The 42,190-nt window shown below is 52.2% G+C and carries 35 protein-coding genes and 5 pseudogenes; 17 read left to right on the top strand and 23 right to left on the bottom strand.

Annotation, left to right across the window (positions count from 1 at the left end; translation table 11 throughout):
- Window positions 1-337 (bottom strand): annotated as a pseudogene (locus DRI82_RS24455) (autotransporter outer membrane beta-barrel domain-containing protein); the annotation flags it as partial.
- Between the two features lie 3 nt (window positions 338-340).
- A pseudogene (locus DRI82_RS24825) lies at window positions 341-637 on the bottom strand (hypothetical protein); the annotation flags it as partial.
- Between the two features lie 960 nt (window positions 638-1,597).
- Between DRI82_RS24825 and DRI82_RS21640 the strand changes: the two are divergent.
- Window positions 1,598-2,680: a LacI family DNA-binding transcriptional regulator gene (locus DRI82_RS21640; RefSeq protein WP_114195978.1), complete on the top strand. Its 1,083-nt coding sequence runs from the start codon at window positions 1,598-1,600 to the stop codon at window positions 2,678-2,680.
- A gap of 98 nt (window positions 2,681-2,778) precedes the next feature.
- Here the strand turns inward: DRI82_RS21640 and DRI82_RS21635 are convergent, their stop codons facing one another.
- The 5 genes from DRI82_RS21635 to betI form a co-directional block, all read right to left on the bottom strand.
- Complete coding sequence (locus DRI82_RS21635) at window positions 2,779-3,645, bottom strand: RHS repeat-associated core domain-containing protein (RefSeq protein WP_114195977.1); 867 nt, start codon at window positions 3,643-3,645, stop codon at window positions 2,779-2,781.
- 77 nt (window positions 3,646-3,722) lie between these two features.
- Window positions 3,723-4,229 carry a GNAT family N-acetyltransferase gene (locus tag DRI82_RS21630; protein ID WP_114195976.1) on the bottom strand — a complete coding sequence of 169 codons (507 nt, stop codon included), beginning with the start codon at window positions 4,227-4,229 and terminating at the stop codon, window positions 3,723-3,725.
- Between the two features lie 87 nt (window positions 4,230-4,316).
- Window positions 4,317-6,002, bottom strand: a complete 1,686-nt coding sequence (gene betA, locus DRI82_RS21625) for a choline dehydrogenase (protein WP_114195975.1) — start codon at window positions 6,000-6,002, stop codon at window positions 4,317-4,319.
- A gap of 23 nt (window positions 6,003-6,025) precedes the next feature.
- Window positions 6,026-7,519, bottom strand: coding sequence for a betaine-aldehyde dehydrogenase (gene betB / locus DRI82_RS21620; protein ID WP_114195974.1), 1,494 nt, complete (start codon window positions 7,517-7,519; stop codon window positions 6,026-6,028).
- Between the two features lie 20 nt (window positions 7,520-7,539).
- The gene (betI, locus tag DRI82_RS21615) at window positions 7,540-8,148 is read right to left on the bottom strand and encodes a transcriptional regulator BetI (protein WP_114195973.1); all 609 of its coding nucleotides are present in this window, start codon (window positions 8,146-8,148) and stop codon (window positions 7,540-7,542) included.
- Between the two features lie 397 nt (window positions 8,149-8,545).
- Here betI and DRI82_RS21610 point away from each other — a divergent pair, with 397 nt between their 5' ends.
- The gene (locus DRI82_RS21610; RefSeq protein ID WP_114195972.1) at window positions 8,546-10,585 is read left to right on the top strand and encodes a choline transporter; all 2,040 of its coding nucleotides are present in this window, start codon (window positions 8,546-8,548) and stop codon (window positions 10,583-10,585) included.
- Window positions 10,586-10,720: 135 nt separating this feature from the next.
- Here the strand turns inward: DRI82_RS21610 and DRI82_RS21605 are convergent, their stop codons facing one another.
- Window positions 10,721-11,809: an endonuclease/exonuclease/phosphatase family protein gene (locus DRI82_RS21605; protein WP_114195971.1), complete on the bottom strand. Its 1,089-nt coding sequence runs from the start codon at window positions 11,807-11,809 to the stop codon at window positions 10,721-10,723.
- Window positions 11,810-12,080: 271 nt separating this feature from the next.
- On the opposite strand from DRI82_RS21605, the gene DRI82_RS21600 reads away from it, so the two are divergent.
- On the top strand, window positions 12,081-12,698 hold the full coding sequence (locus DRI82_RS21600; RefSeq protein WP_114195970.1) for a DUF5666 domain-containing protein: 618 nt from the start codon (window positions 12,081-12,083) through the stop codon (window positions 12,696-12,698).
- 172 nt (window positions 12,699-12,870) lie between these two features.
- Here DRI82_RS21600 and ompX read toward each other — a convergent pair whose 3' ends face one another.
- The gene (gene ompX / locus DRI82_RS21595) at window positions 12,871-13,389 is read right to left on the bottom strand and encodes an outer membrane protein OmpX (RefSeq protein ID WP_114195969.1); all 519 of its coding nucleotides are present in this window, start codon (window positions 13,387-13,389) and stop codon (window positions 12,871-12,873) included.
- Between the two features lie 386 nt (window positions 13,390-13,775).
- Between ompX and rhtA the strand changes: the two genes are divergently transcribed.
- A complete protein-coding gene (rhtA, locus tag DRI82_RS21590) occupies window positions 13,776-14,693 on the top strand; it encodes a threonine/homoserine exporter RhtA (protein ID WP_114195968.1) in 918 nt (305 codons plus the stop codon).
- A 30-nt stretch (window positions 14,694-14,723) separates the two neighbouring features.
- Window positions 14,724-15,218, top strand: a complete 495-nt coding sequence (locus DRI82_RS21585) for a GNAT family N-acetyltransferase (protein ID WP_114195967.1) — start codon at window positions 14,724-14,726, stop codon at window positions 15,216-15,218.
- A 50-nt stretch (window positions 15,219-15,268) separates the two neighbouring features.
- Here the strand turns inward: DRI82_RS21585 and DRI82_RS21580 are convergent, their stop codons facing one another.
- Window positions 15,269-15,820 (bottom strand): shikimate kinase, encoded by a 552-nt coding sequence (locus DRI82_RS21580; protein WP_114195966.1) that lies wholly within the window; start codon window positions 15,818-15,820, stop codon window positions 15,269-15,271.
- 182 nt (window positions 15,821-16,002) lie between these two features.
- Between DRI82_RS21580 and tam the strand changes: the two genes are divergently transcribed.
- From tam to ybiO, 7 genes are all read left to right on the top strand, one after another.
- Entirely contained in the window at window positions 16,003-16,779 is a 777-nt protein-coding gene (gene tam / locus DRI82_RS21575) for a trans-aconitate 2-methyltransferase (RefSeq protein WP_114195965.1), read from the top strand.
- 601 nt (window positions 16,780-17,380) lie between these two features.
- Window positions 17,381-17,884 carry a DNA starvation/stationary phase protection protein Dps gene (gene dps / locus DRI82_RS21570; RefSeq protein WP_114195964.1) on the top strand — a complete coding sequence of 168 codons (504 nt, stop codon included), beginning with the start codon at window positions 17,381-17,383 and terminating at the stop codon, window positions 17,882-17,884.
- 169 nt (window positions 17,885-18,053) lie between these two features.
- Window positions 18,054-18,320, top strand: a complete 267-nt coding sequence (locus tag DRI82_RS21565) for a DksA/TraR family C4-type zinc finger protein (protein ID WP_114195963.1) — start codon at window positions 18,054-18,056, stop codon at window positions 18,318-18,320.
- A 414-nt stretch (window positions 18,321-18,734) separates the two neighbouring features.
- Entirely contained in the window at window positions 18,735-19,475 is a 741-nt protein-coding gene (gene glnH, locus DRI82_RS21560) for a glutamine ABC transporter substrate-binding protein GlnH (RefSeq protein WP_114195962.1), read from the top strand.
- A gap of 284 nt (window positions 19,476-19,759) precedes the next feature.
- Window positions 19,760-20,416, top strand: coding sequence for a glutamine ABC transporter permease GlnP (gene glnP / locus DRI82_RS21555; protein WP_114195961.1), 657 nt, complete (start codon window positions 19,760-19,762; stop codon window positions 20,414-20,416).
- Window positions 20,413-21,135 carry a glutamine ABC transporter ATP-binding protein GlnQ gene (gene glnQ, locus DRI82_RS21550; protein ID WP_114195960.1) on the top strand — a complete coding sequence of 241 codons (723 nt, stop codon included), beginning with the start codon at window positions 20,413-20,415 and terminating at the stop codon, window positions 21,133-21,135. The genes glnP and glnQ overlap by 4 nt, the downstream gene beginning before the upstream one ends.
- 291 nt (window positions 21,136-21,426) lie before the next feature.
- Window positions 21,427-23,709, top strand: a complete 2,283-nt coding sequence (gene ybiO, locus DRI82_RS21545; protein WP_114195959.1) for a mechanosensitive channel protein — start codon at window positions 21,427-21,429, stop codon at window positions 23,707-23,709.
- A 113-nt stretch (window positions 23,710-23,822) separates the two neighbouring features.
- Here the strand turns inward: ybiO and rlmF are convergent, their stop codons facing one another.
- Complete coding sequence (rlmF, locus tag DRI82_RS21540) at window positions 23,823-24,785, bottom strand: 23S rRNA (adenine(1618)-N(6))-methyltransferase RlmF (protein ID WP_170138744.1); 963 nt, start codon at window positions 24,783-24,785, stop codon at window positions 23,823-23,825.
- A 117-nt stretch (window positions 24,786-24,902) separates the two neighbouring features.
- Here rlmF and DRI82_RS24450 point away from each other — a divergent pair.
- Window positions 24,903-24,980 (top strand): annotated as a pseudogene (locus DRI82_RS24450) (flavin reductase family protein); the annotation flags it as partial.
- 16 nt (window positions 24,981-24,996) lie between these two features.
- On the opposite strand, the gene DRI82_RS21530 reads toward DRI82_RS24450, so the two are convergent.
- Both DRI82_RS21530 and DRI82_RS21525 read right to left on the bottom strand, forming a co-directional pair.
- Window positions 24,997-26,853: a M3 family metallopeptidase gene (locus DRI82_RS21530; protein WP_114195958.1), complete on the bottom strand. Its 1,857-nt coding sequence runs from the start codon at window positions 26,851-26,853 to the stop codon at window positions 24,997-24,999.
- A 111-nt stretch (window positions 26,854-26,964) separates the two neighbouring features.
- Window positions 26,965-27,474, bottom strand: a complete 510-nt coding sequence (locus tag DRI82_RS21525; RefSeq protein WP_114195957.1) for a ferritin-like domain-containing protein — start codon at window positions 27,472-27,474, stop codon at window positions 26,965-26,967.
- Window positions 27,475-27,987: 513 nt separating this feature from the next.
- On the opposite strand from DRI82_RS21525, the gene DRI82_RS21520 reads away from it, so the two are divergent.
- Complete coding sequence (locus DRI82_RS21520; protein ID WP_114195956.1) at window positions 27,988-28,485, top strand: YciE/YciF ferroxidase family protein; 498 nt, start codon at window positions 27,988-27,990, stop codon at window positions 28,483-28,485.
- Window positions 28,486-28,617: 132 nt separating this feature from the next.
- Here the strand turns inward: DRI82_RS21520 and ybiB are convergent, their stop codons facing one another.
- The 3 genes from ybiB to DRI82_RS21500 form a co-directional block, all read right to left on the bottom strand.
- A complete protein-coding gene (ybiB, locus tag DRI82_RS21515; RefSeq protein ID WP_114195955.1) occupies window positions 28,618-29,604 on the bottom strand; it encodes a DNA-binding protein YbiB in 987 nt (328 codons plus the stop codon).
- 1,427 nt (window positions 29,605-31,031) lie between these two features.
- Entirely contained in the window at window positions 31,032-33,221 is a 2,190-nt protein-coding gene (gene dinG, locus DRI82_RS21505; RefSeq protein WP_114195953.1) for an ATP-dependent DNA helicase DinG, read from the bottom strand.
- A 158-nt stretch (window positions 33,222-33,379) separates the two neighbouring features.
- Window positions 33,380-34,012 (bottom strand): glutathione S-transferase family protein, encoded by a 633-nt coding sequence (locus DRI82_RS21500; RefSeq protein WP_114195952.1) that lies wholly within the window; start codon window positions 34,010-34,012, stop codon window positions 33,380-33,382.
- 222 nt (window positions 34,013-34,234) lie between these two features.
- Here DRI82_RS21500 and DRI82_RS21495 point away from each other — a divergent pair.
- Window positions 34,235-34,351 (top strand): annotated as a pseudogene (locus tag DRI82_RS21495) (porin); the annotation flags it as partial.
- Between the two features lie 159 nt (window positions 34,352-34,510).
- On the opposite strand, the gene DRI82_RS21490 reads toward DRI82_RS21495, so the two are convergent.
- Entirely contained in the window at window positions 34,511-34,960 is a 450-nt protein-coding gene (locus DRI82_RS21490; protein WP_114195951.1) for a DUF421 domain-containing protein, read from the bottom strand.
- Between the two features lie 11 nt (window positions 34,961-34,971).
- Window positions 34,972-35,490 (bottom strand): hypothetical protein, encoded by a 519-nt coding sequence (locus tag DRI82_RS21485; RefSeq protein ID WP_114195950.1) that lies wholly within the window; start codon window positions 35,488-35,490, stop codon window positions 34,972-34,974.
- 158 nt (window positions 35,491-35,648) lie between these two features.
- Between DRI82_RS21485 and DRI82_RS21480 the strand changes: the two genes are divergently transcribed.
- Window positions 35,649-36,425, top strand: a complete 777-nt coding sequence (locus tag DRI82_RS21480) for a MerR family transcriptional regulator (protein ID WP_114195949.1) — start codon at window positions 35,649-35,651, stop codon at window positions 36,423-36,425.
- A gap of 40 nt (window positions 36,426-36,465) precedes the next feature.
- Here the strand turns inward: DRI82_RS21480 and yedA are convergent, their stop codons facing one another.
- A complete protein-coding gene (gene yedA, locus DRI82_RS21475; protein ID WP_114195980.1) occupies window positions 36,466-37,380 on the bottom strand; it encodes a drug/metabolite exporter YedA in 915 nt (304 codons plus the stop codon).
- A 194-nt stretch (window positions 37,381-37,574) separates the two neighbouring features.
- Here yedA and DRI82_RS24620 point away from each other — a divergent pair.
- Window positions 37,575-37,667 (top strand): annotated as a pseudogene (locus DRI82_RS24620) (hypothetical protein); the annotation flags it as partial.
- Between the two features lie 129 nt (window positions 37,668-37,796).
- Here the strand turns inward: DRI82_RS24620 and DRI82_RS21470 are convergent.
- From DRI82_RS21470 to osmF, 4 genes are read right to left on the bottom strand one after another with little or no spacing between them, the layout of a single operon-like run.
- Window positions 37,797-38,576 (bottom strand): ABC transporter permease, encoded by a 780-nt coding sequence (locus DRI82_RS21470; protein WP_114195948.1) that lies wholly within the window; start codon window positions 38,574-38,576, stop codon window positions 37,797-37,799.
- The gene (locus DRI82_RS21465) at window positions 38,551-39,510 is read right to left on the bottom strand and encodes an ABC transporter ATP-binding protein (protein ID WP_114195947.1); all 960 of its coding nucleotides are present in this window, start codon (window positions 39,508-39,510) and stop codon (window positions 38,551-38,553) included. Before DRI82_RS21465 ends, DRI82_RS21470 begins: the two co-directional genes overlap by 26 nt.
- Window positions 39,507-40,748, bottom strand: a complete 1,242-nt coding sequence (locus DRI82_RS21460; RefSeq protein ID WP_114195946.1) for an ABC transporter permease — start codon at window positions 40,746-40,748, stop codon at window positions 39,507-39,509. The genes DRI82_RS21465 and DRI82_RS21460 overlap by 4 nt, the downstream gene beginning before the upstream one ends.
- On the bottom strand, window positions 40,749-41,630 hold the full coding sequence (gene osmF / locus DRI82_RS21455; protein ID WP_245956904.1) for a glycine betaine ABC transporter substrate-binding protein OsmF: 882 nt from the start codon (window positions 41,628-41,630) through the stop codon (window positions 40,749-40,751).
- Window positions 41,631-42,190: the final 560 nt, after the last annotated feature.

The following is a 42,190-nucleotide window of genomic DNA, read 5'->3' as shown; positions in this document are numbered from 1 at the left end:
CCTCGCTAATGGTGAGCGTGCCAATACCGGCGCGGCCAACAAAGAGGCTCTGGGTTATATCCCACAAACCACCAGTCGACACATTGACGGTACCCGTCGACCCAACGTAGTTGCCGAGAATGCCAAGTCCTGTGTTGGTAACCTTGCCGCCGTCGTTAATGTTGAGCGTGCCATCACCATAGAAGCCAATATTGAGGCTCTCATTACTCCATAGCGACCCGGCACCGGACACGTTAACAACGCCTGTCGCCCCGTCTTCGCGGCCCATATAAGCCGAGGTATTGCTCACCACGCCGCCCGCGCTAATGTTGAGTGTGCCAGTGGCGTAGTAGCCCATAGTTAGATTGCTGCTAATATTCCACTGTGAACCAACATCGGACACCTCGACAAGGCCCGTCGCATTGGTGAGCCTGCCAATGTAAGAGGCATCCGTGGATGTTACACTCCCACCGTCCTGGATCAGCAACGTGCCCGCGTTAGTCTCACCCACCGACATGCCAGTAGTCGTCCACGGAGAATTTTGTGTTCCTGGAACAGTGACGATCTGGCCATTATTAATCGTCTCAAACGCATAGACAGCGGGGGCTAATAACAGGTTTAGTGGACCTACTATCAGGGCTAATGAATATATTTTCATAAATGATTTTACCTGGTTTTAAATTAGTAAAAATTTAGTAATTATTGTAATGATAATGTTTATGAAATATTAAAATGGGGATATTTAAAAAACTATCCCAAATAATAGCCAGCAATGAAAAAACATGAATAATCATCGCGTAACATTTATTTTGATAAAAGAATAGTAATTTATTCTTATAGTTCAGAATGGGAGGAAGGGCGAATACGAGGTGTAAAGCGAAACGGTTTAGGGGCTTTCTCATGTCTATCATACAATCCTTCGCAATGACAAAACTTTACTCTAGATGTTTTTTCCAATGATTTTCCGTTCATCAGAATATCTCTATTAATTTTGTCACCATCCATTTTATCAACATAAATGCTTATATCATTAAGCATAAATGCAACATGTTATTAATTTTTACAACAATTTAGTTATCAACGAATTGCGCTAAGAAGATTCCTATTATCTCCTCAAATGATAACTGTGTACATACGACTGATATATCATCAAATCTTTGTATGCATACATTGGTAATATAAACATATTGCTTTAGCCTATAATAACGACATCAACTTTATTTTCAATGGAAAATTTTCCAAATCACATAGAAAATTAGAGAACGCCATATAATTCAAAGAGGTTGCTTCGGTTTATTCTTAATCACCATCAACTTACTGGTGTGGTTGTTTACCATGAAGTTTTTATAGTGAGTTTTCAGTACCACTGAGCGGTACGCTGGGGCTCCCTCCGACTGTTTTCAAAAATTATATAATCGGGTAGCTCAGCTTAATAGTAGATAATTTAAAGGGACTCAATCCGGTTTGAGCTATCTGATCAATCGCCAAAAAGAACAAATAACCCAACCGGACCGAGAAGAGTGTGCGTCTCACAACTGAATTGATTACGGCAGACGCGTTAACAGTGAGTCGCTTTACTGATAGGCTATATCCCAGTGATCTCTGAGGAAAATGCCGGATGAAACCGAAGTCAGCCACCCTGAATGACGTTGCCCGCCATGCCGGCGTGTCATACCAGACCGTCTCTCGCGTGCTCCATAACTCCACGCACGTCTCGGACGAAACGCGGGAGCGCGTCGAGCTTGCTATCGCTATGCTGGACTATGTACCGAACCGTATGGCGCAGCAGTTGGCAGGAAAGCAAACTTTCACGGTCGGTCTGGTTACCACTTCCCTTTCGTTTCACGCGCCCTCGCAAATCGCTTCTGCCATCAAGGCGCATGCTGAACCGCTGAATTATCATGTGGTGATCGCCATTATTGGTGGAACCCAACGTGCTGATATTCAACAGGCTATCAACGAACTGAAGGCGCAGCGGGTCGATGGCATCATCATCAACGCTCCGCTTGAGACAGCAGATGCCTGTGCATTGAACAGCAGCAATGAAAGCACCCCGTGCCTGTTCCTCGATGTCGAGCCAGATTCCAGCGTCTTCCAGATCATCTTCAATCCACAGGATGCGTCGACTGCCAGCGTCGATTATCTGGTGAGCCTGGGGCATCGGGATTTTGTGTTGCTCAATGGGCCGCTGAGCTCGGTGTCAGCCCGCATGCGCCAGCAGAGTTGGATTAGCGCATTGGAAAAACAGGGGCTTACCCCGGTGGGTAGCGTTGTGGGCGATTGGAGTTCGGCGAGCGGTTATCAATGTACGCAGGAAATAATCCGTACCTGCCCGCCCTTCAGCGCTATTTTGGTGGGCAACGATCAAATGGCATTGGGCGTACTCAGCGCATTGCATCAGCAGGGAATATTGATTCCTCAGCAGGTATCGGTTATTGGCTACGACGATACGCAAGACAGCGAATTCTTCTTCCCTGCGCTGACGACGGTCTCACAGGATTTCAGTCTGTTGGGGAAAGAAGCCATTGAAAGACTGGTCAAACGCCTGAGCGATGGGCCAACGGACGAGAATCTCTCCTTGATTCTACCGACGCATCTAGTGATTCGCCATTCAACCGCTGCATGCCATTCCACCCAACAGATCGAAACCCATAAGCTTGCCGCAGAACTCAAGCGCATCGCACAGCGTTTATTGCAGTAATTCCTACTCAAAATCATGGTAACTCCCTACCTGATTATGATAGTTGTCCGTCATTATCACCACTAACGCACAGCCGACAAATTGACCTTGAAAGAACGCTAAAGCGGTCTTCTGATTCTATTGGCGGCATTTGTGACAGCTGACGTGTCATCTATAATATTGCCGTAGGCGGCTGCCGTTATCATCGTTTCATTCTGACCCACTTGCAGTACCCGTTTGTGTCCCTCTGTAGAGGAGGCAATCACATTTTCTATCTCTGACTCAGAGTAATATTTTGACAGCGCACCAACCTGCATATTTACCTTTCCAGAGGGCAAGGGGTTACTGTGAGTTCTTGCGACATTGTCATAAACTCGTTGTGCAACTTCTCTATTCTGATAGATTTTGAATTGTTTTTCGCGGGTGCCTATTTTTTTAAACACTTCCGGATCGTGAATAAGACTACCTTCCTCTGGAAGGGTGCCTGCGGCCAGGTTCTCGTCTATTTCTCTCAAAATGGCATCTTGCTCAGATCCAAGGCCCGACACTCCCTCTGTCGCGACTGTTGGCACCGATCTGATCACATCGGCGCCAATAGTGGGTATCACTTCTGCGTCCATTACGTTTGTAGCAGTGACTGTCGCCACTTTCGCTGTCTTTTTGGCAGCTTTTCTTCCCGCCCCAACTCCAAACAGTGCCAACAACCACTTAATTCCGTGCCCTGTTGGATCACGGAAATTAATGGGATCGCCTTCAACGTAGGCAAAACCATTTGCCCCGCCGATACTAAACGGGCTCAGACTGTCCTGACTCGCAAAACGTTTCAGGACAGGATTAAACCCCCGGTAGCCGTTACCCAACAAATAATTTCCCGTCACAGCTGAAATACGCTGACCAGTGTAACCTATACTTATTTTTGACATCATCCTCACCTGTTTCCATCGTTCCGATATATTATTAAAAGATGGAATAGAATGATTATTCATGCGGCGTTTTTTTTGCCCACGTTATGCCTCTTTTGTATGCCCGTGGATTTATTTCAACAGAGAAAGATTGACTACAATTAAACGCGCCGCATATCGATATGCGGGATACCGTCTTCGTCGTAAACCTCTGAAGTGGTAACGAAGCCAAAACTGGCATAGAACTTTTGCAGATGCGCCTGCGCGGAAAGTACGATGCCAGCCTGCGGCCAATGCGCGTCGCACGCCAGCAATGCCTTTTCCATCAGCGTGTAGCCGAGTTTCAAACCGCGCGCCTCAGGGGCAATAATCACCCGACCGATCGCCACCTCGCCGACAGCATCGCCACGTTCCAAAATGCGACTGTTTTCAAGAATACTTCTATTTTCAAGAATACGTCTATTTTCAAGTATACGTAAATAGGCCAATAGCTTGCCGTCTTGCCAGGCGATCACATGGCGATTTCCGCCAACCAAATCCAGACCGTCGACATCCTGATACGGGCAGTGTTGCTCGACAACAAAGACCTCACATCGCAGCGCCAGAATCGCATAAAGTTGGGCCGCACTCAGTTGTGAATGATGGAGATCCTGCCAAATCAGTTGCATACCCGCTCCTGGGTTCAATGAATACCAGACAAAAAAGAGATAACCGGGAATGATTATCTCTTATGATTATGCCTTGGGGCAGCAATATTACGCGATTTTCTTCTCTGGCGATTTCCGCACCGGCGCATCACCCGCAACGAAATACGCGGCGCTGCTTTTTGCCAATGGTTGACGGTCACGGATACGATCGGCGATTTTCTCTGCAATCATAATGGTCGTGGCGTTGAGATTCCCGGTAATGATTTGCGGCATGATTGACGCATCGACCACCCGTAACCCTTGCAGGCCATGCACCCGTCCCTGGCCGTCAACCACGGCCATCTCATCCTCACCCATTTTACATGAGCATGATGGATGGAACGCCGTCTCGGCATGTTCCCGAATGAATGCATCCAGTTGGTCATCGCTTTGGACATCAACGCCGGGGCTAATCTCACGACCACGGTATTTGTCCAGCGCAGGCTGCGCCATAATCTCGCGGGTGATGCGAATCGCATCGCGAAACTCATGCCAGTCCTGTTCGCTCGACATATAGTTGAACAGAATGCTGGGATGCTGGCGCGGATCTTTCGATTTCACCTGCACCCGGCCACGGCTCGGGGAGCGCATCGAACCGACATGCGCCTGAAAACCATGCTCTTTCACCGCGTTGCTGCCGTTATAGTTGATGGCGACCGGCAGGAAATGGTACTGAATATTCGGCCAGGCAAACTCTTCGCGACTACGGATAAACCCGCCCGCCTCGAACTGATTACTGGCGCCGACGCCGGTACCGTTGAACAGCCATTCGGCGCCAATTTTCGGCTGATTGAACCACTGCAACGCCGGATAAAGCGAGACCGGCTCCTTGCAGCTGTATTGCAGATACATCTCAAGGTGATCCTGCAGGTTCTCCCCGACGCCGGGCAGATCGTGCACCAGCGGAATATCCAGACGGGCCAGCAATTCTGCCGGGCCTACGCCCGAGCGCTGCAAGATTTGCGGCGAGGCGATCGCACCGCCGCACAGCAAAACTTCACGGCGTGCATGGGCCGTCTTGCTGGTGTATTCATCGCCCTTGAAGTAGCTGACGCCAACCGCGCGTTTTCCGTCGAACAGGATCCGGTCGGTCAGCGCATGGGTCACAATGGTCAGATTGTTGCGTGAACGCGCCTGATCGAGATAACCGCGTGCCGTGCTGGCGCGACGCCCTTTTGGGGTCACGGTGCGATCCATCGGACCGAAACCTTCCTGCTGATAACCATTCAGATCGTCGGTTCGCGGATAACCCGCCTGTACACCGGCGTCGACCATCGCATGAAACAGCGGATTGTTGCCATTTTTGGGTGTGGTCACGCTGACCGGCCCGTCACCACCGTGGAAATCATTGGCACCGATATCGCGGGTTTCCGCTTTGCGAAAGTACGGCAGGCAGTGCAGGTAACTCCACTCCTCCAGCCCCGGCGCGCTGGCCCAGTTGTCAAAATCCATCGCATTGCCGCGGATGTAGCACATACCGTTAATCAGGGACGAACCGCCCAGCCCTTTGCCGCGCCCGCACTCCATGCGGCGGTTATTCATATGCGGCTCAGGATCGGTTTCATACGCCCAGTTGTAGCGCTTGCCTTGCAGTGGAAACGCCAGCGCTGCGGGCATTTGCGTACGGAAATCCAGACGGTAATCCGGGCCACCAGCCTCAAGCAACAAGACTTTTACGTCGGTATCTTCCGTCAAACGGGTTGCCAGCACGTTACCTGCCGAACCGGCACCGATGATGATGTAATCGTAATCCAATGGATATCTCCTCCTGTTTGGAATTAAAAAACAGAGCTGAAGCTACCCAACTCAACCTGTACTGATTTAATCTGCGTGTAATGTTCCAGCGTGCTGAGGCCATTTTCACGACCTACGCCAGAATGTTTATAGCCACCGACGGGCATTTCCGCCGCCGATTCGCCCCAGGTATTGATCCAGCAGATACCCGCTTGTAGCTGATGGATTACCCGATGCGCACGGTTCAAATCCTGCGTAACCACCCCTGCCGCCAAACCGTACTCGGTATTATTGGCGCGCCGAATGACTTCCTCTTCCGTCTTATAGGTGAGAATACTCATCACCGGCCCGAAGATCTCTTCACGGACAATTTGCATATCATCACGGCACTGGGTGAATACGGTTGGTGCAACGTAAGCGCCGTGCGCCAGAGCGCCTTCGGTCAGACAATCGCCGCCCGTCAGCAGCGTTGCGCCCTGACTTTTCCCGGTGTCGATATAACGCATCACGCAATCGCGGTGCTGGAAACTGACCAGCGGGCCAAAATTGACGTTGATGTCGCTCGGGTCGCCAATGCGGATACGGTTGACGCGCTCAACGATCTTCTGCTCAAACACCGCCAGCAACGCTTCAGGGACAAACACCCGCGTACCGTTGGTGCAGACCTGCCCCGAACTGTAGAAATTCGCCATCATGGCGATGTCGGCCGCTTTATCGAGATCGGCATCGGCGAAAATGATCAGCGGCGATTTCCCCCCCAATTCCATCGTGACGTCTTTCAGCGTCGATCCGGCGGCGTTAGCCATGACTTTTTTGCCGCTGGCAACGCCCCCGGTGAAAGAGATCTTCGCAATTCCCGGATGCTCGGTAAGCATCTGTCCGACGCCAATACCGCTGCCGGTCAGTACGTTGAACACGCCGTCTGGCACGCCGGCCTCGGTGTAAATTTCCGCCAGCTTCAGCGCCGTCAGGGAGGTCACTTCACTCGGTTTGAAGATCATGGCGTTGCCCGCCGCCAGTGCCGGGGCAGATTTCCACAGCGCGATCTGAATCGGATAGTTCCAGGCACCGATACCGGCGACCACGCCCAGCGGCTCACGGCGGGTGTAAACAAATGAACTGTCGCGCAATGGGATCTGCTGCCCTTCAATGGCCGGGATCAGGCCCGCATAATATTCCAGCACGTCGGCACCGGTCACGATGTCCACCGCCAGCGTTTCGGACAGGGGTTTGCCGGTGTCTGCGGTTTCAATCGCCGCCAGTTCATCGTTACGGTCACGCAGAATATCCACGGCACGACGCAGAATGCGCGAACGCTCCATTGCCGTCATTGCCGCCCACACTTTCTGACCTTGCTCTGCGGCAGCAACCGCCTTGTCCACATCCTCCGCGCAGGCCGCCTGGATTTGCGCAATGACTTCACCATTGGCGGGATTCACGGCATCGAAGGTATTGCCACGGGCGCTGTCGACATAAGCCCCGTTGATATAAAGCTTTTGCATGCCGTAGCGCAAATTTTGTAACTTATTGATAGACATGGTCTCTCCTGTCTTTTTTACTACTGGACGCCATTCGGTTGATGCTCGCTGGCCAATTGATCCTCAATGTATTGATGGGTAATCAGTAGTGCTTCCTGGCGGTTGAAACGTTCCCCGCTCAACGCACTGCGCAACCACAATCCATCGATCAGACCGGCCATACCTTTGGCGGCGAGCCGCGCTTTCTCACGCGGTAGACAGCGCCTGAACTCAGCGCATAAATTTGAATAGAGTCGGCGACTATTCACCTGCTGCAACCGATGAAGTTGCGGGCTGTGCATGCTGCTCGCCCAAAACGCCAGCCAGGTTTTCATCGCCGCACTGTTGGTCTGGCTATCGTCGAAATTACCTTCAGCGATAGCGCGCAATCGTGCCCGTGGGGCGTTTTCGGTCTGTGCCCGCAAGCGCTGCCTGACCGATTCACCAAGGTGGTTGATTAAATAGCGCATGGTGGCTTCCAGCAGGCCATTCTTGTCACGGAAGTAGTGACTGATGATACCGTTGGAGACCCCCGCACGACGCGCAATCTGCGAAATGGAGGCGTCGTGCATCCCCACTTCGTTCACGGCGGCCAGCGTCGCCTCGATTAATTGCTGCCGTCTGATCGGCTGCATTCCTACCTTGGGCACGGATCTCGACTCCTATAAATTCAATCAATGAATGCCGTCAGCAAGATTTTTCCTGGCGATCAACGACGGCTTTTTGACATCAACAACGGTTTTTTTGACGACCGTTTGGCCTGCTACTGACTCCATTAAACTTTTTTTTGATTGAACGTTCAATTAAAAATGAATATATTTCATTACCGACACGTTAACGATTTGTATGGGATTTGATTGGATGTTGTTGATATTCAGGCGTTAATCCACGGATCTTGCTACGAAACAGTTTGGATCGGTGTTTTTTTCATACGCATTTGCTGGCAAGTGTACTCAGCGGATCTCCTGTGATCGGCTTTTTTATCTTGATATGCGCTAAGGCGCGCTTAACCATCAAGTGCCCTTTTAAACTTGTGCAGGGGAAACGATGGCAGCTTCAGACATCGACACAAAACCGCAAAAAGATACGTTAAATCCAGTGGTGTTCTTTACGTCCGCGGGGTTGATTCTCGCGTTCTGTCTCATGACTATTTTTTATACCGATCTCTCCAATAAAGGGATCGGCGTGGCGCTCAATTGGGTATCAGCGACGTTTGGCTGGTACTACCTGCTGGCGGCCACGCTGTATATCGTCTTTGTGATTTACATCGCGACGTCGCGTTATGGCTCAATCAAGCTCGGGCCAGAGCAATCGAAACCGGAATTCAGCCTGATGAGTTGGGCAGCGATGCTGTTCGCTGCGGGGATCGGCATCGACCTGATGTTCTTTTCGGTGGCTGAGCCAGTAACGCAATATATGATGCCACCTGAAGGTCAGGGACAGACGCTGGAAGCCGCGCGACAGGCGATGGTCTGGACCCTGTTCCACTACGGGCTGACCGGCTGGTCGATGTATGCGTTAATGGGAATTGCGCTCGGTTACTTCAGTTATCGCTATAACCTGCCCTTGACCATCCGCTCGGCGCTCTACCCGATCTTTGGCAAAAAAATCTACGGCCCCATCGGCCATAGCGTGGATATCGCGGCGGTCGTCGGGACTATTTTCGGCATCGCCACCACGCTGGGGATCGGTGTGGTACAGCTTAACTACGGCCTGAAAGTCCTGTTCCATATCCCGGAAAACCTGACGGTGCAGGCTGCGCTCATTCTGCTGTCGGTCATTATGGCAACGGTGTCCGTGACGTCGGGTGTCAACAAAGGCATCCGTATTCTCTCGGAACTTAACGTTTTGCTGGCGCTGGGATTGATCCTGTTCCTGCTGTTTTGGGGAGACACCGAGTTCCTGCTCAATGCACTGGTGCTCAACGTGGGTGACTACGTCAATCGCTTTATGGGCATGACGCTCAACAGTTTCGCCTTCGATCGCCCGACCCAGTGGATGAATAGCTGGACGCTGTTCTTCTGGGCGTGGTGGGTGGCGTGGTCGCCGTTTGTTGGTCTGTTCCTGGCGCGTATTTCTCGTGGCCGTACAATCCGTCAATTTGTGGTTGGCACGCTGATTATTCCTTTCGTCTTTACCCTGCTCTGGCTGTCGATTTTCGGCAATAGCGCGCTGTACCAGATCATTCATGGCAACATCGCGTTTGCCAACGAAGTGATGGAGTTCCCGGAACGCGGTTTCTATAGCCTGTTGGCGCAGTATCCCGGATTTACCCTGAGCGCCTCTGTTGCGACCATCACCGGCCTGCTGTTTTACGTCACATCGGCGGATTCTGGTTCGCTGGTGCTGGGGAATTTCACCTCCCGTCTGGCCGATATCAATAATGATTCCCCTACCTGGCTGCGCATCTTCTGGTCGGTGACGATTGGCTTACTGACGCTGGGCATGCTGATGACCGACGGTGTCACCGCCCTGCAAAACGCGACGGTGATTATGGGGCTGCCGTTCAGCTTTGTGATTTTCTTCGTCATGGCAGGATTGTACAAATCATTGAAAGTTGAGGATTACCGCAAAGCCAGTTCACAGCAAACGCCCGCCCCTACGCCAGTGTCTGGCGATGAAGTGCTGAACTGGAAGCAACGTTTGTCGCGGGTAATGAATTACCCTGGCACGACCTACACAATGAAAATGCTCGATACCGTGTGTCGCCCAGCCATGCAGGAGGTGGCACGGGAGTTGGCGCTGCGCGGCGCCAAAGTGCAATTCAACGAACTGCCACCGAAAGATGACGAGCGGCTGAATCATCTGGAACTGCTGGTGCGTCTGGGCGATGAACAGAACTTCGTTTACCAGATCTGGCCGCATCGCTATTCCGTTCCGGCATTCACCTATCGCGCACGCTCGGGCAAATCGCACTATTACCGTCTCGAAACCTACCTGCTTGAGGGCACACAGGGCAATGATTTGATGGATTACAGCAAAGAGCAGATCATCAATGACATTCTTGACCAGTATGAGCGTCACCTGAACTTCCTGCATATTCAAAGCGAAGCACCGGGAAATACGCTGATTTTCCCCGATCAGTAACCGCAGATCTATGGCGTTATAGTGCTTATGAATCTCGCCCGATGGCAGCCACACTGAATTAGGGACAGGGCACCCACATTGCGGTTTTGTGGGTGCTTTTTTTATTTTTCCGTTTGCAAACCCCGCATCGCAACGCTAATTTTCCGCAGTATGCACATGACGGCTTTTGACGCCCGCATTGTTCATTTTTTCCCGCGCTTCAAACTGATCTCCCGGTTCAATCTCCAGTCCCCGCTGCCCCTTGCCTACGCGCGGATTCAGCGCCAACTCGACCAATATCGGGAAGTGATCGGAGCCTATTTCCGGCAGGCGTTGCAGATCGCGCAGCGTGAAGTCTTTACTGTGGAAAACGTGATCCAGCGGCCAGCGCAGGAAGTGAAAAGTGGCATGAAATGTATTGAACATTCCACGGCCACGGCGCGGATCGAGCAGTCCGCTGATCTTCATAAACAAGCGGGTGGTGCGTGACCACGCCACGTCATTCAGATCGCCCGTGACGACAGTCGGAAAACTCGCCCTCGCCGCAGTGTGCCCGACAGCGACGAGCTCGCCATCACGATTGGTTGACTCGTCGTCCTCCGTCGGACTCGGCGGCATCGGGTGCAGGCAATGCAAAACCACCTCATCACCCGAGTCCAGCGTGACGCGAAAATGCATCGATGGAATACCCTCGGCCACCACACACTGGATCAGCGGGTCCTGCATGGGCAGACGGGAATAGACGTGCATGCCATACAGATTGTCCTGCGGGCATTTCAGGGTGTGCTGATAGTCGTTTTCCAATACATTGAGCTGCGCCTGCCACCAGAGATCGGTCTCCAGTGTCACCAGAATATCGGGCTGATGTTGTTCAACGAGCGCCAACAGTTTATCGCTTTGCTGGTTGGTCATCAGCACATTGGCCGTCACGATTTTAAGCGTCGGCAGATTGTTCAGGCGCGACGCCCGCACCTGTTTTGGGTACAAACGCGTGTAAGGCAAAATCCACAGGGCGTGGTAAATCGCGCAGGCCATGGAAAGGACAATAACGATTTGCGCCGCCGGGCCACCGAATGGCATCAGTGCCATTTCTGTCAGGAAAAACAGCAGCGACAGCGTCGCCATCTGTAAGCGGGGAAAATCCCAGACTCGCACCCACCACGCCTGATTCCGCCAAAAGGGCAATAGCGTCAGAATGGTCATAATCACGGTTAAAATAACGAACGTGCTACGCAAATAATCCATCTATAAAGTAAATCCCTAAAAAGTCTGGTCGTTATTAACGGCTGGTTAATAACAAAATAGTTATTGGCTGATGCGCCTGATTTCTGGTGTTGGCAAGAGTATAGGCCATTTCCCTTATTTGACTGCCGCTCAGACATTTCCGGTAGAAACCTTTGATGACAAAATTGTTGGCGCTTCATCGAACCCCTTGGCGATTTTTAGGCCACGCTTAATCCGCCATGGAGCGAAATGGTTCTCTCCGTGCCCGCCCTCGTTCAAGCAGGAGATAAAGATGAATTCAGTCCCGAAACTGGCCAGCCTGTTGCTCGGCTCGTTGCTGCTGTGCAGCGGCCTCGTCAAAGCAGAGGAAAATGCGGTCGCCCCGCTGCGTGGAACCATCGATTCGGTCAACGAGACGTCAATGCAAATCACCGATCGCAAAGGTGAAAAAATCAGCGTACAACTCACCGACAAAACCCGCGTCAATGGCGTCGTGAAAGGTAAAATTGAGGATATCAAAACCGACAGTTTTATCGGCACAGCCGCTGTCCCCCAATCTGACGGCACGCTGAAGGCGCTGGAGGTGCACGTTTTTGCCCCGAGCCTGCGCGGCAGCGGCGAAGGTTTCAGGCCGTTTGAATCAGCCGATGGCAGCATGAATACCATGACCAACGGCACCGTCGGGAAATTGGTCAATACCCAGGGACGAACCCTCACCCTGAAATATGGTGATAAAGAGAAGACGGTGGTGGTTCCTGACAATGTCCCGATCGTGACGATCTATCCCAGCGATCGCAGCCTGCTGAAGCCGGGCGTCCATGTCATTGTGTCCGCACAGAAAGATACCCAGGGTAATCTGATCGCCCGTGGCGTCTCTGCCGGTAAAGATGGCACCATCCCACCGATGTAACTGTCACTGTGCAGGAGCGGGATAACGGAGGAAAACAATACTTCGTTGTAGACTGCTTTGAGAATGCCTGGCTTTGAGAATGCATGGCTTTGAGAATGTATTGCTTTGAGGATAATAGAAAACGGCCCGAAAAGGGCCGTTTTGCTGAGATTACGTTATCAGGCCAGGGGCCTTAGAAACGGTAACCTACACCTGCGATCCAGGTACCGACATCCACGCTGCGGATACGGCTTTGTTCGTAGGAAACGTCAAGCGCCACGTTTTCCATTGGATTGAACTGCAGACCCGCACCGTAAGAAACGCCCACATCGCTGTTGCGGTTCTTGGTGCTGTTGTCGTTGTCACGGAAGTCGAATTGACCTGTACCGAAACCAACAACACCATAGATGCTTGCCCAGTCATTCAGACGGTAAGCAGGACCTGCGGTGATACCGTAGTACTGGCCCTTGATGTATTCGCCATTGCTATTTTCGTTTCGAGTAATGTAGGTGAAAGAACCGATTACACCCAGTGGATTGCTGTTGTCGAATTCATAGCGGTATTTTAAGTTGAAACCTTTGGCTTTGTTGATAACGCCTTGCGCATCACCCTGCGCGTAACCACCGGTAACCGTACTCTGACCTGCAAATGCGCTGGTTGCGCCGATAGCTAATACGCAAGCTAAAGCTGAAAGACATGCAATTTTTTTCATACCCACCTCAAATGAGAAAATTAATTACCTTCACGACATAAATATAACAAAAAATAGGGGGAAACTCTCCCTCTTATAAGATGTCTAAACGATCCTATCGTGTAACAGGAGGTTTCTAGCACGGTGTATCTTCTTAAAAAAAAGCACTTTTTCGGATTTTCTTTATCCTCGTTTTTTATGGAACTTTTTACCGAATGCGGATGATTCTTACAAGATTGTCTAAAAAACCATCGATTACAACGAGTTCCTCCTGTTGAACTGTTAAAAAAATGTTTACGTAAATCCCACAACTCAGTAAGCAATTCCTTTACACTGTCATTTTTCATGTTCGCTACAGCACGACCGGGCGGTATCCGCGTTAGTGTCTGTAAGAAAAGGCTAAAGGGATGTCCACGTTGTTGAAATCTACCTCCCCGTCTCCGCTATTACCCGTCACGCTTCTGGTGATAGCGATGATCTCGATTCAGGGTGGCGCCTCTCTGGCCAAGTTGCTGTTCCCATTGGTCGGCGCACCGGGCATTACCGCACTGCGTCTCGGTCTGGGGACATTGATTCTTTTTGCCATTTTCAAACCGTGGCGAATGCGCCTGAGCCCAGGCAACCGCCTGCCGCTGCTGGTCTATGGACTGGCGCTGGGCAGCATGAACTATCTGTTTTATATGTCCATCCGTACCGTGCCGCTGGGTATTGCGGTCGCGCTGGAGTTCACCGGGCCGTTGGCCGTCTCGATGCTTTCCTCTCGGCGCCCGATTGATTTCTTATGGGTGACGCTGGCGGTGCTTGGTTTGTACTTCCTGTTACCGCTCGGCGAGAATATCGGCAGTATTGATGTATCCGGGGCGCTCTTTGCGCTAGGGGCCGGCGCCTGTTGGGCGGTATATATTATTGCCGGTCAGAAGGCGGGCAGCAATAATGGCCACGGAACGGTGGCATTGGGTTCGCTGGTTGGCGCGCTGATATTTTGCCCGATTGGGATCATGCAATCCGGGCTGGCGATTTTCAGCCCGTCGCTATTGCCTCTGGCGCTGGCCGTCGCCGTGCTTTCCAGTGCATTGCCCTATTCGCTGGAAATGGTGGCGCTGACCCGCCTCCCTACCCGCACTTTCGGCACCTTGATGAGCATTGAACCGGCCATGGCGGCGCTATCCGGCATGATCTTTCTGAATGAACACCTGACGCTGACGCAATGGCTGGCGTTGGCTGCTATCATCAGCGCCTCGATGGGCGCGACAATGACCATAAAACCCAAGCCAAACATTCAGGATGTGGATACCAAACCACGTCATCAGCACGTTAAAAAGTAAATCCCCGCTTATTCACCGTAAGGAGCCATCATGCAAATTCGCATCGCTACGCCCACTGACTTCGATCAAATGTGGCCCCTGTTTCAGCATGTAATCGCCGGGGCAGACACCTACGTTTTTGCCCCGGATACCTCCCGTGAAGATGCGTTTGCCTATTGGTTCGCCCCCGGCGTGCGCTGTTACGTCGCGCTGACGACAGGGTCAGATGAAAGGATCGTGGGGATGTACAAACTGGTCGCCAACCAGCGCGATCTGGGATCGCACGTCGCGAATGCCTCGTTCATGGTGGATGCCGCCCAGCGCGGTGCCGGGCTGGGCCGCTTGCTGGGTGAACACTGTTTGCAGCAGGCGCGGGCGTTGGGCTTTACCGCGATACAGTTCAATTTTGTGGTCAGTACCAATACGCGAGCCATCGCCCTGTGGAAAAAACTGGGATTCAGCGTAATTGGTACCGTCCCCAAAGCCTACCAGCACCGCGAAGCAGGACTGGTTGACGCATTGATTATGCACCGGTTTTTGCAATAACTGCGCGGCAAGAATCGATCGGCTGGATGCGGTACTGTTCAGCGGGCAAATCAAGAGCCAGGGTTGACGGTGTGATTCGCCACCGACGCAACAAAACGCTCGGTATCTGCCGGACAGCGCAGGTGAATAAAGCGAATATGCGAGTTGCGCGGATCCGCCATCATGCGCAGATATTTGTCGCGGTTCGGTCGATAGGTTTTTATCGTCCATAAAACGATCGACTCGCGACTAAAAAGCAAACGTTGCAATGTTTCGTAGTTGCCGGTGTCGGGCCAGAGCTCCTGATGACGCCAGAGGCGAGTTGTCGCACGGCGCACGGCTTGCCACAGCGTGCGACAAAAACCGTAATCGACCCACACCACCCAATCAACGTCCCGCCATTTCATTTCCTGGGTGCGTTTATAGTTGCCGTCCAGCACCCAGTCGGGTATTTCCAACGCCTGCGCCACCTGCTGCACAAATTCTTCTTTGGGGGTGAACGTCCAGTCTTTGCGCCAGTAGATTTTATCCATTTCAATGTAAGGGATCGCCAGTGCCTGCGCCAAACGCCTGGCCAAGGTGCTTTTACCGCTGCCGCTGGTGCCTATCACATTAATTTTCATCGTCTGTCCCGGCTCGCCGTCCAAAAAATGGGCACATATTTTAGCGGCTCAACCGTACAAATTCATACTGTTTTCATGGTTTAATCACAGAAATGCGACGATCGTTACTATTCTTCACTTGCTCAATGCGATCAGTCCGGCTATCACATTAGGCTCAACCTTAGCCATCGCGGAGCCGCACCATGCAGGATTGGAATCCCGACCTTTATCGTCAATTTGAAGCTGAAAGAACCCGTCCCGCGCACGAGCTGCTGACCAGAATCGAGAATGCCACCGCCAAACGGGTAACCGATCTGGGCTGCGGGCCGGGTAACTCTACCGAACTGCTGGTCAGGCGCTTTCCCGACGCCACGATTACCGGTATCGACAGCTCGTCCGCCATGCTCGCCAGCGCACGCAAGCGCCTGCCGGACTGCCGATTTATCCAGGCTGATATCAGCCACTGGCAGGCCGACGCGCCACAGGACATCATTTATGCCAACGCGTCCCTGCAATGGGTAGGCGATCACGTCCAATTGCTGCCGCATTTGATGGCGCAGCTCTCATCACGCGGCATACTGGCTATCCAGATGCCGGATAATCGTGAAGAGCCGAGCCATCGGGTAATGCGCGACGTGGCGGGCAGTGACAGTTGGAAAAGCAAAATAGGTGACGCTGCGGCAACGCGGGTAAAAATTGAATCCGTCGATCGCTATTACGATTTACTGGCCGCGCACTCGGTCAGTATCGATATCTGGCGCACCACCTATTTTCACGTCATGCCTTCTCCGTCGGCGATTGTTGAGTGGGTGCGATCAACCGGACTCAGACCTTTTCTCGATGCGCTCAACGAATCCGAGCAGCAGGAATTTCTGGAGCAGTACACCGCCGGGATCGTCAGGGCGTACCCGTCACGCGCCGATGGCCGGGTGTTGCTGGCTTTTCCACGGCTGTTCATTGTGGCGCAAAAAGGCATATAAACGATCGGTGATTAAAAACATTCTGCCATGAGAAATGGGAGAAATTCGGTGCTGATATATATTGCAACATTCCCTCACAGCGGGGAGTGAAATATCAGCATCGCAGGGACACCTTATCCGGAAATATTATGCCAATGTGTCAGAAATTTCATGCCTGATTTCCCTTTCGTGTGAGGAGTGGATCACCTCTCCATTGTGGGAAAATCACACAAAATATGTCTACCCCTCGCATTTACAACCAAAAAATAACGCAATGAAAATAATACTCATTTTAGCTCAATGAAATAAAACAATTATAAAACATAAGGATAAAAATATTTTTCCTCCGCAAGGTTGATTTGCCTTATATCAACCCTCAGGTTATTAAACAGGGCGACGCGATATATGACTATTATCAGCGTTGACGTTGGATAACGTTGCCACGTTATAATTCAGTGTGATAATCCAACCACAGTATATTGACGAAAGAATCTGCCTATCGAAATAGGCTATTTGAACGATAGGCGATATTATCCGGCAAAATCAGAAAACGTTGCTATAATTTAATGGTAGTTTAAAAAAAACATTCAGAATGAAACGATACAATCAAGAGGATATTTCTATGAGTACCGCTAAACTGGTGAAAACGAAATCTTCTGATCTTCTCTATACGCGAAATGATGTGGAAGAAAAAGTAAAGTTGGAAACGATTAAGGTACTGAACCGGATGGTGATTCAGTTTATCGATCTTTCCCTCATCACCAAACAGGCACACTGGAACATGCGCGGCGCGAACTTTATCGGCGTTCATGAGATGCTGGACGGTTTCCGTACTTCCCTCACCGCCCATCAGGATACCTTTGCAGAACGTGCCGTACAGTTGGGCGGCGTTGCTCTGGGAACCGTGCAGGTTGTGAATGACAAGACACCACTGAAAAGTTACCCAACCAATATTCATACTGTGCAAGAGCACCTGAAGGCACTGGCCGATCGCTATGCCGTCGTCGCCAATGATATTCGTAAGGCGATCAGTGAAGTAGAAGATGAAGATACGGCTGATATGTTTACCGCCGCATCGCGTGACCTGGACAAGTACCTGTGGTTCATTGAATCCAACATCGAGTAATTTTTATCGGGTTCAGATCCTGGTATCGGGTTCAGATGTAGTGTGTTTGAACGCGCTTCAATCCATACCCTGAGAAGTGGATATTGCGGGTTGATGGCGAAAACCATCAGCCCGTTATTCATAGTGATAGCGTTGCCTAGGTTTTTATCATCATTTAAGGAGCCAGATTATGGCCAGTGGCTGGGCGCAAGATGGTGCAGTTCAGGAACAGATCGATTCCACCATTGACGACGCAGTGCAACGCGCACGACATGCCCTCGGTCAGGGCGAAAGCGCACTGTATTGCCATGAATGTGGTGAACCTATCCCTGAAGCGCGCAGAATGGCGCTGAAAGGCGTCAAATTTTGTATCAGTTGTCAAAACGCGTTGGATAAACAGGAACGCGATCATGCCGGATACAATCGGCGTGGCAGTAAAGACAGCCAGTTACGTTAATCGGGCAGTAATGCAATTCCCCTCATTACTGCCTTTTTTGCCTATTCATTGCGCATCGCCTCTCTGAATTATGCGTCACCCAATGCCCGCGCCTGTCTATTTTGCACTCACTTGCAGCAGCAACACCCGTTTCGCTCTACAAAAGTTAGCGTTATTGGTCACAAATAAAGATATTTTGTTAAATGGCGATTGTTTTTCCCCCTATTTCCGGTTAAAGATAAAACAATGCACCATTTGCGATCCCGCGCACTATTTCGGGTCACCATTTTGGTGCAAAAAGCGTTTGTGAGAGTCTTTTTCTGTCTTTATGCGAAAAATCTCATTACGAAACAACGGCCTTAACTATTGGCACGATTATTTCATAGCACAATGTGCAACATATAAAACCTAGACAGTAAAAAGGAAATGCCACGCATGAAATCAATTTTGAAAGTTTCCCTGGCCGCACTGACGCTGGCCTTCGCCGTTTCCTCCCACGCAGCAGACAAACTGATCGTTGCCACCGACACCGCATTCGTTCCATTTGAATTCAAACAAGGCGACAAATACGTCGGTTTCGATATCGACCTGTGGGACGCCATCGCCAAAGAATTGAAGCTGGAATACACCCTGAAGCCTATGGATTTCAGCGGTATCATCCCTGCGCTGCAAACCCGCAACATCGATCTGGCGCTGGCGGGCATCACCATTACCCCAGAGCGTAAAAACGCGGTGGACTTCTCCGACGGTTACTACAACAGCGGCCTGACCGTTATGGTCAAAACGGATAACAACGAAATCAAAGGTGAGCAAGACCTGGTCGGTAAAGTACTGGCAGTCAAGAGCGGTACCGGTTCGGTGGATTACGCCAAGGCCAACATCAAAACCAAAGATCTGCGTCAATTCCCAAATATCGATAACGCCTATCTGGAACTGGGCACAGGCCGCGCCGACGCGGTTCTGCACGATACGCCAAACATCCTGTACTTCATCAAAACGGCGGGTAATGGTCAGTTCAAAGCGGTCGGTGATTCCATCAAGGCCCAGCAATATGGTGTAGCGTTCCCGAAAGGCAGCGATCTGCGCGAGAAGGTCAATGCCGCGCTGAAGACCCTGCGTGACAACGGTACCTATGCTGAAATCTATAAGAAATGGTTCGGTGTAGAACCCAAGTAATTGACGGATACCCTTCAGTTACGTCTGATGGTGGGTTAACCTGCGCACGGGGCCACTTATGGCCCCGCTCTTCGTTAGGCTACCTTTTCAGCTAACACCTTGTTTTATGGCAAATAGATCGTTTTACAGTGGATAGATCGTTTTACAGAGAATAGATCGTTTGTCGACAATATTAAGCCAGTTAAGTCAAATGGTTGGATTCAGTCAGATAATGATAAGTTTAACGATCTTTCGCTGACGGCATTCTCATTTGTCAGTGCCGGTTATTTTCCAGGAGAAGATTCATGCAGTTTGAATGGAGCGCCATCTGGCCTGCTCTCCCTATCCTGCTCGAAGGCGCCAAGATGACCCTGTGGATTTCAGTCCTCGGGTTGCTGGGTGGCTTGATCATTGGCGTCGTGGCGGGTTTTGCCCGCGCATTCGGTGGCTGGGTTTCCAGTCATATTGCCTTGGTTTTCATAGAGCTGATTCGTGGTACCCCGATCGTGGTGCAGGTGATGTTTATCTACTTCGCCCTGCCGATGATGATGCCTGTACGCATTGATCCCTTCAGTGCTGCGGTGGTGACCATTATCATCAACTCCGGTGCCTACATTGCGGAAATCACCCGTGGAGCCGTATTGTCGATTCACAGCGGCTTCAAAGAGGCCGGTCTGGCGCTGGGTCTGTCCAGACGTGATACCCTGCGTTACGTGATCGCACCGCTGGCGCTGCGCCGCATGCTGCCGCCGTTGGGTAACCAATGGATCGTGAGTATCAAAGACACCTCGCTGTTCATTGTTATCGGTGTCGCCGAGTTGACTCGCCAGGGCCAGGAGATCATTGCCGGTAACTTCCGCGCAATGGAGATCTGGACCGCCGTGGCCGTGATTTACCTGATCATCACACTGGCGCTGAGCTTCGTCCTGCGCCGGTTGGAAAGAAAACTGAAAATAATATGATTGACTTTAAAAACGTCTCCAAACACTTTGGTAAAACCCAGGTGCTCCACGACATCAATCTGCACATTTCTCAGGGTGAAGTTGTGGTTATCATCGGCCCATCGGGGTCGGGTAAATCGACGCTGCTGCGCTGCATCAATAAGCTGGAAGAGATCACTACAGGCGACCTGATTGTCGATGGCCTGAAGGTTAACGATCCCAAGGTTGATGAACGGCTGATCCGCCAGGAAGCGGGTATGGTGTTCCAGCAGTTTTATCTGTTCCCGCATCTCACCGCGTTGGAAAACGTCGCGTTTGGCCCAATCCGCGTGCGTGGCGCCAAAAAGCCTGAGGCTGAAAAGTTGGCGAAAGTGCTGCTGGCCAAAGTCGGGCTTTCCGAGCGGGCGCACCATTACCCGTCAGAGCTTTCCGGTGGTCAACAGCAGCGCGTGGCGATCGCCCGTGCGCTGGCGGTCAAGCCGAAGCTGATGCTTTTTGATGAGCCAACGTCTGCCCTCGATCCGGAATTGCGTCATGAAGTGCTGACGGTAATGAAAGATCTGGCGGAAGAAGGCATGACCATGGTCATCGTCACCCATGAAGTTGGTTTCGCTGAGAAAGTGGCGTCGCGGTTGATTTTCATCGATAAAGGCCGCATCGCGGAAGATGGCGATCCGCATGCGCTGATCAGCAACCCACCCAGCGACCGGTTGCGTGAGTTTTTACAGCACGTCTCCTGATACGTTCTGCCGCGCGGGTGTCGTTGATGCCCGCGCATCCTGATTGCTTCGCCTCCTGCGAAAATCCTTCTAAAATCATTGAGTTGCATTGGTCACCCTGTACCGTGATTTATTGGTGTTTACGTTACTCCTTTTGCTGAAAAGTCACGCGCATAACGGTTGTTTGTTTAGGAAAATAACAAGTTTAAAAAACATCCAGTTTTAGAAAGCAATCATTTTTAGAAAGCAATGCGTTTTAAAAGGTAACGAATTTACAAGGTGATAGATTTCACCGGAAAAAAGAGAGGAAAAATGTTGCTAAGAATCAAGCCGAAATTGGCTTGTCACCCACCGACGACACTGTTCCGATTCATCCTGTTGCTGCTGTTCTGGTTGATGCTGCCACAGGCCCAGGCCGCCCCCGTTGCAGGAGCGCCGCCCCAGCAAAGTGCCAGTACTGAAAAAGAGAATCAGCAAGCCTATACCGCTCTGGCCGATATTTTACAAGATGACAAAGCCCGCGCTCAATTGATTGAACACCTCCGCGCCGCCTCCAACGAAAAAGCACCCGCTGCGACCAGCGAACCCAAGACGTCAGACACTCGTCCCGCCCCGGTCGCCACGCTATTGGACAGCCTGACCACTCTGACGCAGAACACCTTTTCGCACGCCACGCAAAAGTTACAGACGTTAAAACAGACGATTGACTCTGGCCCCAAAAGAACGTTTCACAGTCAGACTTTTTTCCGCGCCTTGACCTACTTTCTCGCCACGGTCGTCGCGACCTTTGTGCTGTTCCATCTGCTGCGCTTTCTGATTGGCCCCATCTATCGACGGATGGGTAGTTGGGGGCATAATGCCCGCCTCGCGTCTGGCCCCTGGTATAAATTACCGGCCAGCATTCTGGCTGCTTTTACCATCGATATCGCCCTGGTTGCTATGGCCGTGACCGCTGGCAATATCTTTTCGCAATATGTGAACGGTGGTAGTCCCGTTGTCGCCCGCCAGCAGGCCCTGTTTCTTAGCGCCTTTGCCATTATCGAATTTTTCAAAGCCGTATTGCGCCTGATTTTCTCCCCCAACTTCGACTATTTGCGGCCTTTTCCTATCAGTGACGCGACGGCACGTTATTGGAATAGACGTTTAGCCTGGGTGAGCGGCTTAATCGGGTATTCGCTGATGGTGGTTGTGCCGATCGTCGCCATGCGAATCAGTTATCAGGTAGCGGCGCTGGTGAATTTTGTGGTAATGCTGGCCTTGACCCTCTATGCCATCGGGTTGGTAGCGCAAAATTACAGAATCATCCAAAACGAAATCAACCAACTCGCTGAACGCTCCATGGCATTTTTCAGCGTAATCCTGCGTGGGCTGGGCCACGTATGGCACCTGCTGGCCATCGCCTACTTCGTGGTGCTTTTTTTCCTGTCGCAGTTCGATGCCCCCGACAGCCTGACGTTCATGATGGGCGCCACAGTGAAAAGTCTGCTGGTGATTGGCGTGGGGGTGTTGGTTTCAGGACTGATGTCACGCTGGATCCTGCGCCGTATTTCACTGCCTGACGATCTGAACCGCCGCTATCCGCTGTTGGAGAAACGGGTTAACTCCTACATTCCCAGTGGCTTGAAGATCCTGCGGGTCATTGTCGTTCTGGCCGTTACGCTCTCTCTGCTCGATGCCTGGCATGTTTTCAACCTGACCCAATGGTTCAGTACTGAAAGCGGTGAGCGGGTGGTCGGCGGGCTGGTACATATTCTGCTGATCCTGTTTATCGCCACGTTCAGTTGGACGATTCTGGCGAGCATTATTGAACACCGTCTGGTGCTGGAGATGAGCAATGGCATGCGGCCAAGCGCCCGTGAACGCACGCTCCTGACGCTGTTTCGTAACGTGTTGGCGATTGTGATCAGCACCATTACCATCATGATCATTCTGTCGCAGATCGGGTTGAATATTGCGCCGCTGCTGGCCGGTGCGGGTGCACTGGGTCTGGCGATCAGTTTCGGCGCGCAAACGCTGGTTAAAGACGTAATAACAGGTGTCTTCATCCAATTTGAAAACGGCATGAATACGGGTGAATACGTGACTGCGGGTGGGGTAACCGGCACCGTTGAGCAAATGACGATTCGTTCCATCGGATTACGCGACGACTTCGGGGTCTATCACATCGTCCCCTACTCGTCGATCACTACAGTGGCGAACTATGCGCGGGAATTTGGCGTCTATCGCGCCAACTATACCGTCAACCGCGATGAAAATATTGACCACGTCAATGAAGTGCTGCGTGCTGCCATTGACGAGTTGAAAAAGGACACCAGCCTGCGGATATTCCTGATCGGTGAGCCGGTGTTCAACGGTGTCGTCGCGTTGGGCGATCACTCCTTCACCACCCGCGTCACGGTCAGGACGCAAGCATTGAAGCAGTGGACCATTCAGTACGCGCTGGATCGGTTGGTGAAAATGCATTTTCAGGCGGCCGGTATTACTACGCCACAGCAGGCGGTGCAGGTTTCGTATAAAGACGCTTCGCCAGAGGATGCCCGGCCTGAACGGCCCGCATCTGCGGAGCGAAGTATTTCGACACTTTGCCCTAAATAATTCGAGTTGCAGAAAGGCGACAAGGCCGAAAATCCCCAGGAGCATAGATTACTATGTGACTGGGGTTTGAGGCCGCAGTCAACGCATCTGCGGCTCGAAGTATGACGGGCAAACTAGCGCCAGCGTTGCGACCAGGCTAACTGCTGTTTCTCGCTCAGGAAAGTCCAGGCGATGAAACGGCTGATTTTCTGCCCTTGCGCCATATCGATGGTGCGGATATCCGTGGCACCCACCTCTTCCAGAGCGGCGTAAATCAGTGGCAACGTGGTTTTCTTGGACACCAGCGAGGTGAACCAGAAGCAGTTCTGCTTCATGCTGGCGCTCTCTTCGACCATTTTGCTGACGAAGGCTTCTTCTCCGCCCTCGCACCACAATTCGGTGTTCTGACCGCCAAAGTTGAGTACGGGCGCGCCGTCTGGATTGCCTTGCCCAAGGTTCTGGCGTTTACGACGAGTACCTGATGCGGCCTCTTCTGCCGAGGCGTGGAATGGCGGATTGCACAGCATGGCGTCATAGATTTCATTAGGACGAACGACGCCTTGCAGGATCTGCGGTGGGTTCTTTTGCAGACGCAAGCGCACATTGTGCAGCAGCAGGGAGTTCCCGGCGATAATCTGTTTGGCCGAGGCCAATGCGACCTCATCGATATCGCTGCCGGTAAAACGCCAGCCGTACTCATGCAAGCCAATGATGGGATAGATGCAGTTGGCACCGATACCCACATCCAGAATGGCAATATTTTTACCCTGAGGAATAACGCCGCCGTTGCAACTGGCGAGCAGATCGGCCAGATGATGCAGGTAATCGGCGCGCCCCGGAATTGGCGGACACAAATAGCCAGCCGGAATATCCCACTGTTCTATCTGATAAAAATGGCGCAGCAATGCCCGGTTCAGCGCTTTCACTGCGGCGGGATCGGCGAAATCCACCGACAGATCGCCCCAGGCATTGTTCGCGACATAATTACCCAGTTCAGGGCTGCTGGCGATGAGCGCCGGAAAATCGTAGCGGTTGCGATGACGATTACGCGCATGAAGTCCGCTTTTTTCCTGCGGGAAGGTTTTCTTTTTTTCCACCGTACTGTCTCTCAAGGCAAACATTTTCTGCCGCGTAAGATAGCACATCTTGACTCGCGGCGTGGCGTTGCTGTCGTGATGATTGGCGTATTGCGGCGCTGGACGGCCAACAGAACTCGCGCTGGGGGGCCGAGCGCCTATTACAACATCTCGGAAGATCTGCGTTTCGATCTTATCCGCCCCGACGCGCGCTGAAGTCCGCTTTGCTGGCTTACGGATATTCGCGGTGAATGAATGCCGCGAATGCTTCACACATCACCCGATCGCCATGGGCATTGTCCGCCAGAACGCGGCTGCCATCGACGATACGGATATGCGCCTGCAAATCAAAATCCGCTGCACCTTGCGAACGCGTCGCCAGACCGGCGATAGCGGCTTGCGCATTCTGCCACGCCTGCGCCACGGTCTGGTTACAGGCCCGCGCCAGATAATCAGGATTGAATCCTTCTCCCGTCAGGCAGCGCAACGTATCGTCATGACTGACGCTGTTGCCCGGACGCCAGTAATGCTGCGCCAAATCTGGGCCGATCGCTGGGTTGTCACTCAGATAACCATCGCGTTGCAGGAAGAAATGCCGGGTCTGTTCCACCGCCATCAGTGCCAGCAGATAGCCTTGATAAGAGCAGGCGGACTCCATTGACAGCAAATGCGGAATCGCCAGCGTTGGGCGCGGACTGCCGCTGATCCCCAGAATGCGTTCCTCAACCTCACGCGCCAGCGCGGTGATCGCCTCGGGCGTTCTCTCTTCGTCACTCCATTGATACAGCGCCCATTCAAAATACGGCACCAGCAGGATGTGGCGTTCATTGAAAGCGCGCATAGGCTGGCGGGCAGCAATGCTCTGTTCGATCAACGCATCGGGAATCACTTCGCCGCTGCTGTTTTTCGCATAGCGTTTCAGCCAGTCCGCATCATCCAGCAGACTGTCGCAGAACATGGATTGCGTTTCGGCATAAGCCATTGACGTCGGCGGAAATTCCTGGGAAAAACACGGCGCGTTCTGCCGGATGTTGGCAAAGTGCGCGGCATGACCGCCTTCGTGGAACAGCGTGTTCAGGCCATTGGCACCGCTACCAATCTGGTCGGGTTTCGCCAGACTGGTGAAGTTGATTTTTGCCGGAACCCACTGTTCCTGATTGTAAAATGGTGGGATCGGCCCATGCATGAAGCCGTTTTCATATTTCCCGGCGCGTACCAGCAGATCGAGCTGCATTTCTGCGCCACCAAAACCGATATGCAGACGTTTGAAGCTGTTTATCCAGCGCTCAAGCGACTGCGCAAACGGGAAATAGGGATCGAGTTGACGGGTGACATCCCCGGCGCTGGCGTAGCGGATGTTCCACGGCTCCAATACCGACGACCCTTTTTTCGCCGCCAGTTCGCTCAGGCTGCGACGATTCGCCTCGCGGGTCTGTTCTTCAAAGCGATCCAGAATGGCAAACAGCACTTCCGGCGTCATGCGCTCGGTTTTGTTTACCTTGTAGTCAAAGTAGTTGCGGTAGCCCACCTGCCGCGCAAAGCGATTGCGCAAGCCAATCAATTCCGGCAGACCATTATTCAGTAACCACTGTTCCAAATCGCGCAGTGCAACCTGCGAACTTTGGCGATATTCTTCGTTGTCGTTGGTGGCCTGATTGGTGAGCAACTCACCCAGCGACGCGGGAACGCGTTCACCCGCCGCATTGAGATGCGTGACCTGATACTGCTTGCGACGCGAATAGAGATCCGCTTCGGCGTTGATAATCTCTTCAAGCAGGGTTTGCGCCTGGGGATCTTCAATGGCGTTACAATCAAAAAAACGGTACCAGCCGCGCAGGCCATGCAGCAGCGCCTCACCGCGTTCGTCACGCTTTTGCTGTTCGAGTTCGCCAATATATCCGCGCAACTCGGCCAGGCGGCGAGGTTCCGCGATAAAACGTTTGTAGGTATTTTCGGCCTCGGCGTAAGCTGCGGACACGTTGCTGTCACCCGTCCCCATGTAGTTTTGCCAGAAAAGCTCTTCTTTATTTTTATGGACTGCAAGGTAGTCCTGATTCAACGCGTTGAAATAAGTCAGTGCCTGTTGCATTCGTGCCCTCTTGGCGAAGTGATGGGATGAAACAAAGAATCTGTCCGATGAGGAACAGATTCTTATTGCAGTCTAGCACTGTCGTATCAACAGATCACAGCGAGGGCGACGCTAGCGTTTCGCTTCAACATGCGGGGTCTCTGAACGAATCAGGAATTGGCGGGTGACCTCTGGCAGATTGTCATAAAGCCATTGCGCCATGGCTTTTTCCTGTTCGAGAATCTGTTCAAATATGCGTTTCCCTTCGGTGTCGCCGACTAATTCCGCGGCGGCAATGAGTGACGAATAGGAGGCTATTTCCAGATTTTCAAAAACGTAGCCGCTGATAGCGCCTTTGACGACTTCATCGCTGGCGAATAGGCCACCCATCGCCTGCCCCATGGCCGCCACTTTTCCGGTGAAATCCTTGAACGTCGAACTGGAGGTGTCAAAGCGATCGATCACCGTTTTCACCAGGCGTTGCTGCTCTTGCGTCTCTTGAATATGCTGATGAATACGTGCCTCAAGTGCTGGATAATGTTCCAAACGATCGGCCATTTTTTTCAGCATTGTTTCCGCTTGCTCTTCCATTGCATGCGCATCGCGCACCCAATCAAGATAATTTTCCAATTTATCAGTCATATTTTCTCTCACTATTATTTATGGTGTTACTATTTATTTATCGCGTAATAACGATTCATAACGTAATTAACATTATTCACAATATTAAGTGTAGTCACCCATGCGTATCCTGCCAAATAATAATGATTTCAAGAAAATTCCCACTTTAAATAAATAGTATGAGATCGCCTATAATAACTGACAAATCATAAACTTGAGGTGATAATTTAATGCATATAAAATAAAGTGGCGTAAAGCTTATTTTCAAGTTACTGTTATTTCATCACATCAGCATTAAATATTTTTCCGCTAGTTCTATTTCGATAATTATGATATAAGAATCATCCTATTTAAAATGGTTATTACTTTATTTAATTGAGATTATAATCAACTGATTTTCTTGGATAATAATTAGAGTAAAACATTAAGTTGTATTACTCAACTTCCTGACTACGCTTAATCTGTCTATGAATTAAAATAGACATCTTGAAATGCAAATAATTGTTTTATCTAACGCTAACTGAGGATAACAGCATGACTATCAAGACGCTTAAAGATCTCTTTATTCATGATCTGTCTGACGTTTATAGTGCCGAAAAACAAATGGCCAAGGCGCTTCCTAAAATGGCCAGAGCCGCTGAAGATCCTAAATTGGTAGAGGCTTTTAAATTGCACCTGGAAGAAACACAGGGGCAAATTGAACGGCTGGATAAAATTATTGAATCAACCCCTGACCTTCGTCTTAAACGAATGAAATGTATGGCAATGGAAGGATTGGTGGAAGAGGGGCAGGAAATTATGGATTCGGTCGAAAAAGGTCCGGTACGTGATTCAGGGCTTATTGGCGCAGCGCAGAAAGTTGAGCACTATGAAATCGCCTCTTACGGTACGCTTTGTGCACTCGCTGAAAAGCTGGGCTATACCGAGGCCAAAAAACTTCTGGGTGAAACGCTGCAAGAAGAAAAATCAACTGATGAAAAATTAACGCTGATCGCGTCCAAACAAGGGAGTCTGGAAACGGTAAGCAAGTAACCTGTAGTGCCATAAGTAGTGCCATAAGTAGTGCTATAAGTAGTGCCACAAATTGAGGCAGTGAATGGCTGCGTCCGTACACTGAGATATCATTGCTCGCGGACGCAGCTTTTATCCTTATAGCATTTGCTCTTACAACATTTCAGCTACGCGTGCTCTGGCAGTTTCCATGTTTTCACACTCGCCGGTAGCAACGAGGCAGCAAGCCAATTGGGTTATTATCGCTGCGGGAATGGGCGCGTCACCAGCCAGACAGCGCTCGATCCAACGCGCGGTGGTCTGCGCGTCTTTTGCTGCGGGGAGATCCATTTCACCGCTATAATCCAGTCGATCCACCAACACCCGCTGCTCGCCAGCACCGATCAAATGCATTTGCGGGCAGCGCTGCGGATTGGCGTAGGCTTCCCCTTCCGTTCCCTGCATCAGCAATCCCAGCCCCTCAACCTGACGGAAGAACGACGCAACGCGTCCGACATATTCCGGATGGGATACGCTGGAAAGGCGCAGCGCATTCTGACCCGCATTTGTATCAATAGGATTTTCAACGAAGGGCGTCGCCAGCTTTGCCAGGGTGTGGGCGCTGTTTCGCACACCCATTCGCCAGCGCAGTTGCAGCTGTTTTTCCATGGGTGGGCAGAGCAATGAGATAGGGATAAACAGGGGGCGAGCGCCTTCAAGCTGTTTTTGCGCCTGTTCCTGGCTGTGGGTCCATTCGATTCCCAACTCACGAAAGATTTCGGCGCTGGTGACGCGGGTTGGATCGTCAGTGACGCCATGAACCACCACAGGAAAACCCAGTCTGGCCAGCAATAGCGCCAGCAGCGGCGTCAGGTTTGCCTGTTTGCGCGCACCGTTATAGCTGGGGATCACGACAGGCATCGGTTTACCCGCAGGGGCGACAAGGTGCATCACCTGCTCTTCCATCGCCTGATAGAACCCGAGCATTTCAGCTTCGGCTTCCCCCTTGATACGCAGCGCAATCAGAATGCCCCCCAGCTCCAGTTCCGGGACGTCACCGCTGAGCATATTGCGATACAACGCCAATGCAGTTTCCTGATCCAGGTCGCGGGCATGATTCTTCCCGCGGCCAATTTCTTTAATGATTTTGGTGTAATCCATGGTGTTGCCAGTAGAGGGGAGTTATGGGGGATAGGATAAGGGATGGGGGGCGTTTGTGCTATTGGGAGTTTACATTGGCATTATGCTGATTGTTTTGGGGGAGGCGCCCCCAAACCCGCAATTGCCCACTGCATGGGGGCCTTCGGTTGTCATGGTGGATTTGATTTCTCAAGGTGGTTGGTTTTAAAGCAGGTTTCGGTTGAGATTAGTTTTGTTTTCTACTTGAGGTTTAGACGCGAGCATTAAAAGAAGGCTCTGTTGGTTGGATGCTTTGGCTTGGTTTTCTTTCTTCTGCTGTGAAGCAGGGGACTTTCACCTTGAGTCGAAATTAAGGCCAAAAGATAGATTTGTTGGTTGAACGCTTGGACTATGTTGTTGTTCTTTAAGTGTGAAGATTGGCGTTCAAGCAAGGGGCGAAGCGCGCCCCCTGCACCCGCGCTTTCCGCAGCATTCATTGCCCGCGTTGCGGGTCCCCTCGGTTGTCATTCCGGCGGACGGGTCGGCTTTAGGCTACAGGTCCCTGTAGCCGAACGCCTTTCGCCGCCATCCTTGGCGGCTCATCCCTGCCTGCATTCCGCCCTCAGCAATTCATGATGCTCGGGGTAGTTCAACGTCAAAATAAACTTTGTATCTCAATGTCTACGAACGTCAAAAGATAGCTCTGTTGGTTAGATGCCTACACTATGGTTTTGTTCTGTTAGTGTGAAGATCGGCATCTAAGCAGGGGGCGAAGCGCGCCCCCTGCACCCGCGCTTTCCGCAGCATTCATTGCCCGCGTTGCGGGTCCCCTCGGTTGTCATTCCGGCGGACGGGTCGGCGTCCTGGCGGCTCATCCCTGCCTGCATTCCGCCCTCAGCAATTCATGATGCTCGGGGGAGTTCAACGTCAAAATAAACTTTGTATCTCAATGTCTACGAACGTCAAAAGATAGCTCTGTTGGTTAGATGCCTACACTATGGTTTTGTTCTGTTAGTGTGAAGATCGGCATCTAAGCAGGGGGCGAAGCGCGCCCCCTGCACCCGCGCTTTCCGCAGCATGAATTGCCCGCGTTGCGGGTTCCTTCGGTTGTCATTCCGGCGGACGGGTCGGCTTTAGGCTACAGGTCCCTGTAGCCGGACGCCTTTCGCCGCCATCCTGGCGGCTCATCCCTGCCTGCATTCCGCCCTCAGCAATTCATGATGCTCGGGGGAGTTCAACGTCAAAATAAACTTTGTATCTCAATGTCTACGAACGTCAAAAGTTAGCTCTGTTGGTTGAACGCCAAACTTCACATTAATAGAATGATATCAAGGCCAAAGCGTTCAACCAACAAAACCTTCTTTTAACGCTCGCGTCCAATGAGATGTAAGGTTCAAGTAGATCAGACCATCTCATCCCCGATGACATGATTATATTTACTCGTAACAACGAGATTAACTCACCCTATTTTATCGCTTTCTCGGTTTTCTCCCCGGCGTTTTTTTAATCGCTGATTTTGCGGCACGCGCCGCAGCGGACTTCACCGCTTCTTTCACTTCCGCTGGCATCACCCGCTGTTCAATCGGGAAAACCGGCAATGCCGCAAGCAGGCGCGGACCATAACCTTTGCTGATTAACCGTCGATCGTAAATCACGATTTCACCGTGGCATTCATGACTGCGAATCAATCGCCCTACCTGCTGAATCAGATTGAATGAGGCACTCGGCAGACTCTGCACTTCAAAAGGATAGCGCTTCAACGACTTCAACCACTCCCCCTCGGTCACAATCACCGGGCTGTCAATTGGCGGGAAAGCGATCTTGTGAATATGCACCTGGGTCAGTAATTCACCCTTCAGATCCAACCCTTCGGCAAAAGATTGCAAACCGATTAAAACGCTGGTTTGTCCGGCTGTCACCCGCTTGCGATGCTCCTCCACCAACCGGTAACGGGGCTGATCGCCCTGTACCAACAGCATCAGCCGCAAATCGGTGACGTGAGTAAGAAATGTTTGCATCGCCCGATTGCTGGCAAACAAAACCAGCATGCCTTTATGCTTTTCCGTTGCCAGTTCGGCACGGAAGAAGCGCGCCATCTCTGCCAAATGCTCGGCCTCGGTTGCCATCGACGGCTCGAAACGCATCTCCGGGATCACCAGTTTACCCTGGGTCACGTGATTGAACGGCGAATCCAGCGTGATGAATTCATCGCCCGCTTTCTCGCTCAAGCCGCTCAATTCCTGAAGCCGCGCAAAACTGTTCAGCGAACGCAACGTCGCGGAGGTCACCACCACATGCGGCACTTTACGCCACAGCATTTTTTCAAGCTGATCGCTGACGCGAATACCCACGCAGTGGAAATAGAGATGAGTCACGTTATCACGCACGTCACGCGTCACCCATTTACTGATCGGCGCGTTGGAGGCTTTCTCCAGCGCCGCCAAACGCCAGAGCTTGCTCATCGCTTCCAGATAACCCAACGTCCGGCTCATCTGAATGATCGAACGGTGCAATCGCACAATGTCATGTTTGCCGGTTTTCTCGCTCAGATCGTTGAGCATAAACTCGGCCAGACCGCGCAGGGCATCGGTCAGCTTGAACAGGCGGGCGCAGAGCGACACCAGATCCGGGGTCAACTCGCCCATCTCAAAACGGTATTCAGCCACCGGGGTATCTGCGGGAAGATAGGCCGTCATGTGCTGTTCAACCAGCAGCAGCAGTTCCCGCATCTCTTCACAGTGGTTTTTCAGTCGCTCCGGATTCGTCAGCGGCGGCGGGTTCTTGGGCGCAAACTGCGCCATACATAGCTCGATTTGCCGGGCGATCATATCAAGTTGCAGATTGCTGGAAAGTGCAGTGATCTCCCCTTCCATCTCCAGCGCATCGCGCGCCACATCCGGTAAATGATGACCCTCATCCAGCACCAGCAACAGATCTTTGGCCGGGGGCAGCACCGAATCTGATTCCAGCGCGGCCATCACCAACGCATGGTTTGCCACGACCACATCAGCAGATTCGATCTCTTTGCGCGCTACAAAATAGGGACACTCACGAAAATAGTGACAGTTACGACTCAAACAATTGGCTTTATCGGTACTGAGTTTCGCCCACAGCGAATCGCCAATCGATTGCGGATGATGGTCGCGCAAGCCATCCCATTCATAACTGTTCAGAGATTTCGCCAGTTTGACGCACGTCGCCTGCTCCTCGCCGCTAGACGGAGCCAGTTCATCCCCCAGAAATAACGCCAAATCCCCCTGCCCGGCGACATCGGTTCCCATCGCCGCCAGATTACGCGGGCAAACATAGCGGCCACGGCCAAACGCCCCGGTGAATTTAAGATCGGGAATGATTTTTTTCAGCAAGGGGAGATCTTTACTGAAGATCTGATCCTGCAAAGCCACGTTCGCGGTACTCACGATCAGCGGCTTGCTTTCGGCGCGGCCAACCGCAATCCCCGGTATCAGGTAGGAGAGCGTTTTCCCCACGCCCGTCGGCGCTTCGATTGCCAGATGGCGGCCATTTTCGCCGGAAAGCGTTTTAGCCACTTCGGCGATCATCTGGCGTTGGGGAGCCCGGGAAATGAAATCCGGAATCTGTTGATGCAGGGCTTTGTACCACTGGCTAATCTGGTCTTTAAGTGCGGAGGACAGCGCCATTTATATCTTATTCAAACGAAATGTTGAGCCTATTGTCCCACAGTCAGCCCGACGCGTCTGTATGCAAAACCAGCAATAAGACCCTGCGATGAGTTGTGCCAACGCAGAAAATCAAAATAGTTATGCAAAGCCAAAATGGTCATGTAAACCCAGATTAGCTATGCAAACTCGGCTTCGAACAGCGCTTCCAGACGAGGGTGCTTCGCAACCTGCGCCGCAATGGCACCAAGTTTCGGACAATGCTCGGCAAACCAGGCTTCACCGGGACGCCAATGACTCATTACGGCGATATAAAGATCGATTGCACAAAACGTTGGGCCAAGAAACCAGGGTCCTTCGGGATCTGCTGCGGCATTCACCTGTTGCCACAACGCTTCACGATGCGCATTGGTGGTATCCGTCAACACCTGCGGGTTTGCAACGCCCGGCAACCACTTTTGCGGCGTGTCGCCGTAAGTGAACGTCGGGTAAATTGCGGTATTGATCAGCATCAGCCAGCGGAGAAAAGCGGGAAAGTGGATTTCACCGGAAGGAACCAGCCCTGCCAGCGGCCAGCGGATATGCAACAGCAGAATTATCGCCGCGCTTTCTGTCATGACCGTACCGTCTGGCAGCAGCAGTGTCGGTACTTGTCCCAGCGGATTAAGTTCCAGCAGGCGATCGCGTTCAGGACAATCTTTGCTGTAGTCCACTTCCTGATAATGATAAGGCAATTTCGACAGCTCCAATGCTGCTGCAACCAGTGCCGAGCCACAGCCGCGGTTGCCAAACAAAGTATAAGTTCCGCTCATAGTTATGCTCCTTTTTCAACGCACGATTGCACGGTAACTGCGGTAACTGTAGTTCATAACCCGTATTAATTCCCCTATATAGTCTGCAAATTTTTAGCCTGATAAGCATTTAACTGCAAATTAAAACAGTGCACTGTCTGTATTCCGAAACCTGCAACCTTACGCCTAATTCAGGTACTGCCGTTATTAATCACGTCTCCACCAGCGTCAGCGATTTCGCTAATAATCAGTGGGTTCGCTAATAAAAAACAAAACGTCGAAGTGGTTGCACAATATCCGTTTGAAAATGGCTTACGTCCTTCCTTGGGCTATGTTCAGTCCAAAGGAAAGGATATTGAACGTGATTATATTCACTGCGCTTAAGTCGCTTGAATGCTATTAAAAAAATTGTCGGGGAGTCCCCGGCCTTTTTGTTCTGTGAATGACATGGCGTAAAATCTTGCTTAAGCAATTTATAGATCACGCCATCCAGAGACGATCGCAATCTGCTTTTGCCGGTTAATTTTCATCGACAGGAATAATGGAGATTTTGCCGTTTCTCTCCAGAATGGCGTATTTGATCTGTTCCAACCGCTCCAGCCCCTGTTGGGTCCTCGCGGTCTCCATAATATCGTCTTGCGATATCTGTAGTTTGTACATGCGTTTTATCAGCAATGTCCCGCTTTCGACCAAAATGACTGGCGAGCCATCCACAAAAGCATCGACCGCAGGAAAGCGGTTTTTGAGCAGCGAGAAGGCAATATCAATCACGATCAGGGTAATGATGGTCAGCGCCGCCCCGGTTACCGAGAAATCCTGCCCCAACAGCGCCTGCTGTGTCGCCTCGCTGATGATCAGCAAGAGAATAAAATCAAACGCATTCATCTCCAACAGCGTGCGGCGACCGGCAATTTTCAACACAATAAACAACAGCAGGTACATCGCTGCGGCACGAATTACCATCTCCATAGACGCTCCTTTCAGGGATAAACCAACTGGGAAAAATGAACGGGATCTGCGCCCTGCATCTCGATGATATTATTGAAATAACCAAAAGATTTTGGCCGCAGTGAAAGGTAAACGGCCCGCCATTCATCCTTCTTGCCTGCGGGCAGTGTGATATGCAGTTGGTGATCTTTGCTGTCTGTTGCTGCCGATTGGGGCTGCAGGGTTTCGATTTCAAAATTGTCCATCAAATCACCCGACAGCGTGACGACGATCTGTTCTTTACCGATGTTTTTCGCGCGGATAACCAATGGGATCTCCGACGTTTCACGGGCAAAATGCTGATACTCCACGCGCAAAGTATCTTGCGAATTACTCACGACGCGATCGCTCAGCCATCCGTTGGAGAAAACCCCCAGTAAGGCGGCAATGATGATCGCCACCAGCATAAAAAAGCCCAGACGCTGGAATCGCCAGGCTGTGAGTAATCGCCCCATGTTCTCGGTTACTGGGTATTGCCTATCACTGAATTCGTTTTTTTCTTGTTGAGTCATACGTCGCCTCTGTGTAAAAAAGTGGTCTCCCGATAAAATACTTTGTCCCGATATAACAAAAATATGTGGTACAAAATTGTACCCATTTAAAAATGCATACAGGATGGCATTCCGGCTACAGTTATCTAATACAAATTTGTAGGAGCTTAAAACGCATTATGACCCTCTATAGTATTGGTGAGATTACGAGTATTTGCGGGATTAATCCCGTGACGCTGCGCGCATGGCAACGACGCTATGGATTGATCAAACCGCAGAGGACGGAAGGCGGACACCGGCTTTACAGTGAGGATGACTTGAGTCGCATCCGCACGATTCTCTCCTGGCTTAATCGTGGCGTACCGATTGGTCAGATTCGGGCATTGCTGGATGGTGATATTACCGAACCCGAGACTGTATCGATCCATGCCAGCGATCGGCTGCTGGAAGCGCTGCAACTGTCGAATACCGATAAGCTGCGCACCATGCTGCGGGATCTGGGCAAGGATTATCCGACCAGGGCATTGGTGGACACTATTTTGCGCCCACTGCGCCAGCGCCTTGGCGGCGGCGGTTCACAACTGCTGACGATGCGGGCGCTATTGGACGGCGTGATTATCGAATACGTCTCTTTTTGCCTGAATGCAGGGCGCAAAACCCGCGGGCCAAAAGCCATCATGATTGCGTGGGGACAGATTGATCGCACCGAACTGTGGCTGGAAGCCTTGAAGTGGAATGAAGAAGGCGCACGCGTGGATGTCATGCAAGAATCCCTGGCGGCGCCCTATTTGCAGGGCTTGAAAGCACAGCATCTGGTGCTGTGGGCTGAAGGTCGGTTAACCCAGGTTCAGCGCCAGCAGTTTCTTGCCTGGCAGGTGGCTAACCTGCCAGTGATGCTGCGCGGGAGCGCGGTCAGACTGACCTCTTTCGCAACCAGTGAGATCGAAGAAGAGTAGCTTTTGTTCAGCGTTGATACCCAAAGCACGCAACAAAAAGCTAGGGTTTCACCGACGTTTCCTTGTCCCGGCGAGTGAAAAGGAATTTCCCAAGAGTCACCAGCAATACGGCAGTAATAATGATCGCCAATGCCAGCCATTCGACGGGTGACAACCATTCACCCGCGAAGCCAATACCAAGCAATACCGCCACCACCGGATTCACATAGGCGTAGCTGGTGGCAATCGCCGGGCGCACCGTTTTCAGCAGATACATATAGGCGCTGATCGCGACCATCGATCCAAACACGATTAAGTATCCGAGTGCCAGAAAACCGCTGAGCGTCGGCGTTTGTTCCAGACGCTCCCCGGTCAGGAAACTGGTCAGCAGCAGTACGACGCCCGCCACCAGCATCTCCGCCGCACCGGCCATCATGCCCGACGGTAACGTCAGGCGCGAGCTCCAGACCGATCCAAAGGCCCAACTCACCGAGGCCAGTAAAATCAGCACGGCACCCAACGGGTTGCCGATCAGATTATTACCCGTATTCAGCAGCAGAATACCGATCAAGCCAATACCCACTCCGGCCCACTCCAGCCGACTATTGGCCATGCCCCAAAGGCGGCTGAAACAGAGCGTGAACAGCGGCACCGTCGCCACCATCACCGCAGCGATACCAGAAGGAACGTGCATATGTTCAGCGACCGTCACCAGCCCGTTGCCGATCGCCAGCAGCAAAATACCGATCATCCCCGCCGCGAGCCACTGTTTTGCCGTCGGCAGTTCATGGCCGCGCAGCAGCAGGAACGCGAACAGCACCACACCCGCCACAAAATAGCGCACCCCCGCCATCATTAGGGGCGACCAGCTCTCTACCCCGATTCGGATGACAAAATACGTGGAACCCCAGATGAAATAGAGCGCGAACAGCGAGGCTATCAGCAGCCCCAAAGAACGAGAATTTGTTTCTTGCATGTTATTGAATAGATTCGAAAGGATGAAAACACGAAGCCACAGTAAACGTGATCGCCCACGTTGACGCAAATTAATCTGTGCGATCTTGATGCTCCCCGGCATTTTTACCGGGCCCCGCGGTGCCATGCAGGTTGCGTGAGTACTGAAAGGCTCTATAATCGTCAGCAGTGAATTGGAAGGGTCAGAAAATGAATGTGAATGTTAAAAAAATCGTCATTGCACTGTTCGGACTGATGTCCGTTGGCGCGATCGGCGGCGTGATGCTGGCAGGCTACATGATTCTTGTTGGCGAACCGGCTGACAGTGGTTTCCCGAAACCGGTGACCTACAGCCAAAACACCCCTGCCCCAAACGCTGAGTGATTGCGGCTGATTTACCCAAGGCGCACCGCGCCTGTTGAAAGCTGAATTCCTGGCTCACACGCCTTTCTCGCGCCATCCTGCCATATAGCTCGCCCAGCGCTCGAAAACCATATCGACAATAATCGCCAGCAATGCCACCAGCACCGCGCCCTGCATGACGTAAGCCGTGTTGAAACCACTGAGGCCAATGATAATCGGTGAGCCCAGGCTCTGCGTTCCGACAGTGGACGCAATGGCTGCCGTACCGATATTGATGATGACCGAAGTGCGGATACCGGAAATAATCACCGGTGCCGCCAACGGCAATTCAACGCGCGTGAGGATCTGCCAGCGATTCATGCCGACGCCCTGCGCGATCTCCCGCGTGGCGGCCGGAACGGAGTCGATCCCCGCCAGCGTGCCCTGAAGAATCGGCAACAGACCGTAGAGCACCAGCGCAATAATCGCCGGTTTCTCGCTGAAACCCATCACCGGTACGGCAATCGCCAGAACCGCCACCGGCGGAAACGTCTGCCCCATCGCCACCACGGTTTCTATCAGCGAGCGGAACTCACGCCCGGCCCGACGCGTCACGGCAATCCCCGCTGTTACACCTATCAGCACGGCGATAAGACTGGACAGGCTCACCAGCAGCAAATGGGCTTTGACCAGCGAAAAAAAACTGTCCTGCTGGTATACCGGGCGCTGCAAATCGGGAAACAACCAGTGGAAAAAACCGCCCAATGAGGTCATGCCGAAAATCAACGCCAGCAATAACGCCAGCGTCCACGGCAAGGGATCGCGCAACCACCGGAGCCAGCGGGGGGAATCAGCGTGTGGCAGTGGATTGCTCATGCAGCCCTCCTTTTGCCACCAGATCGCTGAAATGCAAAACCCCGATCGGCGCACCGTTTTCATCGACCACTGGCAACCGCTCAGTGCGGCGGGAGACAAAAATCGACAGCGCCTCACGCAATGACAGCGTGCCCGGAATGGGCTCGCCATCCACCTGCTCACCGCGCCTGACGCGCTCCACCGCCATGCCGAGCGACAGTAATTTTATGCCCACGTCGCTGCGGCCAAAGAAATCGCGCACGAAAGGCGTCGCCGGTGCCGTCAGCAATTCGAGGGGCGTGCCTTGCTGCACCACCTGGCCCTGCTCAAGCAACACAATGCGATCGGCCAGCGCCAATGCCTCGTCGATATCGTGGGTCACCAGCACAATGGTTCGCCCAGAAAGCTGGTGAATGCGCGCCACCTCTTCCTGCAACGTTGCGCGGGTCACCGGATCCAACGCGCCGAACGGTTCATCCATCAACAGCACCTCAGGATCGGCCGCCAACGCCCGCGCCACGCCGACCCGCTGCTGCTGACCGCCGGAAAGCTGGTGCGGATAGCGATAACGAAACTGTTCGGGGTCGAGATTCAGCAACTCAAGCAGTTCGGTCACCCGATCGCGGATCGCCGTGCGCGACCATTTGAGCAGTTGCGGCACCGTGGCGATGTTCTGTTCAACCGTCCAGTGCGGGAAGAGCCCGATCGACTGAATCGCATAACCCATTCTGCGCCGCAGATCCTGCGGTTTGAATTTATGGATCTCTTCCTCGGCAAAGAAAATTTTGCCCTCATCGTGCTCGATAAGGCGGTTAATCATCTTCAGCGTGGTGGATTTACCCGAGCCCGACGTACCAATCAGGACAGTAAACTCCCCTTTGGCGATGTCCAGTGTCAAATCGTTGACCACCGGTTTGCCGTCAAAATATTTACTCACCTGAGAAAAATGAATCATCTGCGCGAGACTTCCATAAGTGAAACGATGAATTTGAATAGCCCGTCAACAACGACGGCCATCACGACAACCGGAATGACGCCCAGCAGCACCAGATCCAGCGCACTGCTCAATAATCCCTGGAACATGATCGCGCCAAACCCACCGGCTCCGATCAACGCCGCCACTACCGCCATCCCGACGGTTTGCACCGAGATGATGCGGATACCACTCAGGATCACCGGTAACGCAATGGGGATCTGCACGCGGGCGAACACCTGCACTTTAGTCATGCCCATACCACGCGCCGACTCAAGCACATTTTCGGGTACGGATTGCATTCCGGCCACAACGCTGCGCACCAGCGGCAGGAGGGAATAGAGCACCAGCGCAATGATCGCCGGGGCGACGCCGATACCGCTAATCCCGTGATCGGCCAGCCAGGGAACCGCCGACGCCAGTCCGGCCAGCGGCGCCAGCAAAAGCCCAAACATGGCGATCGACGGAATGGTCTGGATGATATTCAGCGTGGAGAAAATGGAGGTCTGGAAGCGCGGTGAACGGTAGCAAAACAGGCCAATCGGCAAACCAATCAAAATGGCAGGGATTAGCGTGCCGAAGAGAATGCCCAAATGCTGCCAAAGCGCATTGTTGAACACGTCTTCACGGTTGTAATACTCTTTCATCAGCGACAGTTCGTTCAGTTGCCCGGTGACCAGCAACAGCACCACCGGCAGGCAAACCTGGACGTTGAGCAGCAAGCGCCAACTGTGATTTTGTGTCAGGCGGGAAATCGCGTCGGCGGCAATCAGCTGCGACAGCGCGACGCAGGCCCAGAATCCGCCCCCAAGGGACGTGCGCGTCAGGCTGTCTTCTCCGCCCGATAACGCGACAGCCGTCTGCCCCGCCAGCGCAGTAACGCCCAGCAATAGCAGTTCCGCCATGAGCAGCGTCATCAGCAGATTACGTCGGTTGGGTTGCAGGAAACTCAACACCAGCAGCAACAGCGCAGGAATCAATAACAGTGCACCCAGCCCATTGAGCAGGGTGTACAGTGCAATGCCTTTGCCCGAGATCAACCGGTTCGGGGCATGGCTGAGAAATGCCAATCCCCCGGCGGCAAGAAAAAGCAGAATCACCAGGGCGAACAACACCCGGTTCTTGATAATGTCAGATCCTACAGATCGATCGGGCAACGGTAATCTCCGGTTACGTGCCGCAGCCCTTGCAGACACCGGCACGGTTTTCACCTCGTCCATTTACTTTTTCACAAAGCCTTTTTCTTGCAGGTATTTGGCGGCCACTTTCTTCGCATCCTCACCACCTACGGCAATCTGCGCATTCAGTTTTTGCAGCGTTGGGCCATCCAGCGAATCAAACACCGGCTTGAGCAATTGCGGGATATTTTCATGCTGTTTCAGCACGGCTTCACGGATAATTGGCGTCGGTGCATAGATAGGTTGCACGCCTTTGGTATCTTCCAGCGTCTGCAAGCCCAGTGCCGCAACGGGTCCATCGGTACCGTAGGCCATCGCCGCGTTCACCCCTGACGTCTGTTCTGCCGCAGCTTTGATCGTTACCGCCGTATCGCCCCCGGCCAGTGACAACAGTTGATCCTGCTTGAGATCGAATCCATAGGCTTTCTCAAACGCAGGCAGCGCATCAGGGCGCTCAATGAACTCTGCGGACGCAGCCAGTTTGAACTTACCGCCAGCGTTGATCCATTTGCCCAGATCGCTGAGGGTTTTTAATTTATTCTGTTCAGCCACATCCTGACGAACGGCGATCGTCCAGGTGTTGTTTGCCGGTGACGGGTCCAACCAGACGATTTTATTCTTGTCATAGTCGAGCTTTTTAACTTTCTCATAGCCCGCTTTGGCATCTTTCCACGCCGGATCGCTCTCATCGGAGAAGAAGAATGCGCCGTTGCCGGTATATTCTGGATAGATATCAATTTCGCCCGCCGTTATTGCGCCGCGTAACACTTTGGTGTTGCCGAGCTGCAATTTATTGGTGGTTTTTATGTCGTTCGCTTCCAGCACCTGAATGATGATATTGCCCAGCAGCGATCCTTCCGTATCAATTTTTGAACCAACCCGGACATTATCTGCCGCATGCGCAGCCGTGCCCGTGGCGGCCATGACGGCCAGCGCAATTCCCAGAAAACGCCCACGAAAGGTGGAGTTAGACATAGCGGTTCCTCATTATGCGTTATGAAAATTCGATCTTCCGCTCTGTAGGGCGGAAGATGGGGTGTAACAAAGGATAGTCCAAAATGCCGGGGCTGCCGCGTTATGCCGGAACGACTCGTTCGGCGCTATACAGCCAGCTATCCGGATGCAGATGATATAACAGGAATATTCTGCGGCCTTATGCCGTTTGTATGTTACTTATAGCTATTGTTGTGGGAGGGGGGGAATTGCCCACTGCGTGGGGGCATTTGATGATTGTTGGTTTTGGGGCGGGTTTTGGTTGAGATGAGTTTTGTTATCTGCTTGAGGCTTAGGCGCTAGCATCAAAAGAAGGTTTTGTTGGTTGAACGCGTAGGTTATGTTGTTGTTCTTTAAGTATTAAGTTTGGCGTTCAAGATACCGTCTTGTCACCTTAGTTGGCAAGACGGATTTCTGCATTGAATTTCATTCCTGACTTCAATACTCCATAGGCCAATTGCAAGAGTTTCCTCATTGCCGCGCAAATCCCT

This window comes from Edaphovirga cremea (assembly GCF_003332275.1).
Lineage (GTDB): Bacteria > Pseudomonadota > Gammaproteobacteria > Enterobacterales > Enterobacteriaceae > Edaphovirga > Edaphovirga cremea.
The sequence above is the reverse complement of the archived record's forward strand: the minus strand, read 5'-3'. Positions and strand labels throughout refer to the sequence as shown.

Coding starts and splice junctions, on each gene's coding strand:
- DRI82_RS21640 (WP_114195978.1), top strand. CDS start 1,598: ATGAAACCGAAGTCAGCCACCCTGAATGACGTTGCCCGCCATGCCGGC.
- DRI82_RS21635 (WP_114195977.1), bottom strand. CDS start 3,645: ATGAATAATCATTCTATTCCATCTTTTAATAATATATCGGAACGATGG.
- DRI82_RS21630 (WP_114195976.1), bottom strand. CDS start 4,229: ATGCAACTGATTTGGCAGGATCTCCATCATTCACAACTGAGTGCGGCC.
- betB (WP_114195974.1), bottom strand. CDS start 7,519: ATGTCTATCAATAAGTTACAAAATTTGCGCTACGGCATGCAAAAGCTT.
- DRI82_RS21610 (WP_114195972.1), top strand. CDS start 8,546: ATGGCAGCTTCAGACATCGACACAAAACCGCAAAAAGATACGTTAAAT.
- DRI82_RS21605 (WP_114195971.1), bottom strand. CDS start 11,809: ATGGATTATTTGCGTAGCACGTTCGTTATTTTAACCGTGATTATGACC.
- DRI82_RS21600 (WP_114195970.1), top strand. CDS start 12,081: ATGAATTCAGTCCCGAAACTGGCCAGCCTGTTGCTCGGCTCGTTGCTG.
- ompX (WP_114195969.1), bottom strand. CDS start 13,389: ATGAAAAAAATTGCATGTCTTTCAGCTTTAGCTTGCGTATTAGCTATC.
- rhtA (WP_114195968.1), top strand. CDS start 13,776: ATGTCCACGTTGTTGAAATCTACCTCCCCGTCTCCGCTATTACCCGTC.
- DRI82_RS21585 (WP_114195967.1), top strand. CDS start 14,724: ATGCAAATTCGCATCGCTACGCCCACTGACTTCGATCAAATGTGGCCC.
- DRI82_RS21580 (WP_114195966.1), bottom strand. CDS start 15,820: ATGAAAATTAATGTGATAGGCACCAGCGGCAGCGGTAAAAGCACCTTG.
- tam (WP_114195965.1), top strand. CDS start 16,003: ATGCAGGATTGGAATCCCGACCTTTATCGTCAATTTGAAGCTGAAAGA.
- dps (WP_114195964.1), top strand. CDS start 17,381: ATGAGTACCGCTAAACTGGTGAAAACGAAATCTTCTGATCTTCTCTAT.
- DRI82_RS21565 (WP_114195963.1), top strand. CDS start 18,054: ATGGCCAGTGGCTGGGCGCAAGATGGTGCAGTTCAGGAACAGATCGAT.
- glnH (WP_114195962.1), top strand. CDS start 18,735: ATGAAATCAATTTTGAAAGTTTCCCTGGCCGCACTGACGCTGGCCTTC.
- glnP (WP_114195961.1), top strand. CDS start 19,760: ATGCAGTTTGAATGGAGCGCCATCTGGCCTGCTCTCCCTATCCTGCTC.
- glnQ (WP_114195960.1), top strand. CDS start 20,413: ATGATTGACTTTAAAAACGTCTCCAAACACTTTGGTAAAACCCAGGTG.
- ybiO (WP_114195959.1), top strand. CDS start 21,427: ATGTTGCTAAGAATCAAGCCGAAATTGGCTTGTCACCCACCGACGACA.
- DRI82_RS21530 (WP_114195958.1), bottom strand. CDS start 26,853: ATGCAACAGGCACTGACTTATTTCAACGCGTTGAATCAGGACTACCTT.
- DRI82_RS21525 (WP_114195957.1), bottom strand. CDS start 27,474: ATGACTGATAAATTGGAAAATTATCTTGATTGGGTGCGCGATGCGCAT.
- DRI82_RS21520 (WP_114195956.1), top strand. CDS start 27,988: ATGACTATCAAGACGCTTAAAGATCTCTTTATTCATGATCTGTCTGAC.
- ybiB (WP_114195955.1), bottom strand. CDS start 29,604: ATGGATTACACCAAAATCATTAAAGAAATTGGCCGCGGGAAGAATCAT.
- dinG (WP_114195953.1), bottom strand. CDS start 33,221: ATGGCGCTGTCCTCCGCACTTAAAGACCAGATTAGCCAGTGGTACAAA.
- DRI82_RS21500 (WP_114195952.1), bottom strand. CDS start 34,012: ATGAGCGGAACTTATACTTTGTTTGGCAACCGCGGCTGTGGCTCGGCA.
- DRI82_RS21490 (WP_114195951.1), bottom strand. CDS start 34,960: ATGGAGATGGTAATTCGTGCCGCAGCGATGTACCTGCTGTTGTTTATT.
- DRI82_RS21485 (WP_114195950.1), bottom strand. CDS start 35,490: ATGACTCAACAAGAAAAAAACGAATTCAGTGATAGGCAATACCCAGTA.
- DRI82_RS21480 (WP_114195949.1), top strand. CDS start 35,649: ATGACCCTCTATAGTATTGGTGAGATTACGAGTATTTGCGGGATTAAT.
- yedA (WP_114195980.1), bottom strand. CDS start 37,380: ATGCAAGAAACAAATTCTCGTTCTTTGGGGCTGCTGATAGCCTCGCTG.
- DRI82_RS21470 (WP_114195948.1), bottom strand. CDS start 38,576: ATGAGCAATCCACTGCCACACGCTGATTCCCCCCGCTGGCTCCGGTGG.
- DRI82_RS21465 (WP_114195947.1), bottom strand. CDS start 39,510: ATGATTCATTTTTCTCAGGTGAGTAAATATTTTGACGGCAAACCGGTG.
- DRI82_RS21460 (WP_114195946.1), bottom strand. CDS start 40,748: ATGGACGAGGTGAAAACCGTGCCGGTGTCTGCAAGGGCTGCGGCACGT.
- osmF (WP_245956904.1), bottom strand. CDS start 41,630: ATGGCCGCCACGGGCACGGCTGCGCATGCGGCAGATAATGTCCGGGTT.